Below are 57,671 nucleotides of genomic sequence, written 5' to 3'. Positions count from 1 at the left end.
TCAAGGGACTATTGAAGCACTCGCAATTAATGAAGTCTCCCTCTTTCGTCAATCCTATCAAGCAGCAAAAATTCGTATCAGCATTGATGACAAGGTACGTATGGAACAATTAATTTGCGATGGTATTCTCGTTGCCACACCAGCAGGATCTACTGCCTATAATTTATCAGCACAAGGACCAATTTTGCCTCTCATGGCTCCACTTATGGCTCTTACTCCCGTTAGTCCCTTTCGCCCTCGACGCTGGCATGGAGCATTGCTTCCCAATACAGCAACAGTACGCTTTGATATGCTTGAATCTGAAAAACGCCCCGTAAATGCAGCAGCCGACAATGTTGAAGTTAAATCTGTCTATTCAGTTACGATTTCAACAGCAACAGAAGTAACAGCCTCAATCCTTTTTGACTCTAACCATTCATGGGATGAACGCATTTTATCAGAACAATTTCGCTATTAATTATTGTATTATACTTTCTATGTGTATATGGCTGTTATAGTTGACTTTTTTGTGAAGGCGCCTTAACCCTACAAAATAGTATAGAATATTTAACTTCATAAATAGTTCGTATAGCGAAGTTAAAATCGCAGAGTACTTGATAAAAAAATGATACCACCTTTAAAAAGTTTTGATGATTTAGGTCTTTCCGCAAAGGTTATTAAAGCCGTAAAATCAGCGGGATATACAGTTCCAACACCTATTCAAAGTGGGACAATTCCCCATGTACTTCAAAAAAAAGATGTTTTAGGAATCGCTCAAACAGGAACAGGGAAAACAGCCTCTTTCGTTTTGCCTATGCTCACACTCCTTGAAAAAGGTCGTGCAAGAGCACGAATGCCCCGTACTCTCATATTAGAACCAACACGGGAACTTGCAGCCCAAGTTGAAGAAAATTTCGATAAATATGGAATAAATCATAGTTTAAATGTTGCACTTTTAATTGGTGGTGTTTCTTTTGAACACCAAGATCGTAAACTTGAACGGGGTGTTGATGTTCTTATAGCTACACCAGGACGCCTTCTTGATCATTTCGAACGCGGTAAATTGCTCCTGATGGGTGTTGAAATTCTTGTTATTGATGAAGCCGATCGCATGCTGGATATGGGTTTTATTCCTGATATTGAACGCATTTGTAAATTAACTCCCTTTACCCGTCAAACTTTGTTTTTTTCTGCAACAATGGCACCAGAAATTACCAAACTAACAAAGCAATTTTTGCATTCTCCCATATCTGTTGAAGTTACAAAGGCCTCCTCAACAGCGACCACAATTACACAACGGCTTGTCAAAGCTGGGAATAAATCATGGGATAAAAGAGCTGTTTTACGAGAACTTATTCACAATGAAGGCGATGAGCTTAAAAATGCTATTATTTTTTGTAATCGAAAGAGAGATATCTCAGAACTTTTTAGATCCCTTGTCAGACATAATTTTAGTGTAGGTGCACTCCATGGAGATATGGACCAATATTCGCGCACGAACACACTAACCGATTTTAAAAATAATAAACTTAAACTTCTTGTTGCTTCCGATGTTGCTGCTCGTGGACTTGATATCCCAGCTGTAAGTCATGTTTTTAACTATGATGTTCCTACACATGCTGAAGATTACATTCATCGAATTGGTCGGACAGGACGTGCAAATCGTAGTGGAAAAGCTTTTACAATCGTTACAAAAGCTGACCAAAAATATATCAGCGCCATTGAGGAAATGAGCAACGAAAAAATTGAATGGCTCAATGGTGATCTCTCTGCTTTAACGACCGATGATAAAGATGACGAGATTGTTTTAAAGAAAAAATCTCCAAAATCATTAAAGAAAACGCCTCAAAAAAAGCCTATTGTTCAAACTAAAAAGTCCTTAAAATTAAAAGATGATAAAGTAGATTGCACTCAAGCAGAAAATAATAAAGCAAAATCACCCGGACAACATCGCCCTCAAAAAAATAAGGCTTCCTCTCCCCCTGGATTTGGCAATGATATCCCGGCATTTATGCTCATCAAAACCCGCAACTAAACCGAAATTTACTACCTTTGTTTGGTAGTAAAAAACAAACGAACTCTTAAATACTAATCTTATTTACTTTGAATAACCAGTCTTTCTATTACCTTCTCACGTCCTAAAAGCCGCAAAAGTTTCCCCATTTCAGGTCCATGATCCATTCCTGTAAGTGCCTGACGTAATGGCATAAACAAAGCTTTCCCATTACGACCTGTTTTTTCTTTTAAAATCGTCGTCCAAATTTTCCAACTTTCATCATTCAATACGCCTTCAGGCAAAAAATTGAGTGATTGACGAATGAATGCACGATCCTCAAATGCCACTGTATCAAAGTACTTATCATCATGAATAATTTTCCACCACAAAGCAGCATCATTCACTTTATCAATATTGCCTCTTATCGCATTCCAAAAACACTCCGCCTTTTCTCCATCAATAGAAAGACTTTTAAGTCGCGTTTTAACCTCCGCATAAGTTAACTCATGAACAAGATGGCTATTCAAAGAAAAAAGGTCAGCAATATCAAATTTTGCAACCGATCTTGAGATATCCTGGAGATTAAAATGTTCTAAAAGCACTGCTTGATTAGGATAGGGATGCACATTTTGCGAAGTTCCAATCAAAACAGCAAAACATTGAACAGCTATAGATTCAAATCCTTCTGCGCGTAGAGAACGAATAGAAAGATCATTATTGCGTTTTGAAAGTCCTTTTCCCAAAACTGTAGCCAATAAATTAATATGGCCCAAAATTGGCAACTCTGCATTAAGAGCTTTAAAAAGAGCAATTTGAACGCCTGTATTTGTAATGTGATCATCCCCACGAATAATATGTGTAATGGCCATATCTATATCATCAACCACAGAAGGTAACGTGTAAAGGTAGCTTCCATCTTCACGAATTAAAACAGGATCTGAAAGAGAGGCCAAATCAATCGTCTGCTTTCCCTTTACCGCATCATTCCAATAAACTTCGGTTCGCTTTTTTTGCAAAGGATCATTTTCAAAATTAGGGAGAAGAAAACGCCAATGAGGTTTACGACCTTGCAATTCAAATGCTTTTTTATCTTCTTGTGTCAATTTTAATGCAGCACGATCATAAATAGGAGGTAATTTGCGAGAAAGCTGGATTTTACGGCGCCGGTCTAATTCTTCCCCAGTCTCATAACAGGGATAAAGAAGTCCACGTTGCTTGAGAATTTCCGCAACTTCATCATACCGGCTAAACCGTTTAGATTGGTAATAAATCTCATCGGGTTGAATCCCAAGCCATTCAAGGTCAACAGTAATAGCATCGATATACTCTTGTTTAGAGCGTTCAACGTCTGTATCATCATAGCGCAAGATAAATGCTCCATTATGTTTTTGCGCATAAAGCCAGTTAAACAGTGCAATACGGATATTACCAATGTGAATATAGCCTGTTGGAGATGGTGCAAAACGAACTTTTATCATAAAAAATGCTCAATTTTTATCGCGAAAACGGTTGACAATGGGATAACGACGATCACGTCCAAAGTTCTTGTAACTTATTTTTACGCCTGGTGCAGATTGTCGCCTTTTATATTCAGCACCATAAAGAAGCTGTTCAATTTTCTCAACCGTTTCCCGTGAATACCCACGTTGAACAATATCACAAATACTCATGTCATTTTCTACAAGAAATTGCAAAATATCATCCAAAACAGGATAAGGCGGCAAAGAATCTTCGTCTCTTTGATTTTCCCAAAGCTCTGCGGAAGGTGGTTTTTCTATAATATTGCATGGAATGACAATTCCTTCTGGTCCCTTAAAATTTTGCAAATGGTTTTTATTGCGCCACTGTGCTAATGCATAGACCTGCATTTTATAAATATCTTTAATAGGATTAAACCCTCCATTCATATCACCATAAAGTGTTGCATACCCCACAGCCATTTCCGACTTATTGCCTGTTGTCACCACCATTGAACCAAACTTATTCGAAAGAGCCATTAAAACTGTCCCGCGTACACGACTTTGCAGATTTTCTTCTGTAACATCAGAGGGAAGATCTAAAAAAACAGGTTCCATTATGTCCAAAAAAGCCTCAACAGGTTGCATAATGGGTATGATTTCATAATGACATCCTAAAAGACATGCACATTCTTTAGCATCCTTCAATGATTCTTGCGAAGTGTAATGATAAGGCATCATTACCGTACGAACCCTCTCAGCGCCAAGAGCATCCACCGCCATTGCCGCACAAAGAGCTGAATCAATGCCTCCTGAAAGACCAAGAATAACATCTTTAAAGCGATTTTTATTGACGTAATCTTTCAAACCCAAAATACAGGCTTGATAATCAGCAGCTACCCCATTAAGAAGATTTTCACTTGGACCAGAAATACATTGCCATCCATTCGTTTTTCGTTGCCAATGACTTAAAGCAATATGACTTTCAAAATGTTTCATTTGGAACATTATTTCGCCGTGTTCATTTAACGCAAAAGATCCCCCATCAAAAACGAGCTCATCCTGACCACCAACTTGATTGGCATAAATAATCGGCAGACTAGATTGAAGCGCTTGCGCCCGAACAACTTCTACACGTTTTAGTGTTTTATTACGATAATAGGGGGATCCATTAAGGACAAGAATGATCTCTGCTCCTTTATTGCCAAGCTCTGCACACACAGAAGAATCATTCCAAATATCTTCACAAATCACTATTCCTAATTTGATCCCACGATAAACAAATGGCTCAGGACGTGGACCGGAAGAAAACAATCGCTTTTCGTCAAATTCAGCATAATTGGGTAAGTCAAATTTCAAGCTTTCAGCGATTATACGCCCTTCATCAAGCAGCATGGCACCATTGTAAAGGTTATTATTACGCTTTAGCGGAAGACCAATTACAATTCCTGGTCCCCCCGCTGTTATCTTTGCTAATTTCTTAACAGCATCTTCACATGCTTTTGTAAAAGCAGCTTTAAGAACAAGATCTTCCGGCGGATATGCGCTGATAAAAAGCTCAGTGAATAAAACAAGGTCTGCTCCCTCTTCTTTAGCCTTCTGATACGCCATTATAGCAAGAGAAAAATTCCCTTCAATATCACCGATAACGGGATTTAATTGTGCAACAGCTACCCCAAAATCATTTTTCATAAGCTTTTGTATCATCTTATCAGTTTAACAATCACAACTCTGTTTTAATCACTAAAAATATTCCTTTTTTCAAAAGTCCCTTCCCCCCATAAACACCTGAAATAATAGATGTTATGCAACTTTCTATCTAACCATTCGCGGCAAGAGCTAATGAAACAGGATGACGATTTTTTTTAAGAAGTTCAGCAACAAGAAAAGCTAACTCCAACGCTTGATCTGCATTTAATCGTGGATCACACTGCGTATGATAGCGATCAGATAAATCGTCTACAGAAATAGCATGTGCACCACCTGTACATTCGGTTACATCACGACCCGTCATTTCAATATGAATGCCCCCTGGGTATGTTCCCTCCTCACGATGCACTGAAAAGAAACTTTCTACTTCCTGTAAAACGCAATCAAAGGGGCGCGTTTTATAGCCATTTACAGTAACCGTATTGCCATGCATTGGATCACATGACCATATAACCTTACGCTTCTCTCGCTCAACTGCACGGATCAGTTGAGGAAGATAATTCTCAACCTTATCATAACCAAAACGTGTAATGAGAGTTAGTCGACCCGGCTCATTTTCAGGATTTAGAATATCAATTAACCTCAAAAGCTCATCAGACTCAATGGAAGGACCGCACTTCAGCCCAAGTGGATTTTTAATACCACGGCAATATTCAACGTGTGCATGATCAATCTGACGTGTACGATCACCAATCCATAACATATGGCCAGATGTTGCATACCAATCTCCAGAAGTCGAATCAATTCGCGTCAAAGCCTCTTCGTAGCCAAGTAAAAGTGCTTCGTGACTGGTATAAAAAGATGTTTCACGTAATGAAGAATTCGTTCTGGACGTAATTCCTATAGAACGCATAAAGTCAATCGCTTCAGAAATACGCTCTGCTAACAGCTCATAACGCTCCCCCTGTGGACTGTTAGAAACGAAACTCAACATCCATGCATGAACATTTTCTAAATTGGCATACCCTCCTTGTGAAAAAGCACGTAAAAGATTAAGCGTTGCCGCAGATTGACGATAAGCCATAGACATTCGTTGTGGATCAGGTGTACGGGAATCCACTCCAAACTCAATACCATTAATAATATCCCCCCGATAAGCAGGAAGCTCCACCCCTTCTTTGCTTTCCATATCAGAAGAGCGTGGCTTTGCAAACTGTCCAGCAATACGACCGACTTTAACAACTGGTTTAGAACTACCAAAAGTTAAAACAATTGCCATTTGCAAAAATACACGAAAAAAATCACGAATATTATCAGCTTCATGTTCTGCAAAGCTTTCTGCACAATCCCCACCTTGTAATAAAAAAGCCTGACCTTGTGCAACAGCTGCTAATTCATTTTTCAAATCCCGTGCTTCACCGGCAAAAACGAGAGGAGGATAGCTGCGTAGCTTTTGTTCAACACCCTCTAAAACAGATTTATCCGGATAAGTTGGAAATTGTTTAATTGGCCTTGCTCTCCAAGAAGCAGGCGTCCATTCTTTTATCATTGCACTCTCTCCAGAGCTTAAGCAGATAGTCTGTCGTACCAAAAACTTTGCCGCTTACCATAACACATGCTGGTTAATTTTCTACTTTTTTGCCATTTTCATAGACGTAACTTGGTTTATACATTGTTACCAGCTCTTCTGCCATCGTTGGATGCACTGCCATAGTTTCATCAAAGATATCCTTTGTCAGCTTTCCCTTGAGAGATATGCCAATAAGCTGTGCCATCTCACCAGCGTTCTCCCCTAAAATATGAGCCCCCACAACAATACGACTTTCACCATCAACAATAAGCTTCATAAACATTTTCTCCGAACTCCCGGAAAGAACATTACGCATAGGACGAAAAACTGTACGATAAATCTCAATACGCCTATAACGATGAATAGCATCTTCTTCTGACAAACCAACCGTTCCAATCTCTGGCTGAGAAAAAACCGCTGTCGTGATTAAATCATAATCAGGTGTCGTGGATATATTCTCAAACACAGTCTTAACAAAACACATTGCATCATGGATCGCAACAGGTGTCAATTGAACATGGCCCGTTACATCACCAATAGCCCAAATGTGAGGGACATTTGTAGCCATCCTTTCATCAACAACAACTGCACCAAATTCATTTACTTGAACACCTGCCCGCTCGAGCCCTAAGCCTGTTGTATTTGGTACACGCCCCGTAGCCAACATAACGCGATCAGCACTAATCGTTTGTCCATTTGATAAAACAATATCATACCCCTCCTCCATAGCTTGAGCTTGTACTTGAGAAACTGTCGTTCCATAGATAATAGAAATCCCTTTTTCAATCATTGCAGTATGAAGCAACTGCCGCAAATCATAATCAAAGTGACGAAGAATCAAATCACCACGATGAAGTAGCGTGGTTTTCACACCTAATTCATGAAAAATATTAGCAAACTCCACACCAATATACCCCCCACCAACAATGGCTATTGATTTTGGAAGTTGTTCAAGATCAAAAATTTCATTGGAAGTAAGACACAAATCACCGCCTCTTATTGCAGTGTTTGGCACAACTTTAGCTCCCGTTGCAATCAAAATTTTTTCTGCGCTTATCCTCTCACCTGTTACCGAGAGTTCTACTGTATGATCATCCACAAAAACAGCACGACTTTCATAAATACGAACATTATTGTTCTGCAACCCCTGGCGATATAGTCCTTCTAATCTTGATATTTCCTTATTTTTAGCTGCAACCAACGTTTCCCAGCTAAAAGTTAGATTAGAATATTTCCAGCCAAAACCAACGCTCTTACTAAACTCTTTTGCATATTGTGACGCATAAACATACAATTTCTTAGGAACACAACCGCGAATAACGCAAGTTCCCCCTATACGATATTCTTCTGCTATAGCAACGCGCTTACCAAGTCCTCCCGCAAGGCGTGCAGCGCGCACTCCACCTGAACCGCTTCCAATAACGAATAAATCAAAGTCAAAAGATCCCACAAACTATTCCTTTTTATATGTCTACAATAATAGGCAATCGCTATTTACTATCAAATGAACGTCTTTTTGTTTCAAGCACCATGTTTTCTATAAAGACCGACTTTCTTTAATTAAAAATGGCGGGAATACCGCCACTTTTAAAAATAAACGAGGAAACGTGTACTATTTTAATAATATTAATCAAACTCTCATTTTTTATCTGCTGCAGTGCTCGGCTTTGTAGGCGCAATGGCGTTATTCAAATGAAGTATTCCAGACATTTCCTTTTTTACATTTTTTATAAGATCCTGCATAAGAACAGAACGCCATGAATCAAATGCAGAATAAGAATCGCGCGCAAGATTTGGAACTTCTGTTAAAAACTTTTTACCAGTATCGGAATTATAAAATGCCGTAATTGTGTCAAGTTCCTTTTGAGTAAAATACTTTGCATACACATGAGCAATTTCTTTTTCTAAATCAGACCGCCGCTTAGCCAAAGCAAGTGCCTGTTTATCAACAATATCAGAAATAGCAGTTGCCAAATTTGGATCATCCCTGATCAGTTCATCTTTGAGATCGCGTGCAGAATTTGGTAAAAAACTATCAAATTGATCCGTTGCACGAATGGCACTAATAGCCTTCCTCGCTGAATCTAAATGTTGATCGCTCACACCTTGTGCATGAGCTGTTCCAATATTTATAACCAAAACAGCAACTGCACCAAAATATACGACAAAACGTTGAAAAGAAAATATTGTTTTCATTTAATGATTATCCCGATATTAATTATAATTTAAATTCGTCATTTTATCCAAAATCTGCAACATCTATTTTATTATGCTAATATATCGTCATGTACACGGTCTTTTCTAAAAATCAAATGGTTCTAAAACTTTTATTTGACCATCAGCCATAGCGACAATTGCACGCGAAGCCAATCCTAAAAAAAGACCATGCTCGACAACTCCTGGAATTGCAAGGAGTGCATCCGATAATCGTTTTGGCTGCAAAATGCATCCCCAAGATGCATCAAAAATGAAGTGACCACCATCCGTTTCAAAAGGATTTTCTCCATTCATTCGTAATGCAATCTCTCCAGAAAGTCCTAAATCCTCAGCTGCTTTTTCTATAGCTCTACGTGTAGCATGCATACCAAATGGATTAACTTCAATCGCCAATGCAAAAGCACCAAGTGTTTTTACCATCTTTGTTTCATCAGCAATAACAAACATTGCACGAGATGCCGCTGCTACAATTTTTTCATGCAACAACGCCCCACCTCCCCCTTTAACGAGAATCATCTCTGGACCAATTTCATCCGCCCCATCAATAGTAAGATCTAATTCAGGCATTTGTTCTAAAGTAGCGATAGGCACCCCAAATTTACGACAGAGTTGTTCAGAATACCGTGAAGTAGCAACACCAGTCACACGTAGCCCCTGTGCAACACGTTCACCAAGAAGGTGAATAAATTCATTTACTGTCGAGCCTGAGCCAATACCAAGCCGCATATCATCCTCAACAAACTCAAGCGCTTTAACAGCCGCCATTTTTTTTAACTGCTGAATATTCATCAATTACTTTACCTTCACCAGACAGCAAAATTTATTACAGATTGATACTAAAAATAGCCTATTGCCACAATCTGCCATAGATTTGTTCGTCATCTTTTGGTTAAAAATGTTCTCATTATTATAAATAAATAGAATAATTAACAACTTTATCTCTTTATAAAATTTATTGACAGCTCTCTTATCCAATAAGTATTGTTTAGCATCTCTCTGTTGATCAAAGTACACTGATAAAATGCTCCTTTAAAAGTATAAATTGTCTAGACATCGAAAAATTGTCTGTTTTTTGAAAGATTGTGAACAATAAGTAAGTTTTTCTGAAATTGATAACTCTCCGAACACTATACACAAGATACCAAAGCATAATCAGAAAAATATGCCTGTCATTTTCTGTTCTGTTTCTGCTCTTCTATATAGAGATGTCGAGAATACGATAAATTATGCAATTTTTGTGCATACTGCCTGTGCATGTTCCATGGTCTATAAAACCCCATAGAAGACCAAATGATTTTCCCACTTTTCGTCATCATCACACTCCCTCTTGATAACAATTGCTCAGGAGTAAATATTATTTTTGTTTTCTTGTTGCATGTTGGATTGTTTATTGCAAATGGCTTAACCATAATGTCTGCCTCTATACATTGACTTATTTCTCTACGCAAAACAACCACTTTTAGCCCATTCTCTAATAAAGACGTACACACATGATTATCACATACGAATTGTTCATGAAATGCAGGACCATATTTCGTTAATTTGATCATTTCATTTATGCGAAATGATTTTTCCCATAGGGATGTTGTAAATTTAGACACATGGTAACGGTCAATATATAATTTTCTTTCATTGATAACACCCACAAGCTTCATATTCTCTGCTATAATGAGTTGTATAGGTGAATGCACCCAATAAACATAAATACCAAGAAAAATAAAAAGACTAAAAAAGAATCTGATAGATGTCTTGCAAAAAGACAACCCAACCAAAGCGACACTCAATAATACCAACGCAGATGGCGGCACAAATCCAGGATTCAAAGCAGGAGAAATGTCTCTTATAGAGTGAGCAATTTTTATCACAAGGTCAACACCAAAACCCATAACTTGGAGTGGTAACCATTCAAGCCCCCAAAACATTGCAAGGACTGCGATTAATCCAAAAGGTATGATGATGATTGATACTACTGGCAAAGCTAAAACATTGCTGATGACGCTAAAAAATGCAAAATTGGAAAAATGATAAGCAGCGTAAATTCCACTGGTAGTCCCTGCCACAAAAGAAGATACACATATTGAAATAAACGATAAGAATACAAAATCGATCACTCCAGCTCCAACATAAGATGGGGTGGTTTTTCTTTTACGAAAATGTGACTTTCCATTCCACCAATCGAAAGATGCAATCAAAGCTGCGGTTGCGGAAAAAGACATTTGAAAGCTGGGACCTAATATTTCATGTGGCGTAACAGCCAAAGTGATCAAACCCGCGATAGAAAAATTGCGCATTGTTAGAGCAGAACGATTACACAATACAGCAACCAACATAACAGCAATCATCACAAAACTTCTCTGTGCCGATACAGCGATCCCAGATAATAGCAAATAAAAAGCTGTCATCATTAATGCAGCAATAGCAGCGAATTTTTTAGCGGAATAATAGGATGAGAAAACTGGGAAAAGCGCTAGAAAACTACGGATACTCACAAGAATTAGGCCACTCAACAGAGCCATATGCAAACCTGATATTGATAAAATATGCGCTAATCCAGCCGTACGCAATGCTTCATTTGTGTCATCTGAAATACCGCCCCGCTGTCCCGTTATAAGGGCAGCCGCAACGCTACCTTTTTCCCTATCAATCGCTATACGGATTCTTTGTGTCATATTCGTCCGTAAATTTTCAATTTTTGTTAAGACTCTATCTAATATTCTATCGGACTGTGAAACTGGTACTTTAATTGGTTTTCCTAGATAAAATCCTTGAGCACCAATTCCTTTAAAATAGTTATGGAAACTAAAATCGTAACCTCCTGGACGGACCGGCCCAGATAGTGCACGGATCTTGACTTTCCCATAGAGCCCATCACCAATTGCCAAGCCATATGGTAAATACCTTGCTGACAAACGAACACGATTAGGACCATGGTGTAATATTGGCTTTTCCGTGCTCAAAACATCTATAACTAAACGAAATCCTCCTCTTTGTCTTGTCTCAATAGAAATAACTCTCCCCGTTAATGTGCTGACAATATCACCGCTTAACATTGGTGTAGAGAGACGCCACGTTTCTATTTTGGCAGCCAAAGCGCCCAATACAATACAAAACAGAAATCCCACTGTAAGCCATACTCTCCGGTGAAAACGTAAAACATACAATATTCCTCCGAAGATACTCACCAAAGCACACAATTGCCCCCAGCTTGGCTCTCGCTCTAAACTAAAATAAAAAATGATGCCTATGGAAAAAAAGACTAAAACTAAAGAAAAAAGAATTCCAAAAGAGATTTCTTTGTTTATGCAATCTACTAACCACTTCCCCCAAGAAGCCATAGCTTCTTTTAAAGGTGTAAACAAAAAAAATTTTTGTTTGTTACAACTGTTGTTATTTGCATTATTATAAAGTGCAGAAAAAATATCATGCCATATCAGAATCGATTTTTTTCTTTCTGACTCACTGCTTATGGATAAACCCCTCTTCACTTTATTTTGATTAAACATCCGCAAATCCCCACTTTACTTGCAATGCGGCTATTGCCCCCCCTATTATCTATTGCTAACATAACCTTTTCATAAAATTCTACAAATAACATTTTAATTTTAAAGGAAGAGATCCGTGTCTGCTATTACCCGCTTTGCTCCCTCACCAACAGGATTCCTTCATATCGGAGGTGCTCGTACGGCCCTCTTTAATTGGCTTTATGCCAAACATACTGGAGGTAAAATGCTGCTACGAATTGAAGATACAGATCGGGAGCGTTCAACAGAAGCAGCTGTAAAAGCCATTATAGATGGCTTGCACTGGATGGGGCTTAGCTATGACGGAACCCCTATTTCACAATTCGAACAAGCAGAACGCCATCGCCAAATTGCTAAGCAATTGGTCAAAGATGGAAAAGCTTATTATTGCTATGCTTCTCCTGAAGAGTTGGCTGAAATGCGTGAAAGTGCCCGCGCAAAAGGTCACCCACCACGTTATGATGGACGTTGGCGCGATCGTGATATTTCTAAAGCCCCTAAAGATATCAAACCTGTTATCCGCATCAAAGCACCACAAGATGGAGAAACAATTGTGCACGACCGCGTTCAAGGTGATGTTCGCTTCCCTAATAAAGATTTAGATGACTTTATTATTTTGCGTTCTGATGGCTCACCTACTTATATGCATGCCGTTGTCGTTGACGATCATGATATGGGAGTAACACATATCATACGTGGTGATGATCACCTCACAAATGCAGCACGTCAAACAATCATCTTTAATGCAATGGGATGGGATATTCCTGTTATGGCACATATTCCACTTATCCATGATGAAAATGGCGCCAAATTATCAAAGCGGCATGGTGCACTAGGTGTCGACACTTACCGGGCAATGGGATACCTTCCTGCTGCTTTGCGAAATTACTTAGTCCGTTTAGGTTGGAGTCATGGTGATGATGAACTTATGTCAATCGAAGATATGATTTCCTGGTTTGATATTGATGATATTAATAAAAGTGCGGCGCGCTTTGATTTCAAAAAGCTCGATGCCATCAATGGACATTATATACGCATGAGCAATGATCAAAATCTTTTTGATGCTGCTCTTACTATTTTACCAGAAATTGAAGGTGGATTGAAAATAATGGAAAGGCTTGATGAACAACGCCGTACCCAATTTCTAGCAGCCATACCACATTTGAAAGAACGTTCAAAAACATTGAGAGAACTCATTGACAATGCCGCCTTCATTTTTACGCAACGACCACTACGACTTGACGAAAAAGCACAAATATTCTTAGACAAAAATGGTCTATCCATCTTAGAAGGTATCTTTCTTGCCTTGAAAGCATGTCCAAATTGGAATACAAAAACCTTGGATGAAACTCTTCGATCTTATGCACAAGCACAAAACCTAAAGTTTGGAGCTATTGCCCAACCACTTCGCGCGGCTCTTACAGGACGTACAACATCGCCAGGAGTTTTCGACGTTCTTGTTTTATTGGGAAGGGATGAATCTCTTAATCGCATCAATGACCAACTTGTCACGGCTACGCTAACAACAGATACATAAATCTATCTAGCTAAATAAATATTCAAATACAAATATCTTAACACAAACTAAAGACTCTACTTCATCTTAAATATTTGAAAAATATAACTTATTTCCGAAAGTTGTAAATAAAAAATATTTTTTAGATTGCATGAGAAAACTTTTAGGGTAAATCTACCCTTTAATATCGGAAGAAAGGCTTCAATCATATGTCTTCCTACCTGATAAATCAACATCTTGATTTTAGGAGTAAAGGATCTGAAAGGAATATCTAATGTCTGAGAATAATGCACACATTACAGTGAATAATAAAAAAATAGAACTCCCAGTAGGTAAAGGTACTCTTGGTCCTGACGTTATTGAAATTTCTTCTCTCTATAAAGAAACAGATACCTTTACTTATGATCCTGGTTTTACCTCAACTGCTTCTTGCGAATCAAAAATTACTTATATCGATGGTGATAAAGGGATATTGCTTTATCGCGGTTATCCTATCGATCAACTAGCTGAAAAAGGAGACTTTCTCGAAAGCTGCTACCTTTTACTTTACGGTGAACTCCCAACAAAACAAGAAAAAAATGACTTTGACCGTTGTATTACGCAGCACACAATGGTGCATGCGCAATTCGCGCGATTTTTTCATGGATTTCGTCGCGACTCACATCCTATGGCTGTCATGCTTGCGTGCCTTGGAGCGATGTCTGCATTCTATCACGACTCTATTGATATTACAGACCCTCAACAAAGAATGATTGCTTCTGTTCGCCTCATATCAAAAGTTCCAACTCTTGCTGCTATGGCCTATAAATATAGTATCGGACAACCATTTGTTTATCCACGTAATGATCTTAGCTACTCTGCAAATTTCCTTCGTATGTGCTTTTCTGTTCCTTGTGAAGAATACCAAATAAATCCTATACTTGCTCGAGCAATGGATCGAATCTTTATTCTCCATGCTGATCATGAACAAAATGCCTCTACATCCACTGTACGCCTTGCAGGATCATCAGGGGCTAATCCATTCGCATGTATTGCAGCAGGCGTTGCATGCCTTTGGGGGCCAGCACATGGTGGAGCCAATGAAGCATGCCTAAAGATGCTCCAAGAAATAGGTTCTGTTAAGAGAATTCCTGAATTCATTGCACGTGCAAAAGATAAAAATGACCCGTTCCGCCTTATGGGATTTGGTCATCGAGTCTATAAAAATTATGATCCACGTGCAAAAATCATGCAACAAACCTGCCATGAAGTTTTAAAAGAACTCAACATTCAAGATGATCCACTTCTTGATATCGCTATAGAACTTGAAAAAATTGCCTTGAATGATGAATATTTTATTGAAAAAAAGCTCTACCCTAATGTCGATTTTTATTCTGGCATTACATTAAAAGCTCTAGGCTTCCCAACGGAAATGTTTACTGTTCTTTTTGCATTAGCACGCAGCGTCGGCTGGGTTGCACAGTGGAAAGAAATGATTGAGGATCCTGCACAAAAAATTGGGCGACCACGTCAACTCTATACAGGTTATGCTCTACGTGAATATATTCCTATAGAAAAACGTATAAACTAAAAAATAAAATACCCCTTCAATAAAGCTTCAATTTATTGGAGCTTTATTACAATGACTAAATATCTCAACGTAAAAGTGTGTTTTACAAACCTTGATTTTAAAACCCTTTCTACAGTTATAATACCACCATAGAAGTTGCAAAAAATTGATGATTTTCTTTTAATAAATCAATAAAATCCAAAATGATCTCTTTTATATCAGAAAGATCTTTATCAAAAAGAGAGAAAATTTAAACTTATGATCCTCATCCTACGAAATTAAACATCTTCCCTATCATTCCCTACGCAGGTTTAGAATCATTATCACGGAATGTACAAAAACTCAGTAAAATTAAGAATTTTTCCTCTCCCCCTACAGCATCACAAAAAATTATCAAAGTTTTCTTTATAATTATACAAAAAATAATTCTTATTCCCCTTCAGCCGATTAAGAAAAAAGAGGAAATACAAACTTAAAAATTTCTCTATACAAAATGATACTTTACCAATGAAGTGCTTAAGAAAGAAATATTCTAGACTCCCCCTATCAAGTCTTCTTTTTAAAATTAATCGTTCGCAAGACGCTTTCTTACAATAAAAAGATTCATATTTATCATAAAACCCGTTGATCTTTAGATTCCTAGATATCTAAGAAGTCTTAGACTCCTAATGAGGATAACGATCATTTACTTTTGTTTTTTTTATAATTAAATTTAATAGGATTTTTTTCAAAGAAAAATTCTGTATTTTTTGAATAAAAAGATCGTCCTGTGATAAATAATCCTGCAACATAATCAATGAGATATTTATTTCTTCTCCATATATATTATATTGCGTACTTGTTAAAATAAATACTTTTTTGATAACAATATCCATTACAATAATAGCAAAATGGACACTCATAAATTTTTTGCATTGCTCCAGAAGAACTTACAGATTATAAAAATATATGATAACCTTATATTTTCTCGCTTATCTAATAGGAGAACATAATGAAATTATTAGCAGTAGCTCTTATAATAAGCGCAACATTGTTCACCGAATTGGTCAGCGCTCAAACGTTAAAAATTGCGAGTGACGCTTCCTATCCCCCATTTAGTTACATCGACTCAAATAACGAACTCCAGGGATTTGATATTGATATATCTTATGCACTTTGTAAAAAAATGAATGTCGAGTGCACTATCATCACCCAAGACTTCGAGGGAATGATCCCCGGCCTTATTGCAAAAAAATATGATGCTATCATTTCTTCCCTCGCTCCTACACAAGAGCGCTTACAAAAAATTGACTTCACAGATCCTTATTATAACACAGCGCTCGCTGTAATTGTGACAAAAAGTTCAGAAATTAAAGAGATCTCGGCAGATGCCTTTAAAGGTAAAAATCTTGGTGTGCAATCAAATACAACACAAGCTGCCTACGCAGAAGATCATTATGCTAATGAAGGTGTGAATATTAAGCTTTATCCTACAGTAATAGAAGTTAATCGTGATCTTTTAAGCCATCGACTTGATATGATTATCGTTGATAAACTGCAGGCACTAAATTGGCTTGAAAATGAAGGAAAAGATTGCTGTAAACTTCTGGGAACTCTGGAAGAAACAAAACTTCCTATTGCAATTGCAATACGCAAAAATAATAATGATCTTAAAACTAAATTCAATAAAGCACTAAAGAAAATACGCTCGGATGGGACTTATGATAAGATTATGAGGAAATATTTTAAATCTGATATTTATTAAAATTAAATACATTATTAATTTATAAAGAGTATTTATATTTATAAAATATGACATATTTTTATATATTTCTTAATATGTAATATTTTTATGATACTAATTAAAATATTTTATTTTCTTCCTAAATTTTGAGTTTATACTTGAGATTTATAACTTTTTTCAAAGTAAGAATTTATATTTTTTTAAATAAAACAATAAAGACAAATCATCTCATAAAAAAGCCGTATTATAATCAATGAGATACTTATTTCCTTTACAAGTTTATCATATAATATTAATAAAATAGATAATTTTTTATGATAATGCCCATCATAATGATAGCAAAATAGAAATAAATTTTTTGCATTGCTCCAGAAGAACTTACAGATTATAAAAATATATGATAACCTTATATTTTCTCGCTTATCCAATAGGAGAACATAATGAAATTATTAGCAGTAGCTCTTATAATAAGCGCAACACTGTTCATCCAATTAGCCGATGCAAAAACGCTGAAAATTGCGAGTGAAGGCTCCTATCCCCCATTTAGTTACATTGACTCAAATAATAAACTTCAAGGGTTTGATATTGATATATCTTATGCACTTTGTAAAAAAATGAACGTTGAATGTACTATTAACACTCAAGATTTTGAGGGAATGATTCCCAGTCTTCTTGCAAAAAAATACGATGCTCTCATCGCTTCTCTCGCTCTCACACAAGAGCGCTTACAAAAAATTGACTTCACAGACCCTTATTATAACACAGCGCTCGCTGTAATTGTGACAAAAAGTTCAGAAATTAAAGAGATCTCGGCAGATGCCTTTAAAGGTAAAAATCTTGGCGTGCAATCAAATACAACACAAGCTGCCTACGCAGAAGATCATTATGCTAATGAAGAGATAAATATCAAACTCTATCCTACCACAATAGAAGTCAATCGTGACCTTTTAAGCCATAGACTTGATATGATTATCGTTGATAAACTGCAAGCATTAAATTGGCTCGAAAATGAAGGAAAAGATTGTTGTAGACTTCTAGGAATTCTGGAAGAAACAAAATTTCCTATTGCAATTGCAATACGCAAAAATAATAATGGCCTTAAAAATAAGTTTAATCAAGCGCTAAAGGAAATCCGTTTGGATGGAACTTATGATAAAATTATGAAAAAATATTTTACATCTGATATTTATTAAATATCAATCTGAACTAAAATTGAGCAAACTGTTTATTTCTAAAAAACATTATCTAACTCTTTTTGAGGAGCGCAAGAATGATGGAAAATTTAGCATTGCTATCATTTAGCAATGGGGGGTGGGGTGTTGTTATACTTTCTAGTGCAGGAATGACATTATCGTTGGCTTTGTGCTGTGGGCTCTTAGGACTTCCTTTAGGACTTCTAACTGCTGTAATGATTCGATCCAATATTAAAATAGCTAAAGCTATAGCAATTCTTTTTTCATCAGTGTTCCGTGGTCTACCCGAGCTTTTAACTTTATTTTTAGTTTACTATGGCTTGCAAAATATTATTCAAACTGTTCTTGATTATCTTAATATTGAAATAATGTTCAGTATCAATGCGTTTGTTGCTGGTGTTCTTGCACTCAGTATGGTTCTTGCAGCTTTTTCTTGTGAAGTTTGGCTTGGAGCATTCAACGCATTTGATAAAGGTCAATATGAAGCGGCTAAAGCCTTAGGGCTTTCATACTCAACTACATTTTTTCGTATTGTTTTTCCCCAGCTCATTCAAACTTCTTTACCGGGACTCTCTAATAATTGGCTTACTTTACTCAAAGACACATCCCTCGTATCAACTATTTCACTTGTTGACCTTATGCGACAAACAAATTTAGCAGTTGCAGCTACCAATAAACCTATGCTGTTTTATCTTGTAGCATGCTTACTCTATTTGTTATTTTCAGCGTTCTTTTCTGCAACCCTGCGCTATCTGGAAACATACATACAAGGAAGATATCGAAAGGTATTGAACTCATGATTCCTGAGTGGCTCTATTTTCTTTTTAATCCTGCTCTTTTAAACCGTTATGGTCACAAATTTATTGAGGGCTTTATTGTTACTGTTGAGCTTGTTTTTATTGCTTGCTCTCTTGGTTTTGCTCTTGGTATGGTTATCACATTTGCGCGCTTATCAAATAATAAGTTTTTAAAATATTTTGCACGCGCTTATGTTTATTTTTTTCGCGGATCTCCTTTATTAGCTCAGCTTTTTCTTTTCTACTATGGTCTTGGTTCAATGAACGACTTCTGGCAACAAATCGGTCTATGGTGGTTCTTTCAAAATGCATGGTATTGCTGTCTTTTCATCTTTACACTCAATTCTGCTGCCTATCAGTCTGAAATCTTTAAAGGAAGCTTTCTTTCAGTAAAGACTGGGCAACGTGAAGCAGCAAAAGTATTGGGGTTGAAAAGTTCTGTAACATTTTTTAGAGTTATTCTTCCCCAAGCAATGATTATCGCATTACGTCCTTTAGGAAATGAACTGGTCTTAATGATTAAATCCAGTGCTATTGCTTCACTTATCACTGTTTATGATTTAATGGGAATTGCTAAACTGACTTATTCACGCACATTCGATTTTCAAGTTTATGTTTGGGCTGCTCTTATCTATCTTTTTATCGTCGGGCTCATTCATTGCTTTATCGTTCTTATCGAATGTCGGTTCACCCGACATTTACGGTAAACAAAAATGATCACAAAAACATTTATAAAAAATATTAAACTTATCAACAAGAGAACATAAAAAGATGAATGTGGAAAGTAATACGTTGGTCTATACCACTAAAGCCCCTGTGATTTCTATTCGAAATCTCAATAAATGGTATGAAGATTTTCAGGTACTCTATGACATTAATTTAGATGTTAACCCTGGCGAACGCATCGTTATCTGTGGACCCTCCGGCTCAGGAAAATCAACTTTGATTCGTTGTATTAATCAATTAGAAAAAGCACAAAACGGTTCAATTTGCATTCACAATATTGATATTCATGCTGCACCTCTACACCAGCAAAAAAATGTTCTACGTAAAATAGGGATGGTCTTTCAGAATTTTAATTTATTTCCCCATATGAGCGTTATGCAAAATTGCATTTTAGCACCTATGACAGTTCAAGGTCTTTCTAAACAACAAGCAAAAGAACGAGCAATTCGTTATCTTACAGATGTTGGAATTGATAAACATTGTAACAAATATCCTTCACAACTCTCTGGTGGACAACAACAGCGTGTTGCAATTGCTCGTGCACTTTGTATGGAACCTGAAGTGATGCTTTTTGATGAGCCAACGTCAGCTCTTGATCCAGAAAGTGTTGGGGAAGTTCTAGAAGTTATGGTTCAATTAGCAAACACAGGCATAACGATGCTCTGCGTTACTCATGAAATGGGGTTCGCACGTATAGTTTCAGAAAGAATTATCTTTCTAGAAAACGGAAAAATTATTGAAGATACAACATCTGATAAATTTTTTACCAACCCTAAAAGCCAACGCGCTCGTGATTTTCTTGCTAAGATAAAACATTAATCATCAGTGTTGTTTTATCTGCACAGTTTTAAGTGTCCCAATTTTTCTTTGAGAAGAGTGATAACTGTTTGAGCAGCAATAATTCCCGATGGGATTTCAGTCTTCATTTTTTGTTCGACCATCTCAAAAGCATTGAGTTGTGCTTGTCTCAATAAAGGATTCTGCAAAAGTTGTTCTATTTGCCTTGCCAACATGTCGGGTCGTAGAAACTCATTAAAATATTCCGGCACAATAGGCTTATCAGAAATAATATTAGGAAGAGCGGCAGTCCATAACATTATTTTGGGAAAAATGAATAATTTAGAAAAAACATCAAGTTTATAACAAAGAACCATGGGAATTTTTGCTAATGCCAGTTCAAGTGAAACCGTCCCCAATGCTGCAAGTGCTACATCTGCTTGTGAAAAAGCACGCCATTTTTCCGCTTCACCAACAACAATCTCTACGTTGCTTTTCCAGTCCTGTACAAAATTACGAACTTCATTCACCAAATGCGGCAAAGTTGGTAAAATAATACATAAATGAGGCATTCGTTTTGCAAGAATTTCTACTGTTTCTCTAAAAATGGGCATTAAAGAGCGAATCTCTGAATTGCGAGACCCTGGCAAAATAACTAATGTGGGCAACAACGCTTGTTTACCCCCTAAATGTTTCTTTTCCGATTGGCGTTTTTTTTCTGATTGAACAGTCAAGAGGGGAGGATAAGTCAAAAGACGATGTCCAACATAAGTGGTCGCTGGACCTCCTAAATCCTTCATAATCTTTTCTTCAAAAGGAAAAACCGCTAAAACATGATCAACAAATTCGCACATAGCTTTAGCGCGTTCTGGCCGCCATACCCAAACGGTTGGTGCAACATATTTAATGATAGGAATAGAAGGTGCTAAAATACGCACCTTTTTTGCAACACGATGAGTAAAGTCAGGACTATCAATAATAATTAAACAATCCGGTTGTTCTTGTACGATAAATTTGGATAAATTGCGAATACGCAGCAGCAATGATGGCAGTTTTTTTAACACTGCACCTAAACCTATTAAAGCAATATCATGAGAATCAAAAAGGCTTTTTAAGCCTAATGTCTTTAAATGCCTTCCACCAACACCAATCAAACGAATATTGCGTCCCGTCTGTTCTGATAAACAAGAAATCAAATCCGCTCCAAGAAAATCACCAGATTCTTCACCTGCAACAACAGCAATTTTTAAGGAAAAGTCACTCATAATCAAACTTTTCAAATGTTTCTATAAACAGAGAATATTGATTGGCTTTTTCTACTGTCGTTTTTACTGATAAGATGAGACTTTTATTTGCCTCCACCGCAATGCCAGATAATCCACTTTTTGCAATATTCATTATTGTCGTAGGCCCAATTGATGGTAAATCGACGCGATGATCTTGTTGTGGTTTCACACATTTAACAAGAACACCACCTTTAGGCGAAACTTGCCCTCTTTCTCGCATTTCACAAACCCGCCACAGCATATTATCAGTTCCCTCTGCTCCTTCAACTGCAACCACCCTTCCATTGATAGCTACTGCTGCTTGCCCAATATCTAATCGACCTAAAAGCTTTGCTGCCTCTGCGGCTAAGAAAATATCTTTTTTCTCTTTTCGCGTAGCGCGTCGCACTGTTAAATCAAATTTTATTGGAGCTAAAAGGTCTGATACTATCTCATGAGCACCAATAACACAAAAACCATACGCTTCAATAACCTGTATAAAAGCTTTTAATAACGCATCATCCCCTCCCCTCAAAGCCCCTATTAACTTAGGTAGGGCTAAAAATGTTGTCCAATCAAATTGTAATTGTGTAAGAAGTGGCCGTTTTTTTACACCACCTGCCAAAACAATATTACAAACTCCTGCTGTTTTTAAGATTTTAACGAGCCGCGCTAACTCCACAATTGATAACTCGCAATGCTCATAACGATAAAGTACAGCGTCTGCCTCATCACGCAAAAGTACAAGAAAAGGACTCTGTCCATTCCTTTCAAGAGCCTGAGCGACAGTGACAGGTAGAATACCATTTCCTGCTATAACGGCAGTACGGCCGGAAAGAAAATTTCTGGCACGAAACAAAGGCATTTTTAATCCTTATTTTCTTTTATTCTATCACCTTCAAATTTTGGTGTACAATAAAACCGTTTTCCTTCTTCTTTAATAAAATTAATAACGTCAACAACAGACTGAAAAGTAGAATAAAAAGAAGAAACATCGTTGACACGCTCTTTAAATGGTTTGCTATGATCAAAAAGCATGGCAACTGCATGACGTAATGCATGAATATCCTTACGCTCAAGACCTGCACGCTTCATACCAATGATATTTAACCCAGCAAGTTTTGCTTGTACACCAACAGCTGTCCCGTAGGGAATTAAATCACCAACCAGTGCAGATACACCACCAATAAATGCATGATGCCCAATACGAACAAATTGGTGAACAGCAGCACCACCACCAATAATAACATAATCACCAATAGTAACATGACCAGCAATCATTGCATTATTTGCAAAGGTTACATGGTTTCCTACATAGCAATCGTGAGCGATATGCGCATAACAAAAAAATTGGCAATTATTACCAACAATCGTCATCCCCGTACTCGAATCAGAGCCTCTATGCATTGTTACGCCTTCACGAATCGTACAATTCTCACCAATAGAAAGTGTCGTATGCCCTCCCTTATGTTTATTATTTTGCGGTTCTGCCCCCAAAACTGCATGTGAAAACACTTTACTATTGGCTCCTAAGGTTGTCCGCCCCATTATCACAACATGACTCATCAAACTGCATCCATCGCCAATAGCAGCCTCTGAACTAATATGACAAAATGGCCCAACTTGTACATTCTCACCAAGCTGTGCTCCTTTCTCCACAAGAGCAGTTGGATGGATTTTCGTACCGGACATTTTTAAATTCCCATTAATATTGTCTACTCTTCTTCGATAATCATCGCAGCAATTTCGGCTTCAGCAACGCGGACATCCTCTACTTTTGCAATACATGAAAAACGCCTCATGCCAGACCTCTTTTTTAAAAGTTGAACATGAATCTTTAGCTGATCACCAGGTACAACAGGTTTACGAAATTTCGCATTATCAACAGTCATAAGATAAACTAAATTTGTCTGCTTATTCCCTAATCTTAAAAGTGAGATTGCTCCGGCTGTTTGCGCCATCGCCTCTAGAATCAAGACCCCAGGCATAACCGGCTTTGCAGGAAAATGCCCCGTAAAATGTGGTTCATTAATCGTTATATTTTTAATACCAATAGCTTCTTGCTCACCATTAATTTCAACTATACGATCAATTAATAAAAATGGATAACGATGCGGTAATATTGATAGCAATTTTTCAATATCTACAGCCTCTAAGTTTTTACTTTCTTCGGTGTTGATCATATTAGCGTTTCTCCTTTTTAACTCTGCCAATATTACGCAACGCCGCTACTTCCCGGAACCACTGCTTAAATGGTCGTGCTGGACTTCCCCCCCATTTTTCTCCATCCGGAATGTCATTCATAACACCACTCCCAGCAGCAATCTGAACACACTTCCCTATAACGATATGGTCAGCGACCCCAACGCTTCCACCAAGTTGAGACATATCACCTATGGATGTACTTCCAGCAACTCCACATTGCGCCGCAATAAGACAATAGCGACCAATCTTCACATTGTGGGCAATCTGTACTAAATTATCAATCTTGCTCCCTTCACCGATGATAGTATCTTCAAATGTTCCACGATCAATTGTTGTATTTGCACCAATTTCTACACCATCCTCAATGATAACACGACCAAGCTGTGGAATTTTTTCAACTCCAGAAATACCCCCGACATAACCAAAACCATCTTGCCCAATAGAAACACCCGGATAAAGCTGAACCCTATCACCTATTAAAGAATACTGGATGGTTACCTTGGGAGCAATATAGCAATCACGCCCAATACGACAGTTTTCACCAATAACAGCAGTGGATGAAATAAGAGTTCCTGCACCAATCTCAACATTTCTGCCAATGACAGCTCCCGCTTCAATACACACATCACGTTCAAACTTAGCACTTGGATGAATATGCGCATGCGGCGAAACTTCTCTCTCTCCAAACCAAGGCATTGGCTTGACGGAATCAGGAAATAAAATACGACCAATCTGGGCAAAATCACGCTGTGGTGTGGATGTTACCAAAATTGCCATAGATTCAGGAACTTTAAAAACAATTTCATTCGTACAAAAAACGGCAACAGCAGAACTTCCTAAGAGAGCATCAGAAAACTTCCGATGCTCTACAAAAACAAGAGAACCTTCCACAGCATTCTCAAGTGAAGAAAGATTATTTATAACTGTGCTAGAAAACTCTGGATTAAGAAGTTTCGCACCTGTCAGTTCTGCAACATTCGCAACCGTTAATCGCCGGGACGGCGTAAAAAAAAATGTATCCGCCATCAAAACACTTTCTCTCCCAGCCTAATCCATTCCCTTCAATCTTTTCCTCTAAAGAAAAGCTAAATCAGAACTTCGTAGAAATACCAAAGTTTAATTTCTGCAAATGATCACCTTCCTGCTTTTGTATTGGCCAAGCATAATCAAAACGCAGTGGACCAAATGGCGAATCCCACAGCAAACTCACTCCTGCAGACGAACGCCAAGCACTTTTGGTATGCGTAACAGGCGCTTCCCCCTCAAAAACAGGACGATAATTATTGCCATAGAGCGTTGCAACATCCGCAAATAAAGCACCGCGCATTCCTAAGCCCTCAGGAAAAACAGATATAGGAAATTGTACTTCAGCAGTCGCATTCATATACGTCGTCCCCCCTAAGAAATAAACTTCACCTTTATTGGAAATCTGAAATGGACCTATTCCATTATATTTGAATCCCCGGATCATATCAGAACTTGCTTTAAACATATCGAAGATACGAACACCATCTCGACCTATTTCGTGGATATAACCACCTCCAAAGGAAAATAAACCAACAAGATCCATCTGCTCAGAAAGCGTCTTGTACATCATCGCTTTACCAGTTGTCTTCAAGAACTTTGCACTCCCACCAAGCCCTGCATATTCCTGAAGAACACGCACATACCACCCATCATGTGGATTCTTCATATCGTCAATAGTATTATAGGTTAGACCATAACTAATAGATGAACGCTTCCAAGGACTTTGCTTTGCCGCCTGAACGATTGCTCCAGAATATTTCCCATATAATTCCTTAATGTCAGCCTCTTTGTTTAAGTCATACTCTTTACCAAAATCATATTCTTCCTGAACATAAGAATAAGCAACATTTGCAGATAATGTATCACTGATAGGCATCGCAAACCGCAGTATCCCCCCTGTCTGTCTTACATCATATGCTTTATCAGCACGGTAAGTACTGCGAAAAATATCAATACCAGAAGATAAACGGTAACCTAAAAAATAAGGATCAACAAATGAAAAATTGTAATTGCGGGATTTTTCTTGTCCAGCGCCTAACCCTAAACGAACATACTGACCACGTCCTCCAAGATTACGTTCTGCAACAGACACTTCAAGTGACATACCAGGGCTTGTACCACCCGTTGTATATCCTCCAGACAAAGAAAGATCTCCTGTTGGAGCTTCAACGACATCTATAACTAAGGTAACCTGATCAGACTGATCTGTAGGAACCATTGAAATATTAACAGCTTTGAAAAAGCCTAAACTTTCTAGACGACGCTTTGCCCGCTGTAGGAGAGTTTGATTGTAAGCATCCCCTTCATTTAAATCAATCTCACGGCGAATAACATAATCACGTGTCTTTTCATTGCCACGTATTTCAATACGCTGAATATAAGCGCGTGGACCTTGTTCAATGTTATATAAAATCGAAATTGTATGATTTACTAAATCACGATTTCCCCGTGGTTCAACTTTAGCAAAAGCATACCCTGAATCAGTAACCTTATTATTGATAATTGCAATAGATTGTTCAATGTTCTCTGCGCTATAAATGTCACCCGGCTGAGTTTTAAGAATCTTTTTCACAGATTGAACATCAACCCCATCAATGCTGCTTTCAACCTGAATATCACTAATTTTATAGCGTGGGCCCTCATCAAGAACAAAATAAATTTTATATGTATTACTTGCTTCATCAAAAGTCGCTTTAGAGGAAATAATACGAAAATCTGCATAGCCACGATTATAATAAAAGCGACGTAGAGCTTCTTCATCTGCAGCTAAACGCTCCTCAGTATAAACATCGCCTCCCAACAACAATGAGAATATTCCCGAAGGCTTTGTTGAAATTACATCACGCAAACGGCGACTTCCAAAAGCATGATTTCCCTTAAAAACGACATCACGAATCTTTGTCTTTCGACCTTCAACAACATTAAACACTACATTTACGCGTCCTTTCCCCAGGTTAATGGTTTGAACTGTAACAGCAACGTTATTACGACCAAGAGTTTTATAAGCTTCACGAATCATCCTAATATCCGCCGAGAGCTTAGCAGAGTTGAAAGGCTCATTCGGTTTTAAAGAAATAAACCTTTTAAGATCAGGATCTTTAATAGATTTATTTCCCTGAAATAAAACCTGATTGACTACCTCATATTCCTTGACAAGCACAACTAACTTATCGTTAACCTGATTTATTTTCACATCATAAAATAAGCCTAATCCAAAAAGACGCTTCACCGCAGTATCAACATCACCAATGGAAAAACTCTGTCCAGCTTTAATATTTATATTGTCTCGAACTGCCTGGGCACTTACAAATTTATTCCCCCGAACCTCAATAGAACGAACCACAGATGCTTGTACTTCTCCAACCATTGCAATTGACATAAAGGCTGTTGTTGGAGTAATTATTCCTATTCCCAACGCCAACAAAGATGCTGCATTAAAAAAATTTGAATTCGTAGTCATTGGCTTTTTTTACCTTATTTTATTTTCTAGAAATGATGCTTCAAAAAGCTAACCGCCATAACAACTCTTTTTCAGCGAGACTTTTTACCCCTTAATTACCTATTATAGCAACCGATGCCACAATATTTTGTGGACATGGTAAACGACTTCAATTTATTTTCTTCCATTATTACCCAATTTGTAAAATTTTTTCCATGACTTAATTAGCGAAACCAACAAAAATAATCATTAGAAAACGCAAAAAATATAAATAGAAGAACAACGAAGAAACCTAAGCGAAAAATAATTCCCCGAATTTTAGCTGATATGGGTCTCCTAGTAATGACCTCAACGACATGAAACAATAAATGCCCACCATCAAGCGGCGGAATTGGAAAAAGATTAATAAGTCCAACACAAATTGAAAGAAAAGCTGTAAAATTCAACAAAGAGATAAAACCTGTTTCGCTAATTTGCCAGGCAATCTTAATCGTCTTAGAAGGACCACTGAGCCGACAATGATCTTCTTTTCCTCTTATTAAACGACTCATAAAAAAAATTGTTTGAGTGGCAATAAACGTGGCACGTTCTGACGCTTCTCTTACAGCTCTAACAAAACCATAGCGAATATGTTTTACATAAGCCGGATCTAAACGCATAGGATTATCTCGATCAACAGGGACGCCTACACCTATCACTCCACTCAAAACCCGATTACCAAATCCATCATCTCGCTCAATCACCTTTGGTGTAATCACCGTCGTAAAAACCCGCCCCATACGTTCCATTTTAAATTCTATAGGATCTCCACCATGAAAAGTCACATAATTCATTAAATCTTCAAAACTTTCAACCCGACGACCATCCATTTCAACAAAACGATCACCTAACCCCAAACCAGCCTGAACAGCAGGAGAATCTTTTACCAAAGAACCAACAATTGGTTCAATGGCGATACGACCATAAATAAAGAAAAAAAATGTTAAAATAACAATGGTAAAAAGGACATTGAATAAAGGACCAGCAAAAACAGTTACTGCTTTTTTCCAAGTATGTGCATTGGCAAATGAACCTTCAACAATCGGAAATGATTGAGATGATGGTACAACCGTATCTTCTTCATCGCCAATAAACTTTACATACCCTCCCAAAGGAATAAGCGCTAAACGCCACTGTGTGCCATGCTTATCTATATAACTCACTACTTGTGGTCCAAACCCAAGCGAAAAAACTGCCGCCTTAATACCACACCAACGCCCAATGAGATAATGCCCAGCTTCATGCACAAAAATGATAATCATAACGACGAAAAGAACGCTCAAACTTCTTAAAAGCAAGTCGCCCACAACGATTATATGATTCAAAAAATCCAAGATATCCTCTCCCAATTAAATCATACAAAAAAGATTAAAAGGTGTATCCATACCAGACATAAATGAACCAATTAAATAAAGCAGAAAAGCAGCCCCTACCAACCCATCCATACGATCCATAAATCCGCCGTGTCCAGGCAATAAAGAACTAGAATCTTTAACAGAAAACTGTCTTTTTAACCATGATTGCCCCAAATCACTCAATTGCGAAATAATTGATAAAATAAGAGCAAGCAATAGCACAAAAAAACTGGTTAAATTTATGTCAAAAACCCAAAGAGCGATCAATATACCACCTAAAACTCCAATAATCGTACCACCAATTGCCCCTGCCCAAGTTTTATTAGGAGAAAACTGTGGTGCCAATTTAGGACCACCCAATGCACGTCCGCTAAAATATCCAGCAATATCTGTTCCCCACACTATCGTAAATAAGAAGATAACACCCTGGAATCCTATCGTCTCATGGCCCCGTAAAAAGGATAAAGCCACAACTGGGAAAGATGTATATAAAAAACCCAAAAAAACCCAACCATTCTTTTTTACAGACCCAAGAATAACCAACAATGCTGCCAAAGCTACTAAAATACAAAAGATTAATAAAGCAGATACATTCGATATCAACAAAGAGCCAAAAACCAAATAAAAAATACCCGCTAATATTTTTTGTGAAAAACGCCATTTCTCTTTAGTGATACTAATCCATTCGTAAAGAATAAACCCACCAATAACCCAGACAAACAAAAAAAAGAAAGTTCCCCCAACCCATGTGAAACACAAAGCAATAATGCCAAAAACAAAAGCTGTCAGAATACGATAAATAAGATTAGACAAAACAACATCCCAAATAATAAAAACAGAAAATACAAGCTTAGGAATTCGTGCGAACAAAGAACTTTGCTACACAGTATTTTTTTATATTCATACTTTTGCATATTTTTTACAATTTATCACAAATGACACAATCCACAAAGACTGTGCTTATAAGATCAATAATCAATAAAAATGGATCAAAAGTCTACGTATCAAGATCAATTTTTAAATATACTTCCAAACATTAATCTTAACCTTAAAAATGAGAAAGCTGCTGCTCACTACCCATGTGAACTTAAAGTCTAGGTCTGATATTCGTTTCACATAAAAACATTGTTCTATCAAAATATCAGTCACCCGCAAAAAACTAAAAAAACATTGAAAACCAAAAACACAAAATAACAACCGTGTGTTGGACCTATTCCACTGTATCTCTCTAAATATTAAGGTATCAGTTTTTTCTCAATATCCCTTTTTCAGTATCTCCCGTGGAATACTTTAAATAATGCGCAATAATAAAAGGATTTTTATCATGTAACCTTACAAAGCTACGTTGAAAAAATCTTTCATTATTCTGCAAAATAGTTTGTTCCAGCAAACAAGCTTATACAAGGGCAATAATAAAGACTCAAAAGGCTCTATCTTTTTAAATTAATCCTTTCTTTAAATAGAAAGCCGCGGTAAAATACATCTCTTTTTCCCTCGTATTCTGTTATCAACAGCAAACATCTCTTCCGATTTTTACCCATAAAAAGATGTTATACGACGCCGATATCATGTTCTTTTTGTAGCAATAAAATCGCCTTAAACATGCATAATTTCGGATTCTTTCACAACTAAAATTTTATCAATATCAGCAATGGCTTCATCCGTGAGTTTTTGGACTTTCTCAGATAAACTATGTGCTTCGTCTTGGCCAATCTCACCTTCTTTTTCTAATTTTTTCAAATTATCCATACCATCCCGGCGAACATGGCGAGTAGCAACTCGGGCTTGCTCTGCATATTGATGTGCAATTTTTACTAATTCTTTACGGCGCTCTTCATTTAATTCAGGTAAAGGAATACGTAAATTCGTACCATCAGTAATAGGATTCAAACCAAGACCAGAATCACGAATAGCACGCTCTACAGCCCCTACCATTGTTTTATCCCATACCGAGACTGAAAGCATCCGTGGTTCTGGAACAGAAATATTCGCAACCTGATTTATATGTACAACAGAACCATAAGCCTCCACTGTTAACGGCTCTAATAAACTGATAGAGGCTCGTCCCGTCCGCAAACCACCTAATTCACATTTAAAAGCGGAAATAGCGCCATCCATGCGACGTTTCAGATCATCCATAATCGATGTAACACTCATATCTCTACCTCCTTCAATTATGCCGTAAAGCTTATCCCTATTCGGATACTATTGTAAACCGTCCCGTTCCATTTAATACCTTAGCTAAACCACCTTTTTCATGAATAGAATACACAATAATTGGTACCTTGTTCTCGCGCGCTAAAGTAACCGCTGTCGTATCCATAACAGACAACCCCCATTGTAATATCTCGACATGTGTCAATTGATCAAACCGCTTAGCCATAGGGTCTATCTTTGGATCTGCAGAATAAATACCATCAACTTGTGTTCCTTTAAGAAGAACATCTGCACCAATTTCTGCTGCACGTAAAGTAGCGGCAGAGTCTGTGGTAAAAAATGGATTTCCCGTACCGCCCGCAAAAATAACGACTTTTCCTTGATTCATATAACCTATCGCTTTACGTTGTGAAAAGCTTTCACAAATTTGTGGCATAGCAATCGCAGATAATACAACCGTTTCAACCCCTAATTTTGTCAATGATGTTCGCAATGCTAAAGAATTAATAGCTGTTGCAAGCATTCCCATATGATCACCTGTCACACGATCTCCACCACGGGAAGCAACAGCAACTCCACGAAAAATATTGCCTCCACCTATAACAATAGCGACTTCTACGCCCATCTCTCGCACTTCAGCAATATCAGCAGCAATACGATCTGCAACAGAAACATCAATTCCAAAGCTCTGCCCCCCCATAAGAGCTTCGCCTGAAACCTTTAAAAGAATACGTTTATACTGAAGTGCTAATGTCATCGATAATCTCCCAAAAGCACATTTGCTTTTTGCTTTCGACACCACTGAGGGCACCACTTTATCACGTGACGCCCTCTTAATAATACTCTTTCCTACCAGTAATTTTATATTCAATGGTAAGATTTCAAATTTCTAACAATAACTTATAAACAACTACCCTTTGGTAGCCGCAGCAACCTCTGCAGCAAAATCAGACTCTTCTTTTTCCACACCTTCTCCTAATGCAAAACGAATAAAACCTGTGATTTTTGCCGGTGCACCAATCGATTTTTCAGCATCCTTTAAAGCTGCTTCAACTGTTATATCAGGATTCATCACAAAAGCCTGAGAGAGCAAAACAACTTCTTCATAAAATTTACGCATGCGCCCCTCTACCATTTTTTCGATGATATTTTCAGGCTTTCCAGACTGACGTGCCTGATCTGAAAAAATTTCTTTTTCACGCTCAACGGCGCTAGCATCAACATCTTCTACTGTTAGCGCCAACGGGTTGGTTGCAGCAATATGCATTGCAACCTGCCGACCAAAAGAGGCTGCTGCCTCCTTATTTCCTGTAGTTTCAATAGCAACTAAAACTCCAAGTTTACCAAGACCATCAGCTACACTATTGTGTATATAAGTTGCAACCACACCATTCTCAACAGAGAGTTTGGCAGAACGCCGAAATGCCATATTTTCACCAATGGTACCAATTGCATCTTTAATTGTAGCTTCTACGGTCTTCTCAGAACCAGGATATAGAGACGCAGAAACAGCGTCAACAGACCCTTGCGTACCCAAAGCAGCGGTCGCTACATTGCGTACAATATCTTGGAATACATCGTTACGCGCTACAAAATCTGTTTCAGAGTTAACCTCAACCAAAACTGCACTTGAACTTTTTGATACAATTCCGATTAATCCCTCTGCCGCCGTACGACCCGCTTTTTTATCTGCTTTGGCTATTCCCTTTTTACGAAGCCAATCAACAGCAGCTTCCATATCGCCACCAGTCTCTGCCAAAGCTGCCTTACAATCCATCATACCAGCGCCTGACAATTCCCGAAGTTCTTTCACTTGTGCAGCAGTAATGCTCATATTTGCCTCTTTGTTCTGTAACGGTAAAAGCGTACAAAAAGAAAATCCCGTGACGCCTATAACCTCTTCTTTAGAAAATAAGTACCCTAACAGGCATTGTTAATACTACTCAGAAACTGAAACCGCATTTTCCAAAACGGGTTCTACAGGCGCATCAGCTTGCGCTCCTAAATCCACACCCATCGCACCTTGTTGACGAGCAATACCATCAAGAGCTGCACGAGCAAAAAGATCACAATAAAGCGAAATTGCGCGTGACGCATCATCATTACCTGGAATCGGGTAAGTAACGTGATCAGGATCGCAGTTACTATCAATAATAGCAATAACCGGAATTCCTAAACGTTTTGCTTCTTGGAGTGCAATATTCTCTTTATTTGTATCAATAACAAATATAAGATCTGGAACAGATCCCATATCTTTAATGCCACCGAGTGCACGATTAAGTTTTTCACGATCACGCTCAAGATTTAAACGTTCTTTTTTGGTAAAACCCTGTGCTTCAGCAGCAAGAATTTTGTCCAGCTTACGCAACCGATGTATCGAATGGGAAATTGTTTTCCAGTTTGTAAGCATACCGCCAAGCCAACGCGCATTAACATAATATTGTGCCGAACGATTCGCTGCTTCAGCTATAATGTCAGATGCCTGCCGCTTCGTACCAACAAAGAGAATACGGCCACCACGCGCAACTGTATCTGAAACAAGTTTAAGCGCTTGGTGTAAAAGAGGAACAGTCTGAGCAAGATCAATAATATGAATATTATTACGCTGACCATAAATATAGGGAGTCATTTTGGGATTCCAGCGATGAGTCTGGTGACCAAAGTGCACACCTGCTTCTAAAAGCTGGTGCATAGTAAAATCTGGTAGTGCCATAGTTTATCCTTTCCGGTTCGACCTCCGCGGAAAAAGTAGGTAGACCTACTACCGGCGGACGCTTGCTAGACTTTCCTTGCAAACACCCAAACTCCGCGTGTGGAATAGCGTAAACATACTAATATTTGATTCTTTTTCAAGTTATTTTCTGCAATGCTTTAATGTTTACATTGATTAAGGTTATTCTTCTCTTCGAGAAATTCAAGACTGTTTAGTTCGGCACGTACAGAAAAAGTTCCATAATCTATATGAAGATCACGCATAACACCATTTTCGTATAAAAGAAAACTGCTACGATAGACTGGCAAACCATCTTTTTTTTCTACATCATCAAAATAAGAAATCGTAACGGGCCAATATTTTTTCTCCTCCAATTTTTCCATTTTTTTCGTTTTAGTATCAGAGAACTGTATTTTCTCTTCTCCAATGACGACACTTTCTTTTATAATTTTATCTGCTTTATCTGTTCCATCAAATACAGCAACATAGTAAAAATGATCGCCCGCTTTTGCATGGCGGATGATATTTTTCAGTTGCATAATTGGAAACTCAGCCAATGGAAGCTTGTATTCTTTTTCCTTTGGCTTATTGAGTTTAACGATAATCCCATCTTTAACACGCTCCGCTATCCCTTGGGCACGATGTGTAATCTCTTGTCCAGCTTGATCTGTAACACTGAAGTGAAATGTCCGACTATCACCCGTTTCATAACTCGTCGTATGTTGATCAGTGAAACGCACCGGCATATCCTCCATGTGAATACGGCTGATGAAACGAAAACGTGTACTATACCCCTGACACGTTGAACCAGTCAACTCGTAAACCATTCGCCCTGACATCCCCGAAATTGTCACTTCATGAGAAACACTATCGAGCTGAAAATCATAAATTGCTCGATGAGGTACAATAAAAATGGGTTCTTCTGCTCTCGCAATATATAAGAAAGCAACATATAAAATTATTACAAATAATGGTCTGATCATTCTAAAATTCCAATTCTCTCCCCGTTGCATAACATCATAAAATAAGGCAAAAAAGGCTCGTTTCTTAATTAACCACACATTTCATTCAATCTAAAAATAGTTTATGCAATAGAAAAATAACTATGGAGTGTAAATTATGACCAACGCGATTGAAAGCCATCTTCAAAAAATTGGAATTGTTCTTCCTGAAGCAACACAGCCAATTGCTAATTACGTAACAACTTTACAAAGCGGTAACCAACTCTTTATTTCGGGACAGCTCCCTCTTTTTAATGGAGAGCCAATAGCAATCGGTAAAGTCGGTGCAACCGTTAGTGTTGAACAAGGGAAAAAGGCAGCCGAAATCTGTGCACTCAACATTCTTGCACAAATCAAGGCAGCTCTCGGTGATTTAAATAGAATAAAACGCGTGGTAAAAATCACCGTTTTTGTCGCTGTAGATCCTCAATTTACTGATATTCCTCTTATCGCCAATGGAACTTCTGATTTACTCGTCAATATTCTTGGTGAAGCTGGAAAACATGCCCGTTCTGCCATTGGTGTTGCCTCTCTTCCTATGGATGTTCCAGTAGAAGTTGAAGCTATCATAGAAGTTTAAATTTTCATCAATGATAATGCATAATAAATTAAAGTGATAACCGACTGCGAAACTCTTTTTTTTCTAATACTTTTTCACTTTTCGCATTCTTTAGTTTTGAAATTAAAGTTCTGAATAAAAAGGAAATATTGATATGAAAAAAGCTTATGACAATAACAATGTTTTTGCTAAATTGATTCGTAATGAAATTCCTTCCGTTCGTGTCTATGAAGATGATGATGTCATTGCATTTATGGATATCATGCCACAAGCACCAGGTCATACGCTGGTTATTCCTCGAAAAGGCTCTAGAAACCTACTGGATGCGGATACTGAAACATTGTTTCCACTTATTAAAGCTGTTCAAAAAATCGCTAAAGCTATCAAAAAAGCTTTTCAAGCAGACGGTATAACAATCATGCAATTTAATGAAGCAGCGAGTCAACAAACCGTTTATCATCTTCATTTCCATATTATACCCCGTATGGAAGGAATAGAACTGTCTCCCCATAATGATGTTATAACGCCTACAGAAACACTTGAAGAGAACGCGAAAAAAATCCGTGCAGCCCTTTCAAAACATTCTTAAGTCATAGGGTCTTTTTTCTTTACATGTTTTTTTGTAAGATGTGTTGCTTTATTAATTTTTGAACGAAAAGACATATCGGAAGACCAAATTTTTAACTGCAACCTCTCTTTTTCTGTGTTTGATTTTTGTGTCAAGACGCGAACCATGCCACCATTGCGCAACTTTCCAAATAAAATTTCGTCAGCTAATGGCTTTTTAATATGCTCTTGTATAACACGGCTTAATGGGCGTGCGCCCATTTGAGAATCATATCCTTTATTGGCAAGCCAACCCATCGCAGAAGAGTTTAATTCAAAACAAATATCCCGTTCAGCTAATTGGGCTTCAAGCTGAAAAATAAATTTTTGCACAATCTGATTGATAATCAACTGAGATAAAGGTGCAAAGGGAATGATCGCATCTAACCGGTTACGAAATTCCGGCGAAAAGAGTCGATTAATTGCTTCAATATCATCACCATCGCGATGCACTTTGCCAAATCCGATAGCTGATTTTGCCATATCTGAAGCACCAGCATTGGTTGTCATAATTAAAATGATATTGCGAAAATCAATTTTTTTGCCATTATGGTCTGTTAATTTACCATAATCCATAACCTGCAATAAAATATTAAATAATTCTGGATGTGCTTTTTCAATCTCATCCAGCAATAAAACAGCGTGAGGCTTCTGATCAACAGCATCTGTAAGAAGACCTCCTTGATCAAATCCTATGTAACCAGGAGGGGCTCCAATTAAGCGTGCCACTGTATGCCGTTCCATATATTCTGACATATCAAAACGTAACAATTCAATGCCTAAAGAAGATGCAAGTTGTTTTGCCACTTCCGTTTTTCCTACACCTGTTGGACCTGAAAATAAATAACTTCCTATTGGTTTATCTGTTTCACGCAATCCTGCCCGCGCTAATTTAATTGATGAAACTAAGGCGGAAATTGCCTGATCTTGTCCATAAACAACCTGTTTAAGTTCTCTTTCAAGCTTGCTAAGCGTCTTCTGATCATTACCAGAAACTGTTTTGGGTGGAATCCTTGCCATAGTGGCAACAGTTACTTCAATTTCTTTAACACCTATACTCTTTTTCCGTTGTTTTTTTGGCAAAAGTTTTTGCGCTGCACCACTTTCATCAATAACATCAATTGCTTTATCAGGTAGTCGGCGATCAATCATATAACGCGAAGATAACTCTACAGATGCCTTCATCGCCTCATCACTATATTTGATTTGATGAAAATCTTCAAAATAAGGCTTCAATCCTTGCACAATCTTAATTGCATCAGCAATAGAAGGCTCGTTAACATCAATCTTCTGAAAACGGCGCTCTAAAGCACGATCTTGTTCAAAAATTTTGCGATATTCTTTATAAGTCGTCGAACCAATACAGCGAATAGTTCCAGAAGATAATGCAGGTTTTAAAAGATTTGCCGCATCCATATTCCCTCCTAATGTAGCCCCTGCTCCAATTAAGGTATGAATTTCATCAATAAATAAAACAGCATCTGGATATTCCTCAAATTCCTTAATAACTTGCTTTAACCGTTCTTCAAAATCACCACGATAACGTGTACCAGCAACAAGTCCTCCCATGTCAAGGGAAAATATAGTTGCATTTGATAAAACTTCAGGAACTTCCCCATCAACAATGTGCTTTGCTAACCCCTCAATTATAGCAGTTTTTCCAACTCCAGGATCACCAACCAAAAGCGGATTATTTTTTGATCTCCGACATAAAACCTGAATCATGCGTGAAATTTCCACTTCACGACCAATTAATAAATCAATTTTTCCACTACGTGCTTTACAATTGAGATCAACACAATAACTGGTGAGTGCACTTGTTAGCTTTTCACCACTATCTGAAATTTGCTGATCTAATTGCTCTTCAAGCCCCTCAATCAACATAGATAATCCTTCATCCCGTATGATACCATGGGAGATGAAACGCACGGCATCATAGCGTGTCATTCCCATCTCTTGAAGGAAATATGCCGCATGACTCTCACGTTCAGAAAAAATTGCAACAAGAACGTTCGCTCCTGATACTTCGTCTTTTCCAGATGATTGCGCATGAATCACTGCACGTTGGATTACACGCCGAAAAAATGTTGTCGGTTTTGTATCCTCGTCAGCTCTAATTTGTACATCCAATTCTGACTGGATATAGTGGGTTAAACGCTCCCGCAATTCTTCCACGTCTACCTGACACGCCTGAATAACTGAATTTGCATCAACATCATCTAACAGAGCAAGCAAAAGATGTTCTAATGTCGCATATTCATGCCGTGCTTGAGCAGCAATTGTTAATGCACGATGCAAAACTTCTTCAAGACTAGATGTAAAAGATGGCATACGCCCTCACTTTCATTCCATTACACATTGTAATAGATATCCATTTTGATGTGCGCACTTCTTAACTCGTACCACTCTCATCTCGGCTGCTTCATAACTGTAAGTTCCACATTCATCCACACCATTCTGATGAACATATTACATAATATGCGCTGCTTCTTCTATTTTTAAAAAGGGTTTCAAAACAAAAATAATAAAATTCCGTAGGAGAGTGTAACCATTGTTCAGAAAAAACACACGATATAGCCCAGTCTTTTGGAATTTTAGTCTAATCTTTGCTATTATAACAGCATCGTGCCAGTTTTTATCCAAATTATCGCCCTTTTCATTGTGCATAATAAGCTCTATAGAATTGCTATCAGCTTTTGTGGAGCGTATTTTTGTTAATCTTAAGTTTTTTCACAACTATTGCAATAGTTGTTTGTGTCAAGAAGAAAACTTTCCTTTATGGTTAGATTTAAATTAAATAGGGGAACTTACAAAATAATTTCTGTAAACAAATTAGTAATACCATTTGTCTAAATTGCATCAACAAGCTGCAGAAAAGGGGGAGCTTTGCAGAATCTTCAAAATAAATGGAGAAATAGGATATCGCAAGTGTATATTAACTGCCGAAAAATCATACGTTGCTACAAAAAGGTAGCGATTGTTTTTGTTATTTTAGCTCTTTCTTACTCTTGGGCATCAGCTACTCCTCCCGGAGCCTATCCTGATAAGTACGCTGCTATTATTATAGACGCAAACACAGGAAAAATTTTGTTTCAAGCCAATTCAACGCTAAAGCGTTACCCTGCTTCTTTAACAAAAATGATGACACTCTATATGCTCTTTGAGGCTATGCATATGGGGCGCGTTACACCAAATACACCGATCCCCGTTTCGCATTATGCAACAACACGCCCACCAACAAAAATCGGTTTTAAAGCAGGCCAAACAATTTCTGCAGAAGTAGCGGCTAAAGCACTCATTACAAGATCAGCAAATGATGTTGCTACTGCTATTGCTGAATATCTCGGTGGTAGCGAAAAAAAATTCGCTCGAATGATGACTGCTAAAGCACGCAAACTCGGTATGATGCATACGCATTTCGCAAATGCTTCAGGTCTTCCAGATACGCGAAACTATTCTACGGCACAGGATATGGCTACTTTATCATTAGCCTTACGCAAAAATTTTCCACAGCAGTATAAATTGTTCAAAACAAAAAGTTTTATTTTTCGTGGACATACGATTAACAGCCACAATAAACTCGTCAAAGTAATGAAGGGGGTTGATGGAATTAAAACAGGCTACACACAAATGTCAGGTTTTAATTTAGCGACTTCAATGCGTTCTGAGGGACGCTCGATCGTTGCTGTTGTTATGGGAGGTAAATCGTCTACCGCACGGGATGAGCATATGGCCAACTTATTAAACCAATATTTACCAAAAGCAAGCCAGATAACACGTGATGGACATTTAATGGCTTCTGCACATTATAAATTACCCACTGGTGCAAATACCCCTATACCAACTGTTAAAGCTGAACCAAACAGCTTCAATGATGAAATTTCTACTATATTGACTGCATTTGCAGAACAACATAAAAATTCTAATGCAGCAATAGTTGCTGTGAACCAAGCAATTATACCAATCCCTAACCCTCAAAAAACTATACCTGTTGAGACAAATAAAATTGTTACGGCTTCTTTATCTACAAACGCCGGATGGGCTATTCAAATTGGCTCTCTTCCTGGTAAAGAACAAGCAAGAACTCTGCTTTTAAAAGCAAAAAACACAGCTTATTCTGCTTTAAAGAATGTATCTTCACATATGCAACTGTTTGAAAAAAGCGGACATCGCTATTATCGTGCACGATTTGTAGGATTTCAATCAAAAAAAGCCGCATTCCACGCCTGTTCTACGTTAAAGAAAGCAAATTTTAACTGCTATACTATAGCTTACTAAAAGTTTTTAGATTCTGCGTTAAGGATAGTATCATGACACATAATGCTCTTGCTTCACCCTCTGAAAAAGGGAAATTATTGAAGCAATCATTTCTGCTCTCATTGCGTGCTCTTCACGATGCTGCGATAAAACTTGCTGGCTTAAGATATACGCCCTATATATTAGATACACAGTCTCTTGTTAACCTTCTTATTTGCCAAACAACACGAAATCGTCGTCTTGCAATGCCTCCTGTACGCATCCATTTACGTGTTGCAAGCCAAACCGGTAATGTCCCTATTAAAATCCATCTAGGTAAAACAAATATCTAATTTATCGATAACTTCGGCAAGAATTATTTTGTCAATTAAATATCTTCATAAATTGCAGACTATCTTTAAAGATTGTTCAGTAAATGCACTCCTTTTTTAAGTAAATGCACTCCTTTTTTAAGTTTAATAAAAATTGCACGGTAAATTTTTATCCAATTCTCAGATCAGATTGTCAATAAAACTATCCCCTAAAGCACACAGAAAATACCAAATGTTGGTTTACTTTTAGATTTAATATCAAAGTCACCATTGATATATTTTCATAAGAAAGAAGTGGGGCATCGTTGAAGTCAAACTCTTCCTATTGGATACTATTACGAAAAAATCCTCTTCAATAATGCACAAATCCCCCCACGCAACATAAATATTATGTAAAATTACCTAAGTCATTTTTTAAACTCATGCTCTTTTCAAAACACAAAACAACTTTTAAATACATCTCTTTTATTAACTAACACATTCTTCTAAAGATTATTAATCATTTTCCAACTTGAATGAAAACTATGAATACAGCAATATTAGCAATATTCTCTCATCTCCAACTCTCTTACGATAAATCAATAAAAACCGTTCGCTTACATATCACCACAACGGGATTATCCTGTGGATAAAAACCGCTTAAAATAAGGGTGAAATACACCTTTTCATCAGCCATCTTACTACAAAAGCGGTTAGCAAATATTGAAATCTGCAAAATCCAATTATGATGCCTGTTTATACCTTCATATGCAATAAACAAAACATAAAAAATTTACCATATTAAATATCTGTTGCACACTTTAACAGGATATTGCATTGACTGCTAGACCAGCTTTACTTGTTTCTTTATAGCGTTCACTCATATCATGTCCGGTCTGACGCATTGTTTCTATACAAGCATCTAGAGAAACAAAATGATCTCCATTACCATGTAACGCAAGGGAAGAAGCTGTCACTGCCTTAATAGCTCCCATCGCATTGCGCTCAATACAAGGAACCTGCACAAGACCTGCAACCGGATCACAGGTCATCCCCAAATGATGTTCAAGCGCAATTTCTGCTGCATGTTCAATTTGAGCAGGTGTACCACCTAACGCAGCAGTCAACCCTGCAGCAGCCATTGAAGATGCTGTCCCAACTTCACCTTGACACCCCACTTCTGCACCAGAAATAGAAGCATTATGTTTGGTAACACCACCAATAGCTGCTGCTGTCAACAAAAAGTTATATATCCCTTCTTGATCTGAATTGTCATTAAACTCAAGATAATAACGCAAAACTGCAGGCACAACACCAGCTGCTCCATTCGTCGGTGCTGTAACAACACGACCACCAGCGGCGTTTTCCTCATTTACTGCTATAGCATATACCGAAAGCCAATCATTTGCTAAAAGTGGATAATTATGATTTTTTTCTCGATTTTTCAAAAGCGTTTCGTGTAGCTTTTTGGCACGCCTTAAAACACGCAATCCACCGGGCAACTCACCTTCTTGTGAAAGACCTCTATCAATACAATTTGTCATAGCTGAAAAAATTTCATCAAGCCCTGTATTAAGAGCAGAACGGTTGATCTTCGTCTCTTCGTTTATACGCTTCATTTCAGCAATTGAAAGTCCCGATTTTTTCGCCATTGACAACATTTTACATGCAGTATCAAAAGGATATGGAACCTCACACGTTTCTTGTTGTATATTACCATTTATATAGCTTAATTCATCCTCAGTTACCACAAAACCACCGCCGATAGAGTAATAAACCTGCCGCAAAAGAACATTCCCATCAGCGTCAACCCCTTCAAACGCAAGTCCATTAGTATGACCGGGGAGAACTTTCTTTCGCTCAAAAATAAGATCACTTTGCACATCAAACTGATAAGCAGCATGGCCTTCTGGTTGTACTTTTTTTTCACGTGCAACCTTTTCTAGCAGAAGTGCCATACAATCAGGATCAACAGTTGAAGCCTTTTCTCCCAAAAGACCTAATATAATAGCTCTATCTGTTGCATGACCAATCCCTGTAAAAGCCAAAGAACCATAAAGATAAACACGTATACGGGAGACTTTAGTATCAGATCGTTGGGAAAGATTTCGCTCAAAAATCTCTTGCAAAAACATATTAGCCGCTGTCATCGGTCCCATTGTATGTGAGCTGGAAGGACCAATACCAATTTTAAAAATTTCAAAAACAGATAAAAACACGCATTACCTCAAAACTAAATACGATTTGAGTATACACCTTATCACGCTTATCCCTTTTAAAATCAAATTGTGAGATAAGCTAAAAAAATGACAGCAACAAATACGAGGGTCGCTCGTCTTGCTACTACCCAACACCTTTTCTCTAGAGCGCTTTCCATGGATAACCTTCAAAAATGAAAAGATTCTTAATTAATCACTCTCTGAATCTCTTAATTTTCCAAGCCTAGTAAAATAAGTATTAATATGCAATATGAAAGTTCAACAAGGATGAGAGGTTTCCCACTGAAATATTTATGCTCTAAATCCTTTAAAATTTGTGCCCGCTTACATATAAATATTTTTCTGGATATCATTAAATAAAACGGACAAAATTTTCAATTGGTTCGCGTTCAGTCTCAAAATTATTTTCTGGAGCACTTATATCACGATAACCAAGTGCCATACCACAGATAATCTGCCGATCAGAAGGTACAGATAAAAGTATACGAATTTGTTTATGATAATCCGCAAAAGCAGCTTGAGGACAGGTATCCAAGCCAAATCCACGTGCGGCTAACATAATAGTTTGCATAAACATACCCAAATCAAGCCAGCTCCCGATTTCCATGTCGTGGTCCATTGTAAACAAAAGTCCTACAGGTGCACCAAAAAATGAAAAATTCCGCGCCTTCTGACGAAGCATTTTTTCCTGCTCATCTTTTTGAATTCCAAGGCTCTTATAAAGATCCAAGCCAATTTTTCGACGTCTTGAAAGATAAGGCTCACGCCACTTACGTGGATAATAATGATATGGACGCTCTCCTTCTATACCTGAAAGCACAAGTTGTGAAAGTTCCTCCCCTACTTCTTGCAACACTTTTCCCGTTAGAACAATCACTTGCCACGGCTGGATATTTGTTCCAGAGGGTGCACGGGCAGCAAGTTTTAAGATTTCTTTGATCGTTTCCTGTGGAACAGGCTGATTAGTAAAAGCACGAATTGACTTTCGTGACAGAATAGATTGAAAAATATTGAGAGAAGAAACTGCCATTGTTTTTACTTTCTTTTTGAAAAATTAATTTGAATAGCTTTATTTGCTTAGACAAAGGCAAATGTTGCAGAAGTATTTTCTCAACACTTTTTATTCAATCTACTCCCTCAAATGGCTTACAGCTTCGACACCAAGTCAATACCTATCAATATATGGTAAATTCAGCCTCTTTCTTTTAAGGAAAAGAGAATGACTGAAGGAAAAGAAAGTAAACTTTAAACTCAATGATTAACTCCTAATTCGGCTAAACTCTCAAAAAAAGTTTCTTCGATGCGTCCTAAATCATGTAAAAGATCCTCAATATCACGTTGCCTCTGCTGTAAATCAGCCCGTTTTTTTATGAATCCCTGAAATTAATTCCTTAAGCTTTTTCTCATCATCAGGTGTTTTTCCAACCATAGTCAACATATCAGATATTTCAGATAAAGAAAATTTAACTCTTTTAGCGCGCGGTATTTGTTTTAATTTATGACGATCCATTTGCGTATAAAACCGTGAGGCCCCCACGTCGAAAAGGTACAAGAAGCCCTTCTTCTTCATAATAACGTAAAGTCCGAGCGGTTATTGAAAATTCTCGTGTCAATTCACTAATTGAATAATATTCGTACATTTCATGATTCTGTTTTTATAGACCACACTGTTATAAAAACTATAGTTGTTTTTTATAAAATTTTAGTTAGTATTCTATCTTCTGCTTTCCGAAACTTTAAAAAGAAAATATAAAGTTTTCTCCTGATGCAAAATATTGTAAGCAGGGAATTGATTATTACTCGGATTATAAGAAAGATTTTTGATGGATCGTATAATATCTTTTCACTCTTTCATAAAAGATATCAATCAAAAAAACTTCTAAAAGTATTCAAAACCAGCAGTTCATCACTTTCGGATAATCTCCCCACTTTTCCTTAAAACGTAATAGCTTATTATCCTATGCACTTTTCAACTTAAATATATTGGAAATAAACTTTCTCTCTAAAATTACATAAATAAAGAGCCTTACAAATTAAGCAATAGAAAAGATAAATCTCATTATAACAAAGGACAATAAGCCACCAAGGAGGCTTAAAACCGCAGCGACTTTATAGCCTTTACAGTCCTCTTTGTTGTTAGAAAAACACGCAAATGCTCTATTTTGAGATTTTTAAAAGCGTCCAAATTCACGATTCGGGCGCTCTCATACCATTTTTACATACCATTTTTAGCACGCATTTAAATTATTCAGCAACTGCTCCAGTTGTCATATTGGTCAACATAGCCTTAGTCATCTGATTATCGCTAGACTTACGCTGCTCGTCAACAATCAAATCATCACGAACTGCAGCAATACGGCGGATTTGAGCAATTGTACCACCTGTCCCTGCAGGAATAAGACGACCGACAATAACGTTCTCCTTAAGACCTTGCAAAGTATCAATTTTGCCGGAAACCGCGGCCTCCGTGAGCACCCTTGTTGTTTCCTGAAATGATGCTGCCGAAATAAAGGATGGTGTTTGAAGAGATGCTTTTGTAATTCCAAGAAGAATGGGAGTACCAGACGCAGGCCTCTTCCCTTCTGCAATCAAATTATCATTGATCTCATCAAGTTCAATACGATCAACATTGTCGCCTGGAATATAACCAGAATCTCCAGATTCAGTAATTTCAACTTTTTGCAACATTTGGCGAACAATCACTTCAATATGCTTGTCATTAATTAAAACACCTTGCAAACGATAAACTTCTTGAATTTCATTAACAAGATAAGATGCCAAAGCTTCAACACCCTTAATCGCCAAGATATCATGAGGAGCCGGATTACCATCAAGGATATAATCTCCTTTTTCAATTTGGTCACCTTCTTGAAAGTGAAACAACTTACCCTTTGGAATTAAATATTCTACTGGCTCAAGAGTTTCATCATTTGGTTCAATAATAATACGACGCTTATTCTTATAACCACGACCAAATCGAATTGTACCACTGACTTCAGCAATGATGGCGTGATCCTTTGGACGCCGCGCTTCAAAAAGCTCAGCCACACGCGGCAGACCACCGGTAATATCTTTTGTCTTGGCACTTTCCATTGGCAAGCGCGCAATAACATCACCGGCCTTAACGTGAGCACCAGGCTCAACAGAAAGAATAGTTTCCACTGACATCATGTAACGGACTTCACTACCCTTATACAATTTAGCAATGGTTTCACCTTTTTTGTCCGCATGGATGATAATGGCTGGTTTTAGATCTGCACCACGTGGATTAGCACGCCAATCAATCACCAAACGCTTCGTAATACCCGTAGATTCATCAGCTGTTTCAGTAACGGATAAACCATCAATCATATCTTCAAAGCCTACATAACCCTCAACTTCCGTTAGAATCGGACGAGTGTAGGGATCCCATTCTGCTATACGTTGGCCACGTTTAACCACATCACCATCATCAACAAAAATATGTGCACCATAGCTAACACGATGAACAACACGCTCTTTTCCAGACTCATCCTTGATAAGGATAGCCATATTACGTCCCATAACCACCAAATGACCTTCAGAATTGCGGACCACATTGCGATTGCGAATCTCTACCCTACCTTCATAAGAGGCTTCTAAATGAGAAGAATCAACAACCTGCGCTGTTCCTCCTAAGTGGAAAGTCCGCATAGTAAGCTGAGTTCCCGGTTCACCAATAGATTGAGCAGCAATAACACCAACAGCCTCACCCTGATTAACTGGTGTCCCACGTGCCAAATCACGACCATAGCATTTTGCACAAACACCAAGGCGTGTTTCACATGTCAAAGCAGAGCGGATTTGAACAGACTGAACTCCAGCTTCTTCAATTTTAGCAACATCGGCCTCCTCAATCATCGCTCCACCTTCAAGGATAACCTCTCCAGAGACTGGATGCAAAATATCAACAAGCGCTGTACGACCAAGAATTCTTTGCCCAAGAGACGCAACAATTTGTCCTGCATCAACAATCGGCTGCATCGTTAGACCTTTTGCAGTACCACAATCAACTGCTGAAATAATAGCATCCTGTGCAACATCAACAAGACGCCGAGTTAGATAACCAGAGTTTGCTGTTTTTAATGCAGTATCAGCCAGTCCTTTACGTGCACCATGGGTTGAATTGAAGTATTCGTTAACGTTTAGTCCTTCCTTAAAATTTGAAATAATTGGTGTTTCAATAATTTCACCCGATGGCTTTGCCATTAATCCACGCATACCAGCCAACTGTTTCATCTGATTAGACGAACCACGCGCACCAGAATGCGACATCATATAGATCGAGTTCATTGGCCGCTGACGTCCTGTTTTAGGATCAAATTCAACAGCCTGAATACGTTTCATCATTTCATCCGCAACGCGATCTGTACATTTACCCCAAGCATCTATGACTTTGTTATATTTTTCACCTTGCGTAATCAGACCATCATTATATTGCTGTTCATATTCTTTAGCCAAAGCTTCTGTTTCTGCAACTAAACGCGACTTACTATCAGGAATAACCATATCATCCTTGCCGAATGAAATTCCTGCACGACAAGCATAAGAAAAGCCAAGTTGCATAATACGGTCACAGAAAATAACTGTCTCTTTTTGCCCACAGTGCCTATAAACCTGATCAATCATTTTAGAAATATTCTTTTTAGTCATTTCTTGATTGATGATATCAAATGAGATATTGGGATTTTTGGGCAAAAGCTCTCCAATAATCAAACGACCAGGTGTTGTATCATAAATTTTTGCAACTTCTTTTCCATCCCTTCCCATATTTTTAACACGACCCTTGATCTTCGTGTGAAGAGTTACAACCTTATTTTCCAAGGCGTGATGAAGTTCACCTATATCGGAAAAAGCCATCCCTTCACCTGGTTCTTTTTCAGAGACAATCGAAAGATAATAAAGACCAAGAACCATATCCTGTGATGGAACAATAATTGGAGCACCATTGGCTGGATGAAGAATATTATTGGTCGACATCATCAAAACACGAGCTTCAAGCTGTGCTTCAAGAGAAAGCGGAATATGAACCGCCATTTGATCACCGTCAAAATCCGCATTAAAAGCAGTACACACTAAGGGGTGAAGTTGGATAGCCTTGCCTTCAATCAAAATAGGTTCAAAAGCCTGAATTCCCAAACGGTGCAATGTCGGAGCACGATTTAGCAAAACAGGATGCTCACGGATAACTTCATCCAAGATATCCCAAACCTCCGGATGCTCTTTTTTAACTAGCTTTTTTGCTTGTTTTACAGTTGATGAATATCCTTTTGCATCAAGCCGTGCATAAATAAATGGTTTAAATAATTCCAGAGCCATTTTTTTGGGAAGACCACATTGATGCAATTTCAATTCAGGACCTGTCACAATAACAGAACGCCCCGAGTAATCAACACGCTTTCCAAGTAAGTTTTGACGAAAACGCCCTTGCTTACCTTTTAGCATATCTGAAAGAGACTTTAATGGACGCTTATTTGCTCCAGTAATGACACGCCCACGCCGACCATTATCAAATAATGCATCAACAGCTTCTTGTACCATACGTTTCTCATTACGCACAATAATTCCAGGAGCACGCAATTCAACTAATCGCTTCAAACGGTTATTACGATTTATAACACGTCGATAAAGATCATTTAAATCCGACGTCGCAAAACGTCCACCATCAAGCGGAACCAATGGACGCAAATCTGGTGGAATAACTGGGATCGTCTTCATAATCATCCATTCTGGTTTATTGCCAGATTCAAGGAAACTTTCAACGATCTTAAGCCGCTTAATCAGCTTTTTCTGCTTTAACTCCGAAGTTGTCTCAGACAATTCGATACGCAAATCATTTGCGATTTTCTCTAATTCCAGGCCCGCTAGAAGCTCGTAAATAGCCTCAGCACCAATCATAGCTGTAAACTGGTCTTCCCCAAACTCATCAACAGCCAGCATATATTCTTCTTCAGAAAGAAGTTGATGGAGTTTAAGAGAGGTCAATCCTGGTTCTGTTACAATATAATTTTCAAAATAAAGAACCCGCTCAATATCTTTCAAAGTTAAATCTAAAAGTGTAGAAATGCGCCCTGGTAATGATTTAAGGAACCAAATATGCGCAACAGGTGCCGCAAGCTCAATATGCCCCATACGCTCACGGCGCACACGGGAAAGAGTAACCTCTACACCACATTTTTCACAGATAATTCCTTTATATTTCATGCGCTTATATTTACCGCATAGACACTCATAGTCCTTAATCGGACCAAATATACGTGCACAAAAAAGACCATCACGCTCTGGCTTAAAAGTCCTATAATTAATAGTCTCAGGCTTCTTGATCTCACCGTATGACCAGGACAAAATCTTCTCAGGACTCGCAATGGAAATACGAATAGAGTCAAATGTCTGCGCTGGCGCCTGAGGATTGAAAAGATTCATGACCTCGTGGTTCATGCCGTTCTCCTTCAAAGATTCTTAGAACCTCTTGTAACATCTTATTTTTATTACAGATCTTATTTAAAACTTACTTCTATTTTTAAAATTTTCTGTACTATCTTAATAGAAATTTCCTTCTTCAGCCCTTTAAGCCAATTAGAACGCACTTTTTCAAATGCGTTCTCTGGATTGTTAATCTGCTGTATCAGATAATGCCCGCCGTGCAATAAGGTCACGCGCATCATCAAGTTCTACATTAAGAGCAAGTGAACGCATTTCTTTTACCAACACATTAAAGCTCTCCGGTATACCCGCCTCAAATGTATCATCGCCACGCACGATTGCCTCATAAACTTTTGTTCGACCAGCCACATCATCCGATTTTACAGTCAACATCTCTTGTAAAGTATATGCAGCACCGTAGGCTTCAAGTGCCCAGACCTCCATTTCACCAAAACGTTGACCACCAAATTGTGCCTTACCACCTAATGGCTGCTGCGTAACTAGAGAATATGGTCCAATCGAACGTGCATGAATTTTATCATCAACAAGGTGATGTAATTTCAACATGTAAATATAACCCACTGTCACTGGACGATCAAAAGGCTCTCCAGTACGACCATCATAAAGCGTAACCTGCCCTGAACTATCTAAGCCCGCATCTTCCAGCATCATGTTGATATCAGCTTCGTGTGCTCCATCAAAAACAGGGGTCGCAATTGAAACACCTTTCCTCATCTGCAGCGCTAATTTGTAAAGACTTTCATTATCATATTTACGGACTGGTTCATTATGATCATTATCAGGTATAAAATTCTCTATACGCTGACGCAAAGGAAGTATATCGCCAGTCTCTTGATATAACTCTACCAAATCACCAATCTTCTTGCCCATACCAGCACAGGCCCAACCAAGATGGGTTTCAAGAATTTGTCCAACATTCATACGACTAGGCACACCAAGCGGATTCAAGACGATATCAGCATGGGTTCCATCTTCAAGAAACGGCATATCTTCTACTGGAAGAATACGTGACACAACCCCCTTATTACCATGACGTCCCGCCATCTTGTCACCTGGTTGAATTTTACGCTTCACCGCCACAAAAACCTTTACCATTTTCATGACACCAGGGGGCATCTCATCGCCTCTTTGGACCTTCTCAACTTTATCCATAAAGCGACGTTGCAACGCTTCTTTTGATTCATCATATTGCTTGCGTAAAGCCTCAATTTCACTTTGAAGCTTTTCATCCTCAACAGCAAATTGCCACCATTGTGAACGCGGGTAATTACCCATTATCATATTATCAAGTTCTTTACTGCTTGAAAAGCCTTTGGGTCCTTCTACAGCAACTTTACCTGTCAACATATCTGCAAGACGCGCATAAACATTGCGATCAAGAATCGACTGTTCATCATCGCGATCTTTAGCTAAACGTTCAATTTCCTCACGTTCAATTGCCATCGCACGTTCATCTTTTTCCACACCGTGACGGTTAAAAACACGAACTTCAACAACAGTCCCAAAAGTTCCAGGAGGCATGCGCATAGAAGTATCACGAACATCTGAAGCCTTTTCTCCAAAAATTGCACGCAAAAGCTTTTCTTCCGGTGTCATAGGACTTTCACCTTTTGGCGTAATCTTGCCAACTAAAATATCACCAGGCTGAACTTCCGCACCAATATAGATAATACCTGCTTCATCAAGATTCCTTAACGCTTCTTCTGCAACATTAGGAATATCACGCGTAATTTCTTCAGGCCCAAGCTTTGTATCACGTGCTGCAACTTCAAATTCCTCAATATGAATTGAAGTAAAAACATCATCGGCAACAATGCGCTCAGATAACAAAATGGAATCTTCGTAATTATATCCATTCCAAGGCATAAAAGCTACAAGAACATTCCGCCCAAGAGCTAAATCTCCAAGATCCGTAGACGGACCATCCGCGATAATATCCCCTTTCTCTATCCGATCACCAACATACACGAGAGGACGCTGATTAATACAAGTAGACTGATTAGAACGCTGAAACTTTTGTAAACGATAAATATCTACACCAGATTTTGAAGGATCTAAATCTTCTGTAGCACGAATAACAATACGCGTTGCATCGACTTGATCAACAATACCCCCACGCTTTGCACTAACGGCTGCACCTGAATCACGAGCAACAACTGATTCCATTCCCGTACCAACAAATGGCGCTTCAGCACGTACAAGCGGAACTGCCTGACGCTGCATGTTCGATCCCATCAACGCACGATTCGCATCATCATTTTCCAAAAATGGAATAAGAGCTGCTGCTACTGAAACCAACTGTTTTGGGGAAACATCCATCAAATCCACATGATCGCGCGGCGCCATCAAAACTTCGCCTGCATGACGACAAACGACAAATTCTTCTGTAAAGCGTCCCTCGGAATCCAGTGGAGAGTTGGCTTGAGCTACATAATGCTTTGATTCTTCCATAGCAGACAGATAAATAACTTCTGTTGTCACTTTACCATCAACAATTTTGCGACATGGACTTTCAATAAATCCATATTTATTAACTCGCGCAAATGTTGCTAAGGAATTAATCAAACCGATATTAGGACCTTCTGGTGTTTCAATTGGACAAATACGTCCATAATGTGTCGGATGTACGTCACGAACTTCAAAACCGGCGCGTTCACGAGTCAAACCACCCGGACCAAGAGCAGAAAGACGGCGTTTATGAGTAATTTCTGACAATGGATTGGTTTGGTCCATAAACTGTGATAACTGCGAAGACCCAAAAAACTCGCGAACTGCTGCTGCAGCAGGTTTTGCATTGATTAAATCCTGGGGCATGACTGTGTCAATTTCAACCGATGACATACGCTCTTTTATCGCACGCTCCATACGAAGTAAACCAATGCGGTATTGGTTTTCCATCAACTCCCCAACTGAGCGAACACGACGATTGCCAAGATTGTCGATATCATCAATTTCACCACGACCATCGCGCAATTCAACCAACATTTTAACAACAGCCAGAATATCTTCCTGACGCAAAATACGAACTGTGTCTGGACAATCAAGATCCATACGTAAATTCATCTTAACACGCCCAACAGCTGAAAGATCATAACGCTCTGGATCAAAAAATAACGAATGAAACATAGCTTCCGCTGTGTCCATTGTTGGTGGTTCACCTGGACGCATTACCCGATAAATGTCAAATAATGCATCCTGCCGACTTTCGTTTTTATCCACTTTTAGAGTATTACGGATATATGCCCCAACATTCATGTGATCAATATCAAGAATATTGATTTGATCAGCATTAACATCAAGTAAAATCTTCAATATTTTCTCATCAATTTCATCACCAGCTTCAAGGTAAATCTCACCTGTCTGATAATTGACGATATCTTCTGCTAAATAACACCCTAATAAATCATCCTCACTGACTTTAACCGCCTTGAGACCTTTCTCGGCTAAAGATTTTGCAATACGAACAGTTAGCTTTTTACCAGACTCGGCAACAACTTCACCACTATCTGCATCTATAAGATCAGAAACAAGCTTCATGCCTTTAAAGCGATCAACAGAATAAGGAGTACACCACCCATCTCCATCTCGCTCATAAGTAACTTTATTATAAAACGTTGACAAAATATCTGATGCATCCATGCCCAATGCCATCAAGAGACTCGTAACAGGAATCTTGCGTCGCCGATCAATACGGGCATAAATGATATCCTTAGCATCGAACTCAATATCAAGCCATGAACCGCGATAAGGAATAACACGAGCAGCAAAAAGAAACTTTCCCGATGAATGTGACTTTCCTTTATCATGGTCAAAAAAGACACCAGGAGAACGATGCATCTGTGAAACGATAACACGTTCTGTACCATTAACAATAAAGGTACCATTCGTTGTCATTAAAGGCATATCGCCCATATAAACGCCCTGCTCTTTAATATCTTTGATATCCTTCGAGCCAGTATCCTCATCAACATCAAAAACAATTAAACGTAAGATCACCTTTAATGGTGCAGCATAAGTCAAATCACGCTGACGACATTCTTCAACATCAAATTTTGGTAAATCAAACTCATAACCAACAAATTCGAGCATAGCTGTACCGGAAAAGTCCGAAATAGGAAATACCGATTTAAAAACAGCCTGCAAACCTTCATCTGGTCGTCCACCTTTTGGTTCCTCAACCATGAGAAACTGATCATATGACGCTTTTTGAACCTCAATAAGATTCGGCATCTCTGCAACTTCAGGAATCTTACCAAAAAATTTGCGTACACGCTTACGACCATTGAATTGAGACATCATCGCTAGGGTCTGAGCCATCGTTGCTCCTTGATCTTTACTCTTCAAGGTAGACTAAACCTTGAAAGCTTTATGTCATTAACCTGCACACGCAGACCAGTTTCACTTGATACCCTAAATTGGGTACCACCAACTTGTTCCACTAACACAAGCCACCCATTTACGTGACTCAAAGAGGAGGGAACTAGGAGTAAAACCTATACCCATCACAGCTACTAGTCTGCTAGGAAAAGGCTCTTACTGATCATCTCCCTTCTTTTCAAAAGAAAGGAAATTGGCGAACATAAATGCTCGCCAATAAAACAAAATTTACTTAAGTTCAACTTTAGCACCAGCAGCTTCAAGTTGAGATTTAATTTTTTCTGCTTCATCTTTAGAAGCACCTTCTTTGATAGGTTTAGGCGCCCCCTCAACCAAATCTTTAGCTTCTTTAAGACCAAGTCCTGTAAGAGCGCGAACTTCCTTGATAACATTAATTTTTTGCGCACCACCTTCAACAAGAATAACATCAAACTCTGTTTTTTCTTCAGCAGCTGGAGCAGCAACACCAGCAACAGCAGCTACAGCCACAGGAGCAGCAGCCGAAACCCCCCATTTTTCTTCCAACAACTTAGAGAGCTCCGCAGCTTCCAAAAGGGTTAAGTTAGAAAGGTCCTCTACGATCTTCACTAGATCAGCCATTTTAAAATTCCTTCAATTAAAAGATTTGAACCATTATTTAAAATTATTCAAAAAAACAAAAAAGCACCAAAGCTCTTTCATAAGCATGAATACAAAACAGTCTTAAGCCGCCTTATCCTCCCGGGCATATGCTCCAATGACACGTGCAATCTGACCACCAGGTGCATTAACAACCTGTGCGATACGGGCTGCAGGGGTAGAAATCATACCTACAAGTTTTGCCCGCAACTCGTTTAGTGAAGGTAATGAAGCCAATGACTTCACAGCATCTACACTCAAACTTGTCGCACCCATTGAACCACCCAGGATAACAAATTTGTCATTGCTTTTCGCAAAATCAACAACAACTTTCGGTGCTGTAATTGGATCTTCCGAATAAGCAATAAGTGTTTGCCCAGTAAACAAATTTACTATCGATTCAGATTCTGTGCCCTGAAGAGCGATTTTAGCAAGACGGTTTTTGGCGACTTTAACAGCACCGCCAGCTTCACTCATTTTCGAACGAAGATCGTTCATCTGCGAAACTGTCAGACCGGAATAATGTGCAACAATAACAGAACCAGACTTTCGAAAAGCCTCGTTAAGCCATGTAACAAATTCGCGTTTTTCCGCTTTATTCACTGTCTCTCTCCATTTAATAGATTTGTTTAAAACAAATCTATTGGTTACCTTTGATAACATAAAATACCTTATGCTACCGATGAGGATCCTGTCCCCTTTTCACGCACAGCGATCAAAGGCAACCCTGGTTCAAACCCTTTAAGTCTTTAACTCTCAGTTTTTTCCAGTCTCATGCGGGTCTTTTTCGATTAAGGTACCCAAATAGCACCACCCACAATCTCGGACAGGATATTCCGGAATTTCTTCCGGTATAACCTAAGCTCGATAGAACTTAGATAACTCAATGTCGATAAAAATCGACACTCTAAATACAATTTTGATATTTGCACACCCTAAAACAAAATTATAAAACTACTCAGACCTACTCTGAACGAACCGTTGCAGGATCTACTTTAACCCCAATCCCCATAGTTGAGGAAACTGCAACACGCTTAATATATTCACCCTTTGCACCTTGTGGTTTAGCTTTAATAACAGCACCAGCAAAAGCTTTAATATTCTCCACTATCTTCTCAACTCCAAAAGAAGCTTTACCGATACCAGCATGTACAATACCAGCTTTTTCAACACGAAACTCAACAGCACCACCTTTAGAAGCTTTGACAGCACTAGAAACATCAAGGGTCACAGTACCAACTTTTGGATTTGGCATCAAACTCCGTGGACCAAGAATCTTACCAAGACGACCAACAAGAGGCATCATATCCGGCGTTGCAATACAACGATCAAAATTAATCATACCACCATTAATGCTTTCAAATAAATCTTCAGCTCCCACAACATCAGCACCAGCAGCTTTAGCTTCTTCAGCCTTATCCCCACGTGCAAAAACGGCAACACGAATATTCCGCCCTGTTCCATTAGGCAAATGAGCAACACCGCGAACCATTTGGTCTGCGTGACGAGGATCAACACCTAAATTCATTGAAATTTCAATCGTTTCATCAAATTTAGCAACTGCACGCTCTTTAACCATCGAAACTGCATCTTTTAAAGCGTAAAGCTCATGAAAATTAATATCTTTGCGAATATTTTTTATTCTCTTTGCTGTTTTTGCCATAATGTTAGCCCACCACTTCCAAGCCCATAGAGCGAGCAGAACCTTCAACCATGCGCATCGCCGACTCAATGTCATTTGCATTAAGATCCTTCATCTTTGCTTCTGCAATTGAACGAACTTTATCACGAGAGATGCTTCCCACAGAGACTTTACCAGGCTCCTTTGAACCAGATTTCAAATTCGCTTCCTTCTTCAAGAAAAACGACACAGGAGGCGTCTTTAAAGAAAAGGTGAAAGACTTATCTTGGTAATAAGTAATAACCACTGGAATCGGTGCACCCTTCTCCATTTCCTGCGTAGCTGCATTAAACGCTTTACAGAATTCCATAATATTAATACCACGCTGACCGAGAGCCGGACCAATCGGTGGAGACGGGGTAGCAGCTCCGGCAGGAACCTGCAATTTAAGCTGACCTATACTTTTTTTTGCCATAACAATCTGCCTTCAATTTCACTGGTATGCTGACAAATCATTTTGCCTGCAACCCGCTGCAGTCGAGTGGTTCGGATTATCAAGCCGACAAAAGCCTATAAACCCTCCCACCAGTTACTTAAAGTGATTAAAATCACCTTAAGTTTAATCAGAGTTTTTCAACCTGACCAAACTCCAAATCAACAGGCGTAGGACGCCCAAAAATTAGCACCTCTACCTTAAGGCGAGAACGCTCTTCTTCAACCTCTTGAACAACCCCATTAAACGAAACAAAAGGACCATCAGCAACGCGAACTTGCTCTCCAACTTCAAACAACACAGAAGATTTTGGAGTCTCAACCCCCTCTTGGACTTGTTTAAGAATTTGCTCCACTTCCCAATCCGAAATGGGAATAGGATGCGAATCTGACCCCAAAAAACCTGTCACTTTAGGAGTATTCTTAATGAGATGATAAACCTCATCCGTTAACTCAGCACGAACAAGAACATAACCAGGAAAAAACTTCCTCTCAGTATCAACCTTACGTCCACGACGAACTTCAATAACACGTTCAGTCGGAACAAAAATCTTTTCAAAAAGATGATCAAGCCCTTTTTGCTTGGACTCTTTCTCAATAGCTTCCGCCACCTTTTTTTCAAAATTTGAGTATGCTTGAACAATATACCAACGAGCAGCCACAGTCACACTTCCTTGCACTATCAACTAAAAAGATATTTCAGAAGATCAATACCCCGCCAAACACTAAAATGCATAACCTGATCCACAACAAAAAAGAAAGCTGAAGCCAACACTGTTATTAATAATACCATAACTGTAGAAATCACCGTTTCACGGCGTGTAGGCCACTTCACCTTAACTGTTTCTGCATAAACCTGCTTTAAAAAGGTAATTGGATTGGTTTTAGATGCCATTAGTCACACTCTACCTTTCTTATCTTATTGTGGGTTATACAACAAAATAAATACAAAAAAAACACGAAAAAATAACCTTCAGCCTTATGCAGCTTCCTCATTCTCTCTTTCAATACCGATTCATATACAAAAAAACAAGCCCCACACAAAAAAGCGAAAAAGTGAGTTAAAAAACACCTCCTCACAACTAAAAACATACCCTTTTGGCAGGGGCAGCAGGACTTGAACCCGCGACCTGCGGTTTTGGAGACCGCCGCTCTACCAACTGAGCTATACCCCTAACTCTCAAATTATATCCTTAATATCCCTCAACAACCATTATTTACTCAATAATCTTAGAAACGATACCGGCACCAACAGTACGACCACCTTCACGAATAGCAAAACGAAGCTTCTCTTCCAT

At 38.3% G+C, this 57,671-nt stretch carries 45 protein-coding genes, 1 tRNA gene and 2 pseudogenes (1 of these 48 running past the window's edge); 13 read left to right on the top strand and 35 right to left on the bottom strand.

Going from position 1 to position 57,671, the window contains the following annotated elements:
- Together HNQ69_RS05360 and HNQ69_RS05355 are read left to right on the top strand one after the other, a co-directional pair.
- Positions 1–457 carry the 3' portion of an NAD kinase gene (locus HNQ69_RS05360; protein ID WP_183229039.1) on the top strand. The gene continues 317 nt to the left of window position 1, outside the view, so 457 of the gene's 774 nt are visible here — the last part of the coding sequence; the start codon falls outside the window, past its left edge; it ends in the stop codon at positions 455–457.
- Between the two features lie 147 nt (positions 458–604).
- Positions 605–2,014 carry a DEAD/DEAH box helicase gene (locus HNQ69_RS05355; RefSeq protein ID WP_183229038.1) on the top strand — a complete coding sequence of 470 codons (1,410 nt, stop codon included), beginning with the start codon at positions 605–607 and terminating at the stop codon, positions 2,012–2,014.
- A 59-nt stretch (positions 2,015–2,073) separates the two neighbouring features.
- Here HNQ69_RS05355 and gltX (HNQ69_RS05350) read toward each other — a convergent pair whose 3' ends face one another.
- From gltX (HNQ69_RS05350) to HNQ69_RS05320, 7 genes are all read right to left on the bottom strand, one after another.
- Positions 2,074–3,453, bottom strand: coding sequence for a glutamate--tRNA ligase (gene gltX / locus HNQ69_RS05350; protein WP_183229037.1), 1,380 nt, complete (start codon positions 3,451–3,453; stop codon positions 2,074–2,076).
- A gap of 9 nt (positions 3,454–3,462) precedes the next feature.
- A complete protein-coding gene (locus HNQ69_RS05345) occupies positions 3,463–5,124 on the bottom strand; it encodes an NAD+ synthase (RefSeq protein WP_183229036.1) in 1,662 nt (553 codons plus the stop codon).
- 127 nt (positions 5,125–5,251) lie between these two features.
- Positions 5,252–6,631: a class II 3-deoxy-7-phosphoheptulonate synthase gene (locus HNQ69_RS05340; protein ID WP_183229035.1), complete on the bottom strand. Its 1,380-nt coding sequence runs from the start codon at positions 6,629–6,631 to the stop codon at positions 5,252–5,254.
- 73 nt (positions 6,632–6,704) lie between these two features.
- Complete coding sequence (gene gor, locus HNQ69_RS05335) at positions 6,705–8,102, bottom strand: glutathione-disulfide reductase (RefSeq protein ID WP_183229034.1); 1,398 nt, start codon at positions 8,100–8,102, stop codon at positions 6,705–6,707.
- Between the two features lie 188 nt (positions 8,103–8,290).
- On the bottom strand, positions 8,291–8,848 hold the full coding sequence (locus tag HNQ69_RS05330) for a DUF2059 domain-containing protein (RefSeq protein ID WP_183229033.1): 558 nt from the start codon (positions 8,846–8,848) through the stop codon (positions 8,291–8,293).
- 105 nt (positions 8,849–8,953) lie between these two features.
- Positions 8,954–9,658, bottom strand: a complete 705-nt coding sequence (gene rpiA, locus HNQ69_RS05325) for a ribose-5-phosphate isomerase RpiA (RefSeq protein ID WP_183229032.1) — start codon at positions 9,656–9,658, stop codon at positions 8,954–8,956.
- Between the two features lie 380 nt (positions 9,659–10,038).
- Positions 10,039–12,372: a ComEC/Rec2 family competence protein gene (locus HNQ69_RS05320; RefSeq protein WP_183229031.1), complete on the bottom strand. Its 2,334-nt coding sequence runs from the start codon at positions 12,370–12,372 to the stop codon at positions 10,039–10,041.
- 115 nt (positions 12,373–12,487) lie between these two features.
- Between HNQ69_RS05320 and gltX (HNQ69_RS05315) the strand changes: the two genes are divergently transcribed.
- From gltX (HNQ69_RS05315) to HNQ69_RS05285, 7 genes are all read left to right on the top strand, one after another.
- Positions 12,488–13,927 carry a glutamate--tRNA ligase gene (gene gltX / locus HNQ69_RS05315; RefSeq protein WP_183229030.1) on the top strand — a complete coding sequence of 480 codons (1,440 nt, stop codon included), beginning with the start codon at positions 12,488–12,490 and terminating at the stop codon, positions 13,925–13,927.
- A gap of 253 nt (positions 13,928–14,180) precedes the next feature.
- Entirely contained in the window at positions 14,181–15,476 is a 1,296-nt protein-coding gene (gene gltA, locus HNQ69_RS05310; protein WP_183229029.1) for a citrate synthase, read from the top strand.
- Positions 15,477–16,446: 970 nt separating this feature from the next.
- The gene (locus HNQ69_RS05305) at positions 16,447–17,199 is read left to right on the top strand and encodes a transporter substrate-binding domain-containing protein (RefSeq protein WP_183229028.1); all 753 of its coding nucleotides are present in this window, start codon (positions 16,447–16,449) and stop codon (positions 17,197–17,199) included.
- A gap of 419 nt (positions 17,200–17,618) precedes the next feature.
- Positions 17,619–18,371 (top strand): transporter substrate-binding domain-containing protein, encoded by a 753-nt coding sequence (locus HNQ69_RS05300; RefSeq protein WP_183229027.1) that lies wholly within the window; start codon positions 17,619–17,621, stop codon positions 18,369–18,371.
- 77 nt (positions 18,372–18,448) lie between these two features.
- Positions 18,449–19,171: an ABC transporter permease gene (locus HNQ69_RS05295; protein WP_183229026.1), complete on the top strand. Its 723-nt coding sequence runs from the start codon at positions 18,449–18,451 to the stop codon at positions 19,169–19,171.
- Entirely contained in the window at positions 19,168–19,875 is a 708-nt protein-coding gene (locus HNQ69_RS05290; protein ID WP_183229025.1) for an ABC transporter permease, read from the top strand. The genes HNQ69_RS05295 and HNQ69_RS05290 overlap by 4 nt, the downstream gene beginning before the upstream one ends.
- Positions 19,876–19,939: 64 nt before the next feature.
- Positions 19,940–20,713 (top strand): amino acid ABC transporter ATP-binding protein, encoded by a 774-nt coding sequence (locus HNQ69_RS05285; RefSeq protein ID WP_183229024.1) that lies wholly within the window; start codon positions 19,940–19,942, stop codon positions 20,711–20,713.
- Between the two features lie 14 nt (positions 20,714–20,727).
- On the opposite strand, the gene lpxB is transcribed toward HNQ69_RS05285, so the two are convergent.
- The 13 genes from lpxB to HNQ69_RS05220 all read right to left on the bottom strand — a co-directional run bounded on the left by lpxB (position 20,728) and on the right by HNQ69_RS05220 (position 34,854).
- Positions 20,728–21,936 carry a lipid-A-disaccharide synthase gene (gene lpxB / locus HNQ69_RS05280; RefSeq protein ID WP_183229023.1) on the bottom strand — a complete coding sequence of 403 codons (1,209 nt, stop codon included), beginning with the start codon at positions 21,934–21,936 and terminating at the stop codon, positions 20,728–20,730.
- Entirely contained in the window at positions 21,929–22,801 is an 873-nt protein-coding gene (locus HNQ69_RS05275) for an LpxI family protein (RefSeq protein ID WP_183229022.1), read from the bottom strand. Before HNQ69_RS05275 ends, lpxB begins: the two co-directional genes overlap by 8 nt.
- A 2-nt stretch (positions 22,802–22,803) precedes the next feature.
- On the bottom strand, positions 22,804–23,628 hold the full coding sequence (gene lpxA, locus HNQ69_RS05270; RefSeq protein WP_183229021.1) for an acyl-ACP--UDP-N-acetylglucosamine O-acyltransferase: 825 nt from the start codon (positions 23,626–23,628) through the stop codon (positions 22,804–22,806).
- A 23-nt stretch (positions 23,629–23,651) separates the two neighbouring features.
- Entirely contained in the window at positions 23,652–24,119 is a 468-nt protein-coding gene (gene fabZ / locus HNQ69_RS05265) for a 3-hydroxyacyl-ACP dehydratase FabZ (protein WP_183229020.1), read from the bottom strand.
- A 1-nt stretch (position 24,120) separates the two neighbouring features.
- Positions 24,121–25,167 (bottom strand): UDP-3-O-(3-hydroxymyristoyl)glucosamine N-acyltransferase, encoded by a 1,047-nt coding sequence (lpxD, locus tag HNQ69_RS05260; protein WP_183229019.1) that lies wholly within the window; start codon positions 25,165–25,167, stop codon positions 24,121–24,123.
- Positions 25,168–25,231: 64 nt separating this feature from the next.
- Complete coding sequence (gene bamA, locus HNQ69_RS05255; RefSeq protein ID WP_183229018.1) at positions 25,232–27,628, bottom strand: outer membrane protein assembly factor BamA; 2,397 nt, start codon at positions 27,626–27,628, stop codon at positions 25,232–25,234.
- Positions 27,629–27,831: 203 nt separating this feature from the next.
- The gene (locus HNQ69_RS05250) at positions 27,832–28,980 is read right to left on the bottom strand and encodes a M50 family metallopeptidase (protein WP_183229017.1); all 1,149 of its coding nucleotides are present in this window, start codon (positions 28,978–28,980) and stop codon (positions 27,832–27,834) included.
- A 15-nt stretch (positions 28,981–28,995) separates the two neighbouring features.
- Entirely contained in the window at positions 28,996–29,814 is an 819-nt protein-coding gene (locus HNQ69_RS05245) for a phosphatidate cytidylyltransferase (protein WP_183229016.1), read from the bottom strand.
- A 783-nt stretch (positions 29,815–30,597) separates the two neighbouring features.
- Positions 30,598–31,158 carry a ribosome recycling factor gene (gene frr / locus HNQ69_RS05240; protein ID WP_183229015.1) on the bottom strand — a complete coding sequence of 187 codons (561 nt, stop codon included), beginning with the start codon at positions 31,156–31,158 and terminating at the stop codon, positions 30,598–30,600.
- A 37-nt stretch (positions 31,159–31,195) separates the two neighbouring features.
- Positions 31,196–31,915, bottom strand: coding sequence for a UMP kinase (pyrH, locus tag HNQ69_RS05235; protein WP_183229014.1), 720 nt, complete (start codon positions 31,913–31,915; stop codon positions 31,196–31,198).
- 153 nt (positions 31,916–32,068) lie between these two features.
- Complete coding sequence (tsf, locus tag HNQ69_RS05230) at positions 32,069–32,992, bottom strand: translation elongation factor Ts (RefSeq protein ID WP_183229013.1); 924 nt, start codon at positions 32,990–32,992, stop codon at positions 32,069–32,071.
- A 105-nt stretch (positions 32,993–33,097) separates the two neighbouring features.
- Positions 33,098–33,871, bottom strand: a complete 774-nt coding sequence (gene rpsB, locus HNQ69_RS05225; RefSeq protein WP_183229012.1) for a 30S ribosomal protein S2 — start codon at positions 33,869–33,871, stop codon at positions 33,098–33,100.
- 158 nt (positions 33,872–34,029) lie between these two features.
- Entirely contained in the window at positions 34,030–34,854 is an 825-nt protein-coding gene (locus tag HNQ69_RS05220; protein ID WP_183229011.1) for an EipB family protein, read from the bottom strand.
- A gap of 136 nt (positions 34,855–34,990) precedes the next feature.
- Between HNQ69_RS05220 and HNQ69_RS05215 the strand changes: the two genes are divergently transcribed.
- Together HNQ69_RS05215 and HNQ69_RS05210 are read left to right on the top strand one after the other, a co-directional pair.
- Positions 34,991–35,452 (top strand): RidA family protein, encoded by a 462-nt coding sequence (locus HNQ69_RS05215; RefSeq protein ID WP_183229010.1) that lies wholly within the window; start codon positions 34,991–34,993, stop codon positions 35,450–35,452.
- A 133-nt stretch (positions 35,453–35,585) separates the two neighbouring features.
- Complete coding sequence (locus HNQ69_RS05210; protein WP_183229009.1) at positions 35,586–36,020, top strand: HIT family protein; 435 nt, start codon at positions 35,586–35,588, stop codon at positions 36,018–36,020.
- Here the strand turns inward: HNQ69_RS05210 and clpA are convergent.
- The gene (clpA, locus tag HNQ69_RS05205; RefSeq protein ID WP_183229008.1) at positions 36,017–38,368 is read right to left on the bottom strand and encodes an ATP-dependent Clp protease ATP-binding subunit ClpA; all 2,352 of its coding nucleotides are present in this window, start codon (positions 38,366–38,368) and stop codon (positions 36,017–36,019) included. The two genes, HNQ69_RS05210 and clpA, sit on opposite strands and share 4 nt — an antisense overlap.
- A gap of 12 nt (positions 38,369–38,380) precedes the next feature.
- Positions 38,381–38,704, bottom strand: a pseudogene (locus HNQ69_RS05200) (ATP-dependent Clp protease adaptor ClpS).
- 261 nt (positions 38,705–38,965) lie between these two features.
- Between HNQ69_RS05200 and HNQ69_RS05195 the strand changes: the two are divergent.
- Entirely contained in the window at positions 38,966–40,315 is a 1,350-nt protein-coding gene (locus HNQ69_RS05195; protein ID WP_183229007.1) for a serine hydrolase, read from the top strand.
- 32 nt (positions 40,316–40,347) lie between these two features.
- Entirely contained in the window at positions 40,348–40,626 is a 279-nt protein-coding gene (locus HNQ69_RS05190; RefSeq protein ID WP_183229006.1) for a hypothetical protein, read from the top strand.
- 779 nt (positions 40,627–41,405) lie between these two features.
- Here HNQ69_RS05190 and HNQ69_RS05185 read toward each other — a convergent pair.
- The 13 genes and pseudogenes from HNQ69_RS05185 to HNQ69_RS05125 form a co-directional block, all read right to left on the bottom strand.
- On the bottom strand, positions 41,406–42,803 hold the full coding sequence (locus HNQ69_RS05185; protein WP_183229005.1) for an L-serine ammonia-lyase: 1,398 nt from the start codon (positions 42,801–42,803) through the stop codon (positions 41,406–41,408).
- A 352-nt stretch (positions 42,804–43,155) separates the two neighbouring features.
- Entirely contained in the window at positions 43,156–43,833 is a 678-nt protein-coding gene (locus HNQ69_RS05180) for a nitroreductase (RefSeq protein WP_183229004.1), read from the bottom strand.
- A gap of 221 nt (positions 43,834–44,054) precedes the next feature.
- A pseudogene (locus HNQ69_RS05175) lies at positions 44,055–44,443 on the bottom strand (MerR family transcriptional regulator).
- 604 nt (positions 44,444–45,047) lie between these two features.
- Entirely contained in the window at positions 45,048–49,259 is a 4,212-nt protein-coding gene (gene rpoC, locus HNQ69_RS05170; protein ID WP_183229003.1) for a DNA-directed RNA polymerase subunit beta', read from the bottom strand.
- A 174-nt stretch (positions 49,260–49,433) separates the two neighbouring features.
- Positions 49,434–53,582, bottom strand: a complete 4,149-nt coding sequence (rpoB, locus tag HNQ69_RS05165) for a DNA-directed RNA polymerase subunit beta (protein ID WP_183229002.1) — start codon at positions 53,580–53,582, stop codon at positions 49,434–49,436.
- A 288-nt stretch (positions 53,583–53,870) separates the two neighbouring features.
- Complete coding sequence (gene rplL / locus HNQ69_RS05160) at positions 53,871–54,242, bottom strand: 50S ribosomal protein L7/L12 (RefSeq protein WP_183229001.1); 372 nt, start codon at positions 54,240–54,242, stop codon at positions 53,871–53,873.
- 102 nt (positions 54,243–54,344) lie between these two features.
- Positions 54,345–54,863 (bottom strand): 50S ribosomal protein L10, encoded by a 519-nt coding sequence (gene rplJ, locus HNQ69_RS05155; RefSeq protein ID WP_183229000.1) that lies wholly within the window; start codon positions 54,861–54,863, stop codon positions 54,345–54,347.
- Between the two features lie 361 nt (positions 54,864–55,224).
- Positions 55,225–55,923: a 50S ribosomal protein L1 gene (gene rplA, locus HNQ69_RS05150; protein ID WP_183228999.1), complete on the bottom strand. Its 699-nt coding sequence runs from the start codon at positions 55,921–55,923 to the stop codon at positions 55,225–55,227.
- Between the two features lie 4 nt (positions 55,924–55,927).
- The gene (gene rplK / locus HNQ69_RS05145) at positions 55,928–56,356 is read right to left on the bottom strand and encodes a 50S ribosomal protein L11 (RefSeq protein WP_183228998.1); all 429 of its coding nucleotides are present in this window, start codon (positions 56,354–56,356) and stop codon (positions 55,928–55,930) included.
- Between the two features lie 148 nt (positions 56,357–56,504).
- Complete coding sequence (nusG, locus tag HNQ69_RS05140) at positions 56,505–57,035, bottom strand: transcription termination/antitermination protein NusG (RefSeq protein ID WP_183228997.1); 531 nt, start codon at positions 57,033–57,035, stop codon at positions 56,505–56,507.
- A 20-nt stretch (positions 57,036–57,055) separates the two neighbouring features.
- Positions 57,056–57,268: a preprotein translocase subunit SecE gene (gene secE / locus HNQ69_RS05135; protein WP_183228996.1), complete on the bottom strand. Its 213-nt coding sequence runs from the start codon at positions 57,266–57,268 to the stop codon at positions 57,056–57,058.
- Positions 57,269–57,472: 204 nt separating this feature from the next.
- Positions 57,473–57,548, bottom strand: a tRNA-Trp gene (locus HNQ69_RS05130).
- Positions 57,549–57,590: 42 nt separating this feature from the next.
- Positions 57,591–57,671 (bottom strand): EF-Tu C-terminal domain-related protein (locus tag HNQ69_RS05125; RefSeq protein ID WP_006589354.1); only part of this gene is annotated, 81 nt, incomplete at its 5' end.

It is taken from the genome of Bartonella callosciuri, assembly GCF_014203215.1.
Lineage (GTDB): Bacteria > Pseudomonadota > Alphaproteobacteria > Rhizobiales > Rhizobiaceae > Bartonella > Bartonella callosciuri.
This window is presented reverse-complemented; position numbering and strand designations above follow the sequence as displayed.

Bases quoted from the DNA above. Each gene is read 5' to 3' on its own strand.
- HNQ69_RS05355 (WP_183229038.1), top strand. From the start codon at position 605: ATGATACCACCTTTAAAAAGTTTTGATGATTTAGGTCTTTCCGCAAAG.
- gltX (WP_183229037.1), bottom strand. From the start codon at position 3,453: ATGATAAAAGTTCGTTTTGCACCATCTCCAACAGGCTATATTCACATT.
- HNQ69_RS05345 (WP_183229036.1), bottom strand. From the start codon at position 5,124: ATGAAAAATGATTTTGGGGTAGCTGTTGCACAATTAAATCCCGTTATC.
- HNQ69_RS05340 (WP_183229035.1), bottom strand. From the start codon at position 6,631: ATGATAAAAGAATGGACGCCTGCTTCTTGGAGAGCAAGGCCAATTAAA.
- HNQ69_RS05330 (WP_183229033.1), bottom strand. From the start codon at position 8,848: ATGAAAACAATATTTTCTTTTCAACGTTTTGTCGTATATTTTGGTGCA.
- rpiA (WP_183229032.1), bottom strand. From the start codon at position 9,658: ATGAATATTCAGCAGTTAAAAAAAATGGCGGCTGTTAAAGCGCTTGAG.
- HNQ69_RS05320 (WP_183229031.1), bottom strand. From the start codon at position 12,372: ATGTTTAATCAAAATAAAGTGAAGAGGGGTTTATCCATAAGCAGTGAG.
- gltA (WP_183229029.1), top strand. From the start codon at position 14,181: ATGTCTGAGAATAATGCACACATTACAGTGAATAATAAAAAAATAGAA.
- HNQ69_RS05305 (WP_183229028.1), top strand. From the start codon at position 16,447: ATGAAATTATTAGCAGTAGCTCTTATAATAAGCGCAACATTGTTCACC.
- HNQ69_RS05300 (WP_183229027.1), top strand. From the start codon at position 17,619: ATGAAATTATTAGCAGTAGCTCTTATAATAAGCGCAACACTGTTCATC.
- HNQ69_RS05295 (WP_183229026.1), top strand. From the start codon at position 18,449: ATGATGGAAAATTTAGCATTGCTATCATTTAGCAATGGGGGGTGGGGT.
- HNQ69_RS05290 (WP_183229025.1), top strand. From the start codon at position 19,168: ATGATTCCTGAGTGGCTCTATTTTCTTTTTAATCCTGCTCTTTTAAAC.
- HNQ69_RS05285 (WP_183229024.1), top strand. From the start codon at position 19,940: ATGAATGTGGAAAGTAATACGTTGGTCTATACCACTAAAGCCCCTGTG.
- lpxB (WP_183229023.1), bottom strand. From the start codon at position 21,936: ATGAGTGACTTTTCCTTAAAAATTGCTGTTGTTGCAGGTGAAGAATCT.
- HNQ69_RS05275 (WP_183229022.1), bottom strand. From the start codon at position 22,801: ATGCCTTTGTTTCGTGCCAGAAATTTTCTTTCCGGCCGTACTGCCGTT.
- lpxA (WP_183229021.1), bottom strand. From the start codon at position 23,628: ATGTCCGGTACGAAAATCCATCCAACTGCTCTTGTGGAGAAAGGAGCA.
- fabZ (WP_183229020.1), bottom strand. From the start codon at position 24,119: ATGATCAACACCGAAGAAAGTAAAAACTTAGAGGCTGTAGATATTGAA.
- lpxD (WP_183229019.1), bottom strand. From the start codon at position 25,167: ATGGCGGATACATTTTTTTTTACGCCGTCCCGGCGATTAACGGTTGCG.
- bamA (WP_183229018.1), bottom strand. From the start codon at position 27,628: ATGACTACGAATTCAAATTTTTTTAATGCAGCATCTTTGTTGGCGTTG.
- frr (WP_183229015.1), bottom strand. From the start codon at position 31,158: ATGAGTGTTACATCGATTATGGATGATCTGAAACGTCGCATGGATGGC.
- pyrH (WP_183229014.1), bottom strand. From the start codon at position 31,915: ATGACATTAGCACTTCAGTATAAACGTATTCTTTTAAAGGTTTCAGGC.
- tsf (WP_183229013.1), bottom strand. From the start codon at position 32,992: ATGAGCATTACTGCTGCACAAGTGAAAGAACTTCGGGAATTGTCAGGC.
- rpsB (WP_183229012.1), bottom strand. From the start codon at position 33,871: ATGGCACTACCAGATTTTACTATGCACCAGCTTTTAGAAGCAGGTGTG.
- HNQ69_RS05220 (WP_183229011.1), bottom strand. From the start codon at position 34,854: ATGATCAGACCATTATTTGTAATAATTTTATATGTTGCTTTCTTATAT.
- HNQ69_RS05215 (WP_183229010.1), top strand. From the start codon at position 34,991: ATGACCAACGCGATTGAAAGCCATCTTCAAAAAATTGGAATTGTTCTT.
- HNQ69_RS05210 (WP_183229009.1), top strand. From the start codon at position 35,586: ATGAAAAAAGCTTATGACAATAACAATGTTTTTGCTAAATTGATTCGT.
- clpA (WP_183229008.1), bottom strand. From the start codon at position 38,368: ATGCCATCTTTTACATCTAGTCTTGAAGAAGTTTTGCATCGTGCATTA.
- HNQ69_RS05190 (WP_183229006.1), top strand. From the start codon at position 40,348: ATGACACATAATGCTCTTGCTTCACCCTCTGAAAAAGGGAAATTATTG.
- HNQ69_RS05180 (WP_183229004.1), bottom strand. From the start codon at position 43,833: ATGGCAGTTTCTTCTCTCAATATTTTTCAATCTATTCTGTCACGAAAG.
- rpoC (WP_183229003.1), bottom strand. From the start codon at position 49,259: ATGAACCACGAGGTCATGAATCTTTTCAATCCTCAGGCGCCAGCGCAG.
- rpoB (WP_183229002.1), bottom strand. From the start codon at position 53,582: ATGGCTCAGACCCTAGCGATGATGTCTCAATTCAATGGTCGTAAGCGT.
- rplL (WP_183229001.1), bottom strand. From the start codon at position 54,242: ATGGCTGATCTAGTGAAGATCGTAGAGGACCTTTCTAACTTAACCCTT.
- rplA (WP_183228999.1), bottom strand. From the start codon at position 55,923: ATGGCAAAAACAGCAAAGAGAATAAAAAATATTCGCAAAGATATTAAT.
- rplK (WP_183228998.1), bottom strand. From the start codon at position 56,356: ATGGCAAAAAAAAGTATAGGTCAGCTTAAATTGCAGGTTCCTGCCGGA.
- secE (WP_183228996.1), bottom strand. From the start codon at position 57,268: ATGGCATCTAAAACCAATCCAATTACCTTTTTAAAGCAGGTTTATGCA.